Consider the following 56,985-nt stretch of genomic DNA (forward strand, 5'->3'; position numbering starts at 1 on the left):
GGTCGCCGCGGCGGCGCGGCGCCCGGTGAGCCGGCGGCGCTCCAGGCCGCGGCCGGCGCCCCCGCGCTGCGCGAAGCGGGCCCGGCCCCGCAGCGTCCGCTCCAGCCCCAGCACCGCGACGGCGAGCAGCAGCACCAGCACGGCCACCGACACCGCGGAGGCGACGTCGAAGCTGCCCTTCCACGTCAGGTAGACGCCGACGGAGACGGTGCGGACGTTGAAGTACTGCACTGTCGCGAAGTCGGTGAGCGTCTCCATCATCACCAGGGCGAGGCCGCCGACCAACGACGGCCGGGCGAGCGGCAGCAGCACGCTGCGGAAGGCGCGGCGTCGCGAGGCGCCGAGGGTGCGGGCGGCGTCCCAGGCGGCGGGCGCGAGCTCGAGGAAGGCGGCGCGGACGACGAGGTAGACGTACGGGTAGAGCGTGAGGACCAGCACGACCACGGCCCCGGCGAGCGAGCGCACCGGCAGCGCAGGCAGGTCGTCGCCGAGCAGGCCGCGCAGCCCGGTCTGCACCGGGCCGGGGTAGTCGAAGGTCGAGAGGAAGACGAAGCCGAGCACGTAGCCCGGCATCGCCAGCGGCAGCACGAGCAGCACCTCGAGCACCCGCCGGCCGGGGAAGTCGTACGCCGTGACCAGCCAGGCCAGGCCGGTGCCGAGGACGGCGCACCCCACGCCCACCCCGACGAGCAGGGCGACGGTGGTCAGCACCATCGCGCCGACGCCGCCGGGCAGGGCGAGGTCGTCGCCGAGGGTGAGAGCCCAGACGGTCACCGCCACGACCGGGCAGCAGACCAGCGCGCCGAGGACGACGACGAGCAGCGACCAGGCCGGTCGGCCCGACCCGGCGGCCCGCCGGCGACGTGCGCGCGACGGGGTGGGCCCGGTGAGCTCGGGCAGCGGCTTGGGGACCCGACCGAGGAGGTCGGTCACGACCCCGTCCGGGTCACCGGTAGCCCGCCTCGTCGAGCAGCTCGACGGCCTCGGCGTTGCGGGCGCCGTACGCCGCCGCGTCGACCTGCATCCGGTCGAACTCGCCGAAGGAGGCGATGAGGTCCTCGGGCTCGACGTCCGGGTTGACGGGGTACTCGTGGTTGTCGTCGACGAAGTCGCTCTGGCCCTCGGTGGCGAGCCACTCCATCAGCTGCTGCGCCTCGGGGGCGGCGTCCGAGCCCTCGACCACGCCGGCGCCGGAGATGTTGACGTGGGTGCCGTCGCCCTCCTGGCTGGCCCAGTACGGCGCCACCGGCAGGTCGGGGTCCTCGGCGAGCAGGCGCGCCAGGTAGTAGTGGTTGGTGATGCCGACCTCGCAGCCGCCCGCGGCGATGGTCTCGAGCAGCTCGACGTCGTTGCTCACGATCTCGACGTCGTTGTCGACCCAGCCCTGCACGGTCTCGAGCGCCTTCTCGCGACCCTGGGTGTCGATGAGGCTCGCGACCAGCGACTGCACGTACGACGACGTCTCGTCGCGCATGCACAGCCGGCCCTCCCACTGCGGGTCGCCGAGGCCGGCGTAGCTGTCGACGGGGTCGAAGTCGGCGGGGTCGACGGTCCGCGGGTCGTACATCAGGGTCCGCGCCCGCATCGCCAGACCGGCCCAGCGGCCCTCGGGGTCGCGGAGGTCGCGGGGCACGGCGGTCTCGATCGCGCGCGACTCCACCGGCGCCAGGACCCCCTCCTCGGCGGCCTTCCACAGCATCCCGGCGTCGACGGTCATGAACAGGTCGGCCGGGGTGTCCTCGCCCTCCGACCGGAGGCGCTCCAGCAGCTCGGCGTCCTCGCCGTACAGGAACTCGACGGTGATGCCGGTGTCGTCCGTGAAGTCGGCGAACGCCTCCTCCAGGTCGTAGTGGCGAGCGGAGTAGACCTGCAGGTCGGCGTCCTCGCCGCCCGAGCCGAAGATCCCGCACCCGGCGGTCGTCAGCACCAGCGGCGCACAGGCGATCAGGCTCACGAAGCGGCGGCGCATGAGGGTCCTCGTTCGGGTGGGGGAGACGTCCGTCCAGAGGATATGGCAAGGCTTACCTATCTCCGAGGGCAGTCGCCGCGGAGGAGCTTGCGACGCGCCACCACCGACCCCCGCGATGGCGGAGCGCACGTGGTCGCTCGAAGAGGCCATCCGCGCCGAGGCCGTGGTCGCACACCGCTGACGGCGAGACAGGCGGAGTCGTCTGGCCGCGCCGGGGCCGAGTGCCTCGAGGCATCAGCGCCGGAAGTGGGCCCTCACCTCGTCGGCCTGGTCGGAGGTCAGGTGCCTCCGGTCGTGCGCCAATACGCGTAGACGGCGTTGCGCTCGGACACGGGGTTGCCTGCGAAGTCCGACCCCACCTCGCCGGACGAGTCGCTGACGACCAGTGCCGCGAGGGACGGCTCTCCCCGTCGTCGGCAGTCCTCGGACAGGAGGTCGAGGAGTCGGCCGAGTCCGCGCGGCAGGTAGGAAAGGTGGAGGTCCGAGACGAGCCGCCCATAGGTGAGCGTCTCGCCTGCCCGCGCCACATCGACGAGGTGGTCCCGGACGGGCGGCAGTGACGCGAAGCACGAGGGGTCACCGTGATGGTTCGGCCCTTCATCGGAACCTTCTCCCCCTGCCGCAACATCATGGCTCGCCATCCTGCCGCGGGTCCGCGACCCACGCCACGCTCACGGCGTCAGGCGCCAGCACGAGCTGGTCGGGCCGGTCGTGATCAGGACGTCGTGCTCTCCAGCTTGTCGACCGCCTGGCCCGCGAGGTCCTCGAGCTCGGCTGCGTCCGACCCCGCGACTCCGCCGAGCAGGAACGCCAGCACGTTGTGGCCGATGACGACGTAGGCGACGTTCACCTGGATCGTGAACTCCGACGACGCGAACTCCATCCTCACGGCCAGCGTCTGGTCCCCGAGGTTGGCGAACGAGACCGGCGAGACCGTCACGTCGCTGACCTCTCCGGCAGCATCGGTGGTGGTGAACTCGGGGCACTCGGTGAAGGCGTCCGAGATGTTCTGCACGGCGTCCTCGTCGACCTCCTCGTCGTAGGTCGAGAGCGTGACGTTGAGAAAGGTCCCGAACGGCCCGCCCTTGCTGAAGTCGGCCTCGCCGTCCACTGCAGGGTCCCCGGTGCCCTCGTCGAGGGCGTCGAGCACCTCCTGGCACCGCGCAGGATCGATGGTGTCCTCGCTCTCGTCGTCCTCTTCCGACGCCTCCTTCGTCCATCCGCTGGGGAGGTCCTCGATGGTGAGGAGCGCGGCCTGGATCTGTTCCTCGGTCAGCTGCTCGCCGGCGGGGTCAGCGGGCGCCTCGGCCTGCTCGCCGTCATCGGCTCTGCCCTGCTCGTTCTCGACCCCGTCGGACGACTCGACGGTGGAGGCGCGTTCCGGGCGGTCCTCCCCACACGCCCCGAGGGCGACGAGGAGCAGGACGGTGACGGTGACGCGGAATGCGGCGATGAGCACGATGAGGTTCCCCCATGTCGACGGCGAAGGGCCACCGTAGGAGTGCCCACCGACATCGACTGGTGGATCAGCGCACCAGCGCGGGTCGCTTCGGGTCGAAGGTCCAGCCCGGCACGAGGTACTGCATCGCCGCCGCGTCGTCCCGCGCGCCGAGGCCGTGCTCGAGGTACAGCTCGTGGGCGGCCGCGAGGCGGTCCGGGTCGAGCTCGACGCCGAGGCCGGGTCGGTCCGGGACGGCGACCTGCCCGTCGCGGATGACGAGCGGGTCGCGGGTGAGGCCCTGGCCGTCCTGCCAGATCCAGTGCGTGTCGAGCGCGGTGATCTCGCCGGGGGCGGCGGCGCCGACCTGGGTGAACATCGCGAGCGAGACGTCGAAGTGGTTGTTCGAGTGCGAGCCCCAGGTCAGGCCGAACTCGTGGCAGAGCTGGGCGACGCGCACCGAGCCGGCCATGGTCCAGAAGTGCGGGTCGGCGAGGGGGATGTCGACCGAGTGCTCCCGCACCGCGTGGGCCATCTGGCGCCAGTCGGTGGCGACCATGTTGGTCGCGGTCCGCAGGCCGGTGGCCCGGCGGAACTCCGCCATCACCTCCCGGCCGGAGTAGCCGCCCTCGGCGCCGCAGGGGTCCTCGGCGTACGCCAGCACGTCGCCGAGCGGGGCGCAGAGCCGGACGGCGTCCGCGAGCAGCCAGCCGCCGTTCGGGTCGAGCGTGATGCGGGCGTCGGGGAAGCGGTGAGCGAGCGCGGTGACCGCGGCGACCTCGTCCTCGCCGGGGTGCACGCCGCCCTTGAGCTTGAAGTCGCTGAAGCCGTACCGCTCCTGCGCCGCCTCGGCCAGCGCCACGACGGCCTCGGGGGTCATGGCGGCCTCGCGGCGCAGCCGGCCCCAGGCGTCGGTCTCGTCGTCCTTGCGCAGGTACGGCAGGTCGGTCGCATCGGGGTCCCCGACGTAGAACAGATAGCCGAGCATCGGCACGTCGGTGCGCTGCTGGCCCTCGCCGAGCAGCTCGGCGACGGGGACGCCGTCCGCCTGGCCGGCCAGGTCGAGCAGCGCCGACTCGATCGCGGTGACCGCGTGGACCGTCGTCCGCAGGTCGAAGGTCTGCGCGCCGCGGCCGCTGGCGTCGCGGTCGGCGTACCGGGTCGCGACCTCCCGCAGCAGCGACCGGAACCGGGCGACCGGCTGGCCGACGAGGACCTCGCCGGCCTCCTCGATGGTGCTGCGGATGGCCTCGCCGCCCGGCACCTCCCCGAGGCCGGTGCGGCCCTCGGAGTCGGTGACGATCGCGATGTTGCGGGTGAAGAACGGCCCGTGGGCGCCCGACAGGTTGAGCAGCATCGAGTCGTGCCCGGCGACCGGGACGACCTCGACACGGGCGACGGTGGGACTGCTCATCGGGGCAGCTCCAGCGTCCCGTCGACCCGGCGCACGAGGCCCCACGGGTTGTCGTCGCGTACGGCGTCCGGCAGCAGCTCGGCGGGCACGTCCTGGTAGCAGACGGGACGCTGGAACCGCTCGATCGCGCGGGACCCGACGGAGGTCGTCCGCGAGTCCGACGTCGCCGGGAAGGGCCCGCCGTGCACCATCGCGTGCCCGACCTCGACCCCGGTGGGCCACCCGTTGAACAGGATCCGCCCCACACGGTCCTCCAGCACGGGCAGCAGGGTGCGCGCGGCCTCGGTGTCGCCCGGGTCGCCCGTCTCGGCCGAGGCGTCGTAGTGCACGGTCGCCGTGAGCTGGCCCTCCATCGCCGCGAGGCGCGGGGCCAGGTCGGCCGCCGAGGAGTAGCGGACGACGACGCCGAACGCGCCGAAGACCTCCTCGAACGCGTCGTCCGGGGCGTCGCCGGACACGACCGCCAGCGCCGGGGCAGGGGCCTCCTCGCCAGCCGCGGAGCCGCTCGCGACGACCTTCACGCCGTCCAGGGCGCCGACGCCCTCGACGCCGGAGCCGTACGCCGACGCGATGCCCGGGGTCAGCATCCGCTGGCCGGTCGCCTCGCCGACGGCACGCCCGGCGGCCGCGAGGAACGCGTCGCCCGCCTCGCCGGTCGGGAGGAACAGCAGGCCGGGGTTGGTGCAGAACTGTCCGGCGCCCAGCGTCAGCGAGCCGACGTACGCCGCGGCGAGCTTCTCCACCGTTTCTGCCGAATCGGCGAGTGCGCCGGGCAGGACGACGACCGGGTTGACCGAGGACATCTCGGCGTACACGGGGACGGGCTCGGGGCGCTTCGCGGCGACAGCGGCGAGGGCGAGGCCGCCGCCGCGGGAGCCGGTGAAGCCGACGGCCTTGATGCGCTCGTCGGCGACGAGCGCCTCACCGACCTCGTAGCCGGTGCCGGTCTCGCGGGAGTCGAGCAGGGTGAAGACGCCGGCGGGCAGGCCCGCGGCCTGGACGGCGCGGGAGGCCGCGGTCGCGACGAGCGCGGCGGTCTCGGGGTGGGCCGGGTGGCCCTTCACGACGACCGGGCAACCGGCGGCCAGCGCCGAGGCGGTGTCGCCGCCGGCGGTGGAGAAGGCGAGCGGGAAGTTGCTGGCCCCGAACACCGCGACCGGTCCGAGCGGCACCATCCGCTGGCGCAGGTCGGCGCGGGGGAGCGGGGTGCGGTCCGGCAGGGCGGGGTCGAGGCGGACGCCGAGGTGGTCCCCGGCGCGGACGACGCCCGCGAAGAGCCGCAGCTGGCCCGTCGTCCGACCGACCTCGCCGGTGATCCGCCCCTCGGGCAGGTGACTCTCGGCCACGGCGGCGGCGATGATCGCGTCCTTGTCGGCCTCGATCTCCGACGCGATGGCCTCGAGCAGCGACGCGCGCTCGGTGGGGGTGGTGGCCCGGAGCGCGGCGAACGCGTCACGGGCCGCGGTGGTGGCCGCCTCGACGAGGTGGACGGTGTCGGTCTGGGTCACGCGGGAACGCCTCCGATGCGCTTCACGAGGTCGGTCAGGGTGGTCAGCTCGAGCTCGGTCAGGTCCGTCAGCGGCGGACGCACCGGCCCGGCCGGGCGGCCGATGACCTGCAGGCCCGCCTTGACGATCGACACGGCGTACCCGCGCTGGGCGTCCCGCAGCTGCGTGTAGGGGATCACGAACTCGTTCAGCATGGCGTAGACGGCCGTCTGGTCCTGGCGGCGAACGGCGTCGTAGAACGTGAGCGCGAACTCGGGGACGAAGTTGAAGATCGCCGACGAGTACGTCGTCACGCCGAGCTGCAGCAGCGGCAGCGCGAAGACCTCCGCGGTGGGCAGGCCCCCGACGTACACGAGGCGGTCGCCCATGCGGGCGTAGGTGCGGGTCATCTCCTCGATGGAGCCGACGCCGTCCTTGAACCCGATCAGCGTGGGGTTGCGGTCGCACGCCTTCTCGACCGCCTCGGCCTTCAGCACGGCGTTCGCGCGGCTGTAGAACACGACGCCCAGCGACGAGGCCTCGCAGACGGCGGAGATGTGCTCGACGAGCCCGTCCTGGCTGGCCTCGGTGAGGTACGGCGGCATGAGCAGGATGCCGTCCGCGCCGGCGGCCTCGGCGGCCTTCGCCTGGGCGACCGCGTTGGCGGTCGAGCCGGTGGCGGGCGCGATCACGGGGGTGGCGCCGTCGACGGCCTCGACCGCGGCGCGCACGACGCGGTCGGTCTCCTCGAGGGTCAGCGAGAACCCCTCGCCCGTGCCGCCCGCGGCGAACAGCCCGGCCACCCGGTAGCCGCTGAGCCACGCGAGGTGCTCGCGGTACGCCGCCTCGTCGAGCTCGCGCTCGGCCGTGAAGTGGGTGACGGGGAAGGACAGCAGCCCGCTGCCGAGGGCGGCGGGGAGCTCGGACGGACTGAGGTGAGCCACGGGGTTTCCTCTCGGGCCGTACGACGACCCTCGCCGCACCCCTGTGACGCTAGGCACCCGCTCGATACCCGTCCAACACTCATTACGCATGCAGTAGGTCCCGCAGAGCATGGAGTCTCGTCGGGTCTCGTGGCTCGTCGCTGGCGCTCCTCACACCTCGACCTCCGCCGCCGCCGGTGGTTGAGGTGCGACGAGCGCTAGCGAGGAGCCTCGAAACCCGGTGAGACGGGAGTCGGTCGGGCGCGGGGGTTTCGAGGCTCGGGCCTGGCGGCCCTCACGCCTCGACCTCCGATCCACCGCCGGTGGTTGAGGTGCGACGAGCGCTAGCGAGGAGCCTCGAAACCCGGTGAGACGGGAGTCGGTCGGGCGCGGGGGTTTCGAGGCTCGGGCCTGGCGGCCCTCACACCTCAACCCCCGCGCCGGTGGTTGAGGTGTGACGAGCGCCAGCGAGGAGCCTCGAAACCCGGTGAGGGTCAGGCGTACGAGTCGTCCACCCGCTGCGCGGACCGCTGCACGAGGTGCAGGACGTTGCGCAGCATCGGCGTCATGGTGCCGCGCGCCCAGATGGCGTGCAGCTCCACCGGGCGGGCGGGGTCGGAGTCGGAGTGGCCGTCGGTCATGGGGGCCAGCGGCATGAACCGCACGCCTTGCACCCCGAGCGCCGCGGCGGTGGCCGGCACGAACGCCACGCCCTCGCCCGCCGCGACCAGCAGCACCGCGGTGAGGATCTGCTGCACGTTCTGGGTGATCCGCGAGTGGCCGTTGACGAGGAACCGCACGGTCAGCTCGTGGAAGTACCGCGCCTGCGTCGGGTGGTAGCTGATGACCGGGAGGCCGTCGAAGTCCTCCGGCCCCAGCGGTCCGGTCGCCGACGCCAGCGGGTGGTCGGCCCGGACGGCGACCCGTAGCGGCTCGCGGACCACCACCCGCGACGACAGCGCCGAGGTGTCGAACGGCGGCCGCGCCAGGCCGAGGTCGACCTCGCCGCGGCGGATCCCGTCGACCTGCCCGCCGGTGACGCGCTCGTGGAGGATCACCTCGACGTCCGGCAGGTCCTGCCCGAGCAGGCCCAGCAGCGGGCCGAGGATCCCGATCGCGGAGACCGCGGTGAAGCCGAGGTGCAGCGTGCCCGCCGACCCGCCCTCCACGCGCCGGGCGTGGGCCACGGCCTGGTCGAGGGTGTTGACGAGGCGGTAGGAGTCCTCGAGGAACGCCGCGCCGGCCGCGGTGAGCGAGACCCGGCGGTTGTCCCGCTCGAGCAACTGTGCGCCGACCTGGCTCTCGAGCTTCTGGATCTGCCGCGACAGCGGCGGCTGGGTCATCCGCAGCCGCTCGGCGGCGCGTCCGAAGTGCAGCTCCTCGGCGACCGCGACGAAGCAGCGGACCTGGTCCAGGGTCACGGTCATGCCGTGACAGTATCAAGCAATAGCAGATAGGGCTTAGACAGGCATCGACGGTCGTACGTACGGTCCAGTGACGGCCACCACAGCACCCGATTCCGCAGTGGCCCCCACGGACACCCCAGGAGACACCATGACGAAGCTCGCAGCCCCGCTCCGGACGGCGGCGCTCCTCGCCGCGGGCGGCCTCGCGCTCAGCGCCTGCAGCGGCGTGCAGAACACCGCGGGCGGCAGCGGCGGCGGGGACACCTACCCCACCGGTTCCGTCGAGATGCTCGTCGGCGCCGACCCGGGCGGCTCGTCCGACCTGATCAGCCGCGCGGTCTCCGACGGGCTCGGCAACGAGCTCGACGGCAGCTTCCCGGTGATCAACCGTCCCGGCGCGAACGGCGCCCTGGCCGCCGGCGAGCTCGAGAACGCCGAGCCCGACGGCTCGACCATCGCCATCCAGAACGCCTCGCTGTTCGCGATCACCCCGCTCGCCGTCCCCGAGGACGAGGCCACCAGCATCGACGACTTCGACGTCGTCGGCGGCGTCTCCCGCGACGACTACGTGCTCGTCACCAACGCCGACTCCGAGTACCAGTCGCTGGAGGACCTCGAGGGCGCCGGCTCGCTGCGCTACGGCACCACCGGCGTCGGCACCGGCTCCCAGCTCGCCCAGGCGCTGCTGTTCGGCGACCTCGGCGTCGACGCGACCGACGTCCCCTTCGACGGCGGCTCGCCCACGCTGACCGCCGTCCTCGGCGGCCAGGTCGACGTCGCCGCCCTGCAGATCGGCGAGGCGATCGAGAACGTCGAGTCCGGCAACCTCACCCCGCTCATGGTCTTCGGCCCCGAGCGCGTCGAGTTCCTCCCCGACGTCCCCACCGCCACCGAGGAGGGACTCGAGGTCGAGGTCGCGCAGTACCGGTTCATGACCGTGCCGACCGGCACGCCGTCCGAGGTGACCGACCGCCTCACCGAGGGCATGGAGGCGACGTTCGCCACCGACGAGTACCAGGCCTTCAACGAGCAGAACAGCCTCACCCCGATGGAGATCAGCGGCGACGAGGTCGTCGCCCAGCTGGAGGAGGACCGGGAGCGGTACGCCGGTCTCATCGAGGAGTACGGCATCAACCTGGGCGACGCGTCCTGACGCTCGGGCCGGTGCACGAGCAGGGAGGGACCACGATGACCGTCGTACGAGCAGAGGGAGGAGCCGCCATGAGCGACCCGAAGCGTGCCGAGGCCCAGCAGACGGCCGAGACCCCGGCGCCTGACCTCCTCGACGAGATCCAGGCCGAGGTCGCCAAGGACCTCGAGGACGAGAAGGACCCCGGCGGGACGGCGTACCAGGTCGTCGGCGCCCTCGTCGGCCTGGCGCTCGGCGTCGGCGGCATCGTGCTCTCGCTCGGCTACGGCCTCGGAACGCTCCGTGAGCCCGGCGCCGGGATGTGGCCGCTGATCGTCAGCGTCCTCATCACCGTCCTGTCCGCCGCGCTGCTCGTGGTCGGCCGCACGCTCGACGACTCCGAGCGCTTCCGCAGGGCGAGCCTGCTGCCGGCCGTCGGCGCGGCGACGTTCGTCGCGCTGGCGTTCCTCATGCCGGTGATTGGCTTCGAGATCCCCGCCCTGCTGCTGTGCGTGGTGTGGCTGCGGTTCCTCGGCGGCGAGACCTGGCGCAGCACGATCGTGGTCTCGGTCGTCACCGTCGCCGCGTTCTACGCCCTGTTCCTCTACGGGCTGCGCGTGCCGCTGCCCCACCTCTTCGCCTTCTAGGCCCGGGAGCTCCACATGGACGTCAACGCCTTCGTCGAGGGGTTCGGGGTGGTCCTCCAACCCTCGAACCTGCTGTTCTGCCTCATCGGCGTGCTGATCGGCATGTTCATCGGGGTCCTGCCCGGCCTCGGCCCGGCGGCGACGATCGCGATCCTGCTGCCGGTCACGTACACGATCGAGGACCCGGTCACGGTCGTGATCATGCTCGCCGGCATCTACTACGGCGCGCAGTACGGCGGCACGATCACCTCGGTCCTCCTGCGGCTGCCGGGGGAGGCCTCCAGCGTCGTCACCGTCTTCGACGGGTTCGCGCTGGCCAAGAAGGGCAAGGCAGGGACGGCGCTCGGCATCGCCGCCATCGGTTCCTTCACCGGCGCCACCGTCTCGATCATCCTGATGTCGCTGATCGCCCCGCTCATCGCGGGGTGGGCGCTGGGCTTCGGTCCGCCGGAGTACGCCGCTCTCGCGCTGCTCGGCGTCCTGCTCGTCGCCACCGTCGGCAACGGCAACGCCCTCAAGGCCCTCATCACCGCCGCCGTCGGCCTGCTGCTCGCCACGCTCGGCCGGGACTCCTTCACCGGCACCGAGCGCTTCACCTTCGACAGCCTGCAGCTCGCGGACGGCCTGAACTTCGTCGTCATCGCGATGGGCCTGTTCGGCGTCGCGGAGATCCTGCATAACCTCGAGCAGCGCGCCGGCAAGGCGCAGCCGCCGGCCGTCGTCGGCAACGTCTGGCCGAACAAGGCCGAGCTCAAGCAGTCCTCCGGTGCCATCGGACGCGGCTCGGTCATCGGCTTCGTGCTCGGCGTGCTGCCGGGTGGCGGCGCAGTCCTCGCCTCGCTCGTGGCGTACGCCGCAGAGAAGCGCCGCGCGAAGGACCCGTCCCGGTTCGGCCGCGGCGCCATCGAGGGCGTCGCCGCCCCGGAGACTGCGAACAACGCGGCCGCGACGTCGTCCTTCATCCCGCTGCTGACGCTCGGCATCCCGGCGAACGCCTCGATCGCGATGCTGTACGCCGCGCTGCTGATCGCCGGTGTCCGGGTCGGCCCGTCGCTGGTCGAGGACAACCCGGACATCTTCTGGGGCGTGATCAACTCGATGTACATCGGCAACCTGTTCCTCCTGCTGCTGAGCATCCCGCTGGTGGGGATCTTCGTCCGGTTGCTGCGGGTGCGCCCGGCGATCCTCGCCCCGCTGACCGCGCTGATCACCGTGCTCGGCGTCTACACGCTGAACAACTCGGTCTTCGACATCTTCGTGATGATGTTCTTCGGCGTCGTCGGCTACCTGATGAAGAAGACCGGCTTCGAGCCCGGCCCGCTGGTGCTGGCGTTCGTGCTCGGCGCGCTCGTCGAGGACAACTTCCGCCGCTCCATGCTGATCTTCGGCGGCGACCCGCTCGGGTTCTTCACCCGGCCGATCTCTGCGACGCTGCTGGTGGTCTTCGTGATCGTGGCGGTGCTGCCGCTGGTCAAGCTGGTCCTGGACCGTCGTACCGCCGCCCTGGCGCACGACAACTCCAAGCGAGAGGACGTCACGCTGTGACCATCCTGATCGGATACGTCCCCACCCCCGAGGGCGAGGCCGCCCTGGACGCCGGCCTGCGCGAGGCCGGCCTGCGCGGCGAGGACGCCGTCATCCTCAACAGCCCCCGCCGCGGCGTTCCCGTCGACGGCTCGCTGCTCGACTCCGCCGCGAGCTCCACGCTGATCCAGCGCGCGAAGGACGCCGGCGTCACCGCAACCGTCGACCAGGCCGAGCACGGCTCGCACCTCGTCGACACCTTCGTGAGCCTCGCCGAGAAGCACTCCGTCACCCTCGCCGTCATCGGCCTGCGCCGTCGTACGCCGGTCGGCAAGCTCGTCATGGGCAGCAACGCCCAGCGCCTGCTCCTCGAGCTGCCCGTCCCGGTGCTGGCGGTGAAGCCGAGCTGATGTCCGCCCTCTCGACCACCCGTGTGTCACGGGTGGTGATCACCCCTGTCGCCTTCGCGGACCCGCCCCTGCTCAACGTCGTCGGCGTCCACCAGCCGTGGGCGCTCCGGGCGATCGTCGAGGTCCACACCGACGACGGCCTGCTCGGCCTGGGGGAGACGTACGGCGACGACGCCCAGCTCGCCCGCCTGCGGGCGGTGGCCGACGAGCTCGGCGGCCACTCGGCGTACGACCTCATCGGCCTGCGCCGCCTCGTCACCACCGTCCTCGCGAAGGAGACCGGCGGCCAGGCGGGGGCGTCGTTCGGCGGGATGCTGGACGTCGACTCCGCCGTCGACGTCGTCTACTCGCCGTTCGAGGTGGCGCTGCTCGACATCCAGGGACGCCGCGCCGGCGTCCCCGTCGCCGATCTGCTCGGCGGCCGCGCCCGCGACGACGTGCCGTTCTCCGGCTACCTCTTCTACAAGTGGGCCGGCCACCCAGGCGCCGAGCCGGACGCCTGGGGCGAGGCCCTCGACCCCGACGGCATCGTCGCCCAGGCCCACAGGATGGTCGACGGGTGGGGCTTCGGCTCGCTGAAGCTGAAGGGCGGCGTCTTCGAGCCCGAGGCCGAGTGCGAGGCCATCGAGGCGCTCGCCGCCGCCTTCCCCGGCATGCCGCTGCGCCTGGACCCGAACGGCGCCTGGACGCCGCCGACGTCCATCAGGGTCGCGGAGCGGCTGGCGGACACCCTGGAGTACCTCGAGGACCCCACCCCCGGCATTCCCGGCATGGCCGAGGTGGCGGCGTCCTCACCGCTGCCGCTGGCGACGAACATGTGCGTCATCGCCCTGGACCACCTGCCCCCGGCGGTCGCCCAGGATGCGGTGCAGGTCGTGCTGAGCGACCACCACCTGTGGGGCGGGCTGAAGCGCTCGGCGCTGCTGGCCGGGATCTGCCAGGTGTGGGGGATGGGGCTCTCGATGCACTCCAACTCCCACCTCGGTGTCAGCCTCGCCGCGATGGTGCAGCTCGCCGCGTCGTGCGAGAACCTCACCTACGCCTGCGACACCCACTACCCGTGGAAGACCCAGGACCTCATCGTCCCTGGCGCCCTGACGTTCTCCGGCGGCTCCGTCGCCGTGCCGCGTACGCCGGGCCTCGGCGTCGAGCTCGACCGCGACATGCTCGGGGTGCTGCACGAGCAGTGGCAGGTCTGCGGGTTCCGCGAGCGCGCGGATACGGCGTACATGCGGAGTGTTGAGCCGGGGTTCGAGGTAAACACCACAAGGTGGTGACGGCGGCTCCCTCAGCTCAAGCGGACCAATCTGTGCTGCATTATCGTATCCCGGGCAACGTGGGGTGACTTGGCCCGGCGTCGATGGCGATGCAGGCGACAGGAATCCTGGCGTCTCAGGACGCGCTATGTAAGCGCCGCAGGATCAACTCCGGTGGCCATACACATCCGCTCGAAGTGTTCGCTGTCCACAGCTTGCAGAAACTCCATACAGCGTCGGATCTGACCGTGAACCGCGCGCGCGTCAAGAACGTCGACCGTCTCGCTTCCTTCGCCGTGGGAGTAGCGGTTACAAAAGTCATAAACGTCGCGATATGGCTCCCCGTCCTGCTCCTTGACCATGGCCTCTAGCGCTCGCGAGAAATCGCCTAGGTGCGGGGCCTTGTAACTGGCGAACACCTCGAGAATTCGTCGAGTTGCGTTTGGGAGCAGGAACAGGCGTTCGTGGTCTTCAGAGTCCGCCACGCCGGCCATCACCATTGCGAAGAGGTACGAGTACTCGGAAGTATTATTGAGCAGCAGGCGCGGCAGTTTGCCTACCTTTGACCGACGGCCGCCGTCCGATGAGGCTGCGTACATCTCCAAGAAAGATACCTTCGGAAAGCGAATCTCATCGGCGTTTCCTTGAGTCATGCGTTTCATCGACTTTCCCCATGCGCTGTTCTGTGATTTTACAAACAACCGGAGCAAACTGAAGTCATGCGTTAGTACGATGTACTGCCCAAAAATCTTCAGGGTGTCGATGAGCCACTGGTGGGTGGCGAACAGCGCCTCGCGATCAAGCGAGCTCGAAGGGTCGTCGATTACAACGATCCGCTGCGATGGGTCACCGCCGGGCACCTGTTCGTCCTCGAGCTTTCTCAAGAAGTACAGCAGGGACAAGGTGGTTCGCTCGCCCTCGCTGAGGTCGGTACCAGGCGTGTCACCACGCCGGCAGGCGTATGACTTGCCGTCCGCAGTGACTGCCACGGTGAGATGGTCCTTACCGTAGACGCGAGCGAGATCACGAGTAAGCGTGTCGGCCATATCCTTAGTCGTGAACTGGGCCTCTCGAACCTTTTCCAATCGAGTCTCTGCGAGCGCGGCCGCTTTTTTGCGGGTCGCGGTCATTTCGGCAAGGTCTGCGGCCTGCTTCTCGAGGGCTTGGAAAGCTACGCTCTCTGAACCAATGAGATGGGCGAGAACGGCCTCCTTCCGCTGGGTCGTCACCTCCTCGTGGCGACGCGCCTGATCGTTGTGTTCGTCGACGGCTTGAGTGAGCACCGTCGTGGACGGCGCGTCCGAGAGAACTTGCCAATCCGGTGCCGCGGGCGTCGCACTTGGGTCCGCCGCCTTGGCATCAAGTACGCTCATAACGGCTTCAAGGGCATAGATGCGCGAATTGACGTCGTCTGTGGCGAGCGTCAGGGCGTCGGCATACGGCCCCTGGAGGTCGCCCGCAAGACTCGTGACAGTCGGCAAGGATGCGTGCCAGCCGCTGATCGCCTGCTTCTCGCGCGTCATCACGACAAGGAGCTCCTTCGCCTTGCTACGGATGTTGAGCCAGCTCTCATCGAAGTGCCGTGCCAGCTGCGCCCGGCGTTTCTCAGAGACCAGTCCATCGCAGAACAAGCAGTGGTCGACACCTTCGTGTAGGGCTAGCCCGCGCTCAACCCATGTTTGCTGGATCGGATTGCCGTCGAGCGCCGCGATGGCGACCCGCGTCGGCGTCTCCGCGAGCAGATCCGCAAGGTCAGCGAGCTTGCTGGCAGCGCCCGCGGGAGGCGGAACTACGTCGGCGACCGGCGCCGGTGCGCCCTCGCCCAACCGCTTCAAGGCCTCTGAGTGGACCTCGCTGTCCGGGATTTCGCCTCTGAAGGAACGGAGATCCTCTTGCACCTTCGGGACGCTGTAGCGATTCCTCGTGAAGTGGTTGTAGTCGAACGCCCTAAGCTGGGCGACGATTCTGTCCTGAACGCCTTTCGCTAACGCATTGACCTTGCTAGCGGCGGCGACACGCTGCTTCTCAGCCCCGTCTGCCTGCTCACGCAGGGTCGCGATCTCTTCGACCAGCCGCTCCTCCTCTTCCTTTGCATCAATGGCCTCACGTCCCAACGTCACGATTGCCGAGGCGCTGGCGCCGTCGAGGAACGCGGAGAGGTTTCCCTCGACCCACTTTCGTGTGAATACCGCCATCGCAGGCGACGGACTTGTCCCGCCTGTAGCGACGTTGGTGCGCTGCTTATCGTCGCCCTCCCACACCACGCTGGTCGCGGCAGAGTCCTCCGCGAGGCTCAACAGCAGTTCAGACAAGGTCGATTTGCCGCTTCCATTGTGGCCGTAGACGACCGTCTTACAACCGGCCGGGAGGTCCTCTGGCCAGAACCCGCTATCCAGTGACCGCCAGGGGTCCTTGATGTCCAGTCGGCGCAACATGGCTAGAACCTAGTCGCTGTCGCTGTCGCTGTCGCTGTCGCTGTCGCTGTGCGGCGTTACGCAAACTCTCGGGTCTCCTGCTCACACCCTGGACTTTGACGCCCCTGCGACAGTTGCGTTGATCCGGCCTAAAGACGAACAGGGGCTCGGCGGACTCGTTTCGACAGCCGGGATCGTCGTCCCGCAGCGCCGAATTGGCCCACGATCGAAGGCATCGTTGACGCCGCAGACGTCTCCTCCCGTCGGCGCTTCGCCTCGAGAAGACCCCATCACATGGACGACGCCGCATTCGGCGTGGCCCTGGCGGGTATCGCAACCCGCAGAGAACCTTGATGAGACGATCAGCATCGTCACCGAGATTGCAGAGGCTGGCGGGCCGCCATTGGGTAGTTCTACGGCCGCCGCGCCCCAACACGCACCTCGACCGGACCATCACGCACTGGCCGGCGCTGACATACGCCGGGGGCGTGCGGCCGCGAAACTCGTACAACAACCTCGTCTCGACACGTAAAGATGGTTCTATGACGAGTCCACCGCACGACCCGTCCCCGCCGATCCCCGCACCTGCGACCGGCCACGACTCAGACGCACGGGCCGAAGCTGACCTCGCGACGCCCGCCGCGGACCTCACCGACACGAGCCCGGCACGCGACCCGGAGTGCGTGGACGGTGACGAGCCCGTCCCTCCGGACCCCTACGTCTTCGAACCGGACGACCTCGATCCCGCAACCGCGGTCCTCGATGTCGTCTTCGCCGACCTGGTCGATGGTTGGGGATGCTGGAGCCTGGTCGAGCAAGCCGTGGCCGAACTCGACCCGGCTCCACCCACACCGCTTATCAACGCGCTCCGCGATACCTGCGTACACGGGCTCACCGTCTCCACGCTGGGTCAACTTCCCGACTGCACATTCGGCAGCGACAGCCAGTTCTCCTGGGCCGGCGTGGTCCCCATCGCGGACAGCGACCCGGAACTTATCGCGCTCTGGCGAGCCGTGCGTCCCGTCCTGACCGCACCCGCCGCACGAGCTCGCATCAACGACCTGCTGTTCACCGTCCGCGACGGGAAGGTCGGCACCCACGCGCGCGACGCCATCAACGCCTACCTCGAAGCCATCGACGGACGGGTTGATGACCTCTCCACCACGGCATGCCTGATGCGAGCCCGGTCCCTCGCACGCCTCACTCGCAACACCACAGCCGAAGAAGCGGTGCTCGCCGAACTGCACCGTCGAACCAGCGAACTACTCGCGGGCGACGGCATGTCTCATCCCGGAGTCCTCTACCCCCTCATCTCAGCCCTATGCGAGCCAACCCAGGCCTCAGTCCCGGCAGACGCCCCCACACCAAGCCAGTACCTAGACCAGATGGCAGCTGTCGAGGTCCGCGGTCACCTGGCGGCAGAACTCGCCACCCTGCGGCGGCGGCAGGCCGCCGCCGAGCACGGCAACGGAACACCTGAGCTCGCCGCACGGATACGGGAGATCGACCTCGATCAGGTCGAGGCGCACCACCGGAACTCTGCACGAGCCACACATCCAGCCTCACGCATGCATCACCTCAAGGAGGCGATCCAACTCGCGGACAGCCGCGGACTCACCGCCCGCGCGGCCGAGTTGACCGCAGAGATGCAAACCATCAGTCCCGATGATCTCGCCATGGAAGTCATCCGCACCGAAAGCGCCCTTCCAGCCTGGGTTCCAGAAAGCTACCTAGCACGATTTACACGCTCACCCGACTGGCGCGCCGCGCTCGGCTACTTCTTCACCTCCGAGGTCCCCAGTGGCGACGTCACGGATTTGCGCTCCTCCGCGCGACCGCTCTGGAGCATGTTGTCGAGGCTATTCCCGACCGCTCTCCACGGAGCCGACGGGCTACCGGTCGTCACACTCAACTCCGACGAAGCCAAGGCAAAGCACGATCTGGCCCAAGTGACCCAGATGCGGGCCGAGTTTCATGGCCGGAACCTCGCGATCGCACTAGTACGCATGCAGACCAGATACGGCCGACCGAGCACCGACGATATCACCGGTCTCCTGCTCGATCTCGGGGCAGCAGACACACGTCTGGCGCGGAGCCTCGCCCGCGGATTACACCACTTCTGGAATGAAGACTACGAAGCATCGGTCCACGTCGTACTTCCCAAGATCGAAGCAGCCGCACGTGGCTTGCTCCGCAGCCTGGACGAGGGCATCTACCGCGTCCAAGCTGGCAAGGACCCGGGAGGTTATGTGGGGCTGTACAGCCTTCTGGAGAACCTCGAGCGGCTCGCCCTGGACGAGTCATGGGCATGGTTCTTGAGGTGGCTCTTGCTGGGACCCATCGGCGTCAACCTTCGCAACGAGGTCGCCCACGGGTTCGTTTGCGACATCAGCCCGACGTACGCGGCACTCGTCCTACGCGCAGCTGCAGTACTCATCGTCGCCGCACCCCAAGCCACCGACGTCGGCCGCAGCGTCGCAGTGAGGCCCACCACTCCGACGAGCGCCGCGGCCATCCGCGCCCTCGACCACGTGTTCACCCAAGCCCTCGACATCGCCATCACCGTCGAGCGGCACACACGCCGGGCGCTCGCGTCCGTATGTCGCGCGCTCGATTAGACCTAGACATCGCCGGTGCGGGCCCAACCGCCACCAATGACCGCCCGCAGGGGCCCGCTGAAACTACCGCGTCAGCCGCCGCCGCGGGTTTCCCAGGTGGTCCCGCATAGCCCCGCTCGCGGTCTCAGCGTCCCCGGTCGGGGTGGGTCGCGGTCGACTCGGTCAAGGTTGTGGTGAGTCAACGCCAACTTATTGAGGCGAAGTGAAGGGTGCGGCGATGGTGGCGGGGACCTGTTAGCACAGGTCGGTCATCGATTCCGTTCAACTCCCACCTCGGCGTCATCCTCTCGGCCATAGTGCAGATCGCCGCATCGCGTCAGACCTGGTCTGCGTCAAAGAACGGCAGCGGAGACCGGACTAGAGGCGGTCTTTGTCGGACATCGCTCTCGCGTGTGGGAGCACTAAGCGACAGAGTGCAGCCCTTCACCGAGTCTCTTGAGAATCCTCGGCGACGAAGCATGGTCCGCCCCCAATCTGCCTTCCTGCGTTTTTGCGGCCATGCCCAGGTCTCATGGGGTCGCATGGGTTAGGTTTGGCGCATGTCCGCGCTGGCGACCGCTCCAACGATATTCCTGAGTTACGCACTCGCTGACCGCGAGACGGCCTTGAAGATTACTGAAGGGCTCATTGAGAGGGGGCTGAACGTCTGGCGTGATCAGCAAGGAATCAACCCGGGCGATTCTATCGCCGAAACTGTAGCTGATGCAATCTCGTCACGCGACGTGCTGGTGATCCTTGTCTCGCGCGCTTCCATGCATTCGCGCATGGTGGCCGCGGAACTTTCGAACGCGCTCGATCGCCGCGATATTGAGATTGTTCCAGTTCTGCTGGAGGCTGCCGAGGTGCCGGTCGGACTGGCGGGAAGGCAAGCGGTCTACTTCGCAGGCAGCACCGTCGATGTCGATCGGATTTTCAATCGAGTCATGGACGGTTGGGAAAGTTTCAACCTAAATTCTATGGCTCCGAATCAATTTGAGAGTCTAGTTGAAGAGTTTCTACAGTCGTGTGGCTATGTCCTAGAGCGCACGGACGGTTCGGCGGACAGTGGAGTCGACCTGCATGGCTATTATCAGGATGAGTTGCAACTGCTGCTACCGGTGCCGGTATTCATTAAGATTGCATCCGGAAGGGCGCAGCGAGTGAGTCCGCGCGATATGGCAGCGTTCGCCGACTATTTGAAACCTCGTCAGGGCGTTGGCCTCTTTGTCACGACTTCTCAACTCACGTCTGTGACGCGAGGATTTTTGGAGCAACTCCGTGCGAGCGGCACGCAGCTGCAAGTTCTCGACGCGCCCAGATTGCGATCGCTAGCACGCGTGAAGGGCGTCACGACTGACCCGTCAAAGGATTGGTAATGATGGGCGTCAACTACAACGACTTGCGTAAACGCCTCGGGGAGTGTCCAGCGGGGAGCGATGGCTGGTCCAAGTTCGAGCAAGTCGGATTGGAGGTTCTAGAGGCGGTACTTGTGCCTCCTCTTGAGCCCGCGATGGTTCAGTCGAGAACATTGGAGGGGGTTGAGCGGCGTGACGCTGTCTTCCCCAACCGAGTTCGAGATTCGAGTTCGACTTGGGGCATCCTTCACGCGGACTACAAGGCGCGGCTGATTCCTGTTGAGTTCAAGAACTATGACAAGTCCGGTATCGGAAAAGACGAGGTGAACCAGGCCGGTATTTATCTTCGAAGCCCGTGGGGGAAGCTTGCGATGCTTTGTCGCAACAAAGAGCCTAAGAAGTCGGCTTACAGGCAACGCAACACGATATATAACCACAGTGGAAAGGTAATTCTGTTCGTCACGCTGGCAGACCTGCTGGAAATGCTAGACATTCTCGAGCGCGGCGAGAATCCGTCTGACTTCGTGCTCGATAAGGTGGAGGAATTTCTTCTGCAGCACGATTAGACGATTTGAGCTCTCCCGCGCGCTTGACTGGCTGGCCCGGATCGAGCACTTTCGCACCATTTCCTGACAGGAACGTGCTCCCTAGACAGGGGCCTATTCCCCAGGGCGTCGGCGCGAGACTGTGTCAACTCATTATTAGTACTTGCATGGCACGTCTGTGTAACTAGACATGGCGACGAAGTGCGCCGATCGGGTCAACTAGAGCGATAGTCGGCGCCGCGTGTTCCCAAGGTGCACCCGCATGGCCGCCCGCGCGGTATCGACGTCCTTTGCGCAGACGGCGTTCGCGACCTGTGCGTGCTCGCGCTGCACCCGGGCGACGTGTTGGGCCTCGGAGTGGGAGTGGGCGTCGCCGAGGCGTGTGCGGGGCAGCATGATCATCATCGGCCCGAGGGAGTCGAGCAGGTCGAGGTAGAAGCGGTTGCCGGTGGCGGCGGCGATGGCGCGGTGGAAGGCGAAGTCGGCCTCGACGGCGTCCTCGGGGGCGGCGGTCTCGAGCTGGGCGAGCGCCGTACGGACGGCCTCAGCTGACTGGGGGGTGATGGCGCGAGCGGCCAGGGCGGCGGCCTCGCACTCGACGCCGAGGCGGAAGTCGAGCATGGCCAGGACGTCGTGCTGGGAGCGGATGGCCGACGACTCGAGCGAGAACGTCGACGGTTCGGGGACGGCGAGCACGAACGAGCCGCGTCCCTGGTGGGTCTCGACCAAGCCCTCGGCGCGGAGCTGGCCGACGGCCTCGCGGACCACCGTCCGCGAGACGCCGTACGTCTCGATCAGCTCCGCCTCGCTCGGCAGGCGGGTGCCGGGGGCGAGGTCGCCGGCCAGCACCCGGTCCTTCAACCCGGACACGACGCGGGCGGCCAGGCCGCCGGGGGTCCTGGTCACGGGCGACCGATCGAGGCGGTCTCCTCGGTCAGGTCCCGCATCCGCTGAGTCAGGGTGAACCCCAGACCCGGACGGTCCGGCACCCACATCCGCCCATCACGGATCTCCGGCTGCTCCTCGAACAACGAGGCCAGCCACTCGAAGTGCTCCACCCACGGCTCGGTCGGGTACGCCGCCGCGAGGTGCAGGTGGATCTCCATCGCGTAGTGCGGCGCCAGCGCCAGACCGGCGTGGTTCGCGAGCGTCGCGAACTTCAGGAACGGCGTGATGCCGCCGATGCGGGGGGCGTCGGGCTGCACGATGCCGCGGTATCCCGCGTCGATCAGCGCCATGTGCTCACCCACCGAGGTCAGCATCTCGCCGGTGGCGATCGGGGTGTCGAAGGTGCGGGAGAGGTCGGCGTGGCCGACGGCGTCCCAGGCGTCGAGGGGCTCCTCGATCCACACCAGGTCGTGCTGCTCGAGCTCGCGGCACATGCGGCGGGCGCGGGCGCGGTCCCACTGCTGGTTGGCGTCGACCATGAGCGGGACGTCGTCGAGGTGCTCCTTGATCGCGGCGACCCGGTCGAGGTCGGCGCGCCAGTCGGGCTGGCCGACCTTGATCTTGATGGCGCCGATCCCGGCCTCGAGGGAGGCGGTGGCCTTCTCCTTCATCTCCTCGACGGAGGCCTGGAGGAAGCCGCCCGAGGTGTTGTAGACGCGGCACGAGTCGCGGTGCGCGCCGAGCAGCTTCGCCAGGGGGAGCCCGGCGCGGCGGGCCTTGAGGTCCCACAGCGCGACGTCGAGGGCGGCGACGGCCTGGGTCGCGACACCGGAGCGGCCGACGGAGGCGCCTGCCCACATCAGTGACTCGTAGATCTTCGCGATGTCGGAGGGGTCCTGCCCGATCGCGACCTCGGCGACCTCACGCAGGTGCGCGAACTGCGCTGGCCCGCCGGCGCGCTTGGAGTAGCTGAACCCCATGCCCTGGTGACCGTCCTCGGTCAGCACCTCGACGAACAGCATCACCGTCTCGGTCAGCGGCTTCTGCCGCCCGGTGAGGACCTTCGCGTCGCTGACGGGGTTGTCGATGGGCAGGACGACGTGCGAGAGGGTCAGATGACGGATGGCGTCGGCCACGGGGATCACTCCTACTTGTATGATGAGTGACGTAGTTATCGCATAAGTGCCGGGGAGGTGTCCAGTGGACCTGTTGACGGGCTTCGCCGCGGTCGTCGGCGTCGTGCTGGTCGGCGTCCTGCTCGGACACCTCAGGCTGGTCGACGACGCCGGGCGCCGGACCCTGAACGACGTCTCGTTCTTCGCAGCCAGCCCCGCGCTGATGCTGCTGGTCATCTCCGACGTCGAGATGGACGCCGACCTCGCGGCCAACGTCGCCACCGCCGTCGTGTCCCTGGGTGTCGCGATGGTCGCCTACCTGCTCGTCGCGCGGCTGGTGCTGCGCCGCGACGGGGGAGAGGCGCTGATCGGCGCGCTGACCGCGGGCTACGTCAACGCCGGCAACCTCGGCATCCCGGTCGCGGCGTTCGTCGTCGGCGACGTCGCGGTCGTCGTCCCGACGCTCCTGGTGCAGATGCTGTTCGTGCAGCCGCTGGCGCTGGCCTACCTCGACCGGCGCCGTGGGCGGGGTTCGGGCTTCTGGGCCGCCGTACGCCGCATCGTCACCAACCCGCTCACCGTCGGTGCCGCCATCGGGCTGCTGCTCGCGCTCACCGGGTGGCGGCTGCCCGCGCTGGTCGAGGAGCCGCTGTCGCTGCTCGCGGGCCTGGCGGTGCCCGCGATGCTGCTCGCGTACGGCGTCGCGATGCGGCTCGCGCCCCCGGTCGGCGGGTCCGGCCACAACGCCGAGGTCGCGGTCGCGTCGGCGCTCAAGCTGCTGGTGATGCCGCTGGTGGCGTGGCTGGTGGGGCTCGCGCTCGGCCTCGACGGCACGCTGCTGCTCGGCGTCGTCATCGTCGCGGCGCTGCCGACGGCGCAGAACATCTTCGTGCACGCCTCCCGCTACCGGATCGGCGAGGACATGGCCCGCGAGGCCATCTTCGTGACCACCGTCGCCGCGCTGCCGGTGTCGCTAGGGGTGGCGCTGCTGCTGGGCTGAGTCGTCGCCGGTTGAGGTGTGAGGCGCGCCAGCGCCGAGCCTCGAAACCCAGTGGGCTCGCCAGGCGCGAGGCCCGGGCGGCGCCGTCTACCGCTGAGGCTGGTCCGAGTGCTGGTAGCGAGGCTGCTGGGCAGGGCTCGCGACGTACCCGGGGGTGCCGCTACCCAGCGCGGCGTGATTCGCGCCGCTGGATGCAACCCCGGGCGAATTCGCGTGCGTCCCGGGGAGCGTGTTGGGCCGCCACGTGGGATCGAAGTCGGTGTGCTCCCACTTCCACCGGGCAATGCGCGGACCGACCCAGAAGAGGTAGATGCCGAGGGTGACGATGCTGAGCAGGAGCCACTTGATCCAGTTGCCGAACAAGCCCCAGGCGGAACCCAGGAAGACGAGGCGCTGACCGTCGATGTACGAGTGCTTCGCGCGCCAGCGCTCCTTCAGCACTAGAGCGAACGGATAGCAGATGCCGAACGTGCAGACCGTGATGAGCAACGCGAGGATGCCCGTTCCCAAGTAGGTTCCGGCTCCTCCGTCGAAGTGGAACCGCCCGGTGTTGCGCGCCATTGTTTCCCCCAGTGCATCTGTGAATGAGCCGTCGAGAATCGTGTGCCATCCAGACGCGCAAGACATCAGTGCACAGTTGTTTGTTACCAAGTTGTTCTCGCGGGGTGAGGCGATCCGGTCGGACGGCCCGCTGGCGCCTCTCGGATGAAGTTGCTCCGACGGCTGGCCGGCCCCCGGCAGCCGCCGCCCGCGCCCCATGACGGTTTCTGGTGAAGTCGGCGCTCAGCCAGTCGGAGTCGGGCCGAACGCGGTCGCGTGGCCCGGTCTCTGGGCTTGCTCGGCGGCGCGGTCCCTCCCGGTGGCCGAGAAGCTGCGGTATCAGTTCACGCGGCTGGCGTCTCGCGCGCTGCGGGCTTGCCGTGCGTGGCGAGGGCGCTGCCGGTGTCGCTGGGCTGAAGACATCCAACGGCAGTGGGCCGGCGCCGCACTGTGACGGACGCCCTACCAGCGCCCCGTCAGGATTTTGGGGTGATCGTTGCGAACCTGCCGACCGCGGTCCCCGCGTGGCGTCGCCTTCTCGGGCCGGTCCTGCTGATGCTCACCTGGGACGTCGTCGTGACGGTGGCCTACATGCGCGGGTGGCTCGGTTTCGAGTCCATCACCATCCAGTACACGCTGTACGGCACGGCCGTCGCGCTGTTCCTCGGGTTCATGGTGAACGCCGCCTACGCCCGCTGGTGGGAGGCCCGCACCCTGTGGGGGTCGATCACCAACCACTCCCGCAACCTGGCCCGCGAGGCCGTCACCCTCATCGACACCGACGCCCCGCAGGCACGTGCGGACCTCGTCGACGAGCTCGTCCGGGCCCAGGCCGCCTACGTCCACGTGCTGCGCACCAGCCTCCGCGGTCAGGACACGCCTCCCGAGCTCGGGCGCTACCTCACGGCGGACGCGGAGGAGCGGGCGCGGGCGGCGACGAACCGGCCCAACGCGGTCCTCAACCACATCGGCACCCTGGTCACCGAGGCGCGCAGGCGCGAGATGATCGAGCAGCTGCCTCGCGTGCAGATGGAGACCACGCTCGCGACACTGGCGGACGCCCAGGGCGGCCTCGAGCGGATCAAGAACACCCCGCTGCCCGTGCAGTACCGCTTCCTGCCCTCGTTCTTCGCGCGGACCTTCGCGATCGTCCTGCCCCTCGCGATCGTGCAGGACCTGCAGTGGCTGACACCGATCGGGTCTGGCCTGGTCGGGATGATGTACCTGCTCGCCGTCCAGGTCGGCAAGGACCTGGCCGACCCGTTCAGCGACGACGTGCACGACGTCCCCATGACCGCGATCTCCCGCACCATCGAGATCGACGTGCTCGAGACCATCGGGCACCTCCCGCCGGACAAGATCACCCCGCGCCGCGAGGTCCTCTGGTAACCGGTCCGCTCCCGGGAGGCGCCTACGGCGTCCAGCCCTCCGTCACCCGGTGGCCACCGTCGGCGGAGCGGGAGACCGTGAACTCGTCGAAGACCTCACCCACGGCCAGCGGCGTGGTGGCCGCGCCCGTCCGGTCGGCGACGTACGAGCGGTAGCGCAGCCGGTCGCCGGTCACGTCGATCACCTGGTACGTCGCGAAGCCGGTGCCGCTGCGGACCTTCGTCATCCCGTTGGTGAGCCACTTGTCGACCGTCGGGTCGGTCTCCACCCGGTAGTGCTTGCCGCCGGCGTTCGCGATCACGTAGACGGGCCCGTCGGTGACGCCGGCGACGTCCGTGCGGTCCTCGTCGTCGTACCCACGGGCGTAGACGTGGTCGTGGCCGGCGAGGACGAGGTCGACGTCGCGGTCCTGGATCACCCGCGCGAACGCCTCCCGGACCATGGGGTCGTCGCGTCCGTCGGAGGCGGAGTACGGCGGCTGGTGCACCGTGACCACGCTCCAGCGCGACGGGCTCGTCGCCAGCACGTGGTCGAGCCACGCCGCCTGCCAGCGCAGCCAGAGACGGCCGACGTCGTTGATGGGGCACGCCGTCCCGGAGCAGGACGGAAGGTTGCCCGGGGTCAGCATCGCCGGGATGGCGTTCCCGTGCAGCGCGACGAAGCGGACGCCGCCGTGGTCGACGGTGTAGACGGTGTCCGCGGCGACGGTCTCGAAGTGGGCGAACAGGGCGGCGTACTGGCGGGCCTCCGGGGTGTCGCCGACGGCGAGGTCGGCCATCGAGCCGATCGTGGACGTCGTCGGGCCGTTGCGCGGGAACTCGAACGCCGCCCGCCACGCGTAGAGGTTGCGGTCGCCGTACGTCTCGTGGTTGCCGATCGCCGCGACCTGGGTGGTGGTCGCGGCCAGCGGCGCCACGCCGTCGAACCACTGCTGCCACTGGGTCTCGCTGATCGGGCTGTCGACGAGGTCGCCGGCGTGCAGGGCCAGCGACGCGTGCGGCGCCTGCTGCTGGGCGGCGGCGACCACCCGCGGCCAGACCGAGTCCAGGCCGACCTGCGCGTCGCCGAAGTAGAGGAAGGAGAAGCCGCCCACGCCGCCCGGCGCGGTGGTGAAGCTGCGCCACGGCGACCAGCCGCCGACCGAGCCGACCCGGTAGCGGTACGTCGTGCCCGGCGCCAGCCCGTCGACGGTCGCGACGAAGTGCGGGCGCTGGTCGCCGTTCACGGTGCCGGCGAAGCTCGCCGGCACGGTCCGCGTGGTCCCGCCCGCGGCGGGCTCGATCTCCACGCCCGCGGTGGTGCGGGTGGTGTCACTGGCCAGCCACGAGATCGTCTGCGAGGTCGTGGGCGTCGCCGTCGGGGTGAGGACCACGCGCGACGGCAGCACCTCGACGGGGTTCGGATCGGTGCCGGACCTCGCCTCGGCGGTCAGCGACATCAGGTCGAGGTAGACGTCGGAGCTCGTGCTGGTGGACTGGTGCAGCGCGACCGACAGCACGTTCGTGCCGTCGACCAGGGCCTCGCCGGGGACGTCCACGACGCCGCGCTTCGGCGCGCTCGCGTTGGAGCCCGCGTAGCGACGGTTGACCCCGGCGGGCACGGCGCCGTCGTCCAGCCCGCCGACCCGGGTGCCGTTGACGTAGACCCGCACCCCGTCGTCGTACGCGATCGAGGCGCGCAGCCGCGCGATCCGGGAAGCCACGCCCGGGGCGAGGGAGAACGTCGTCCGGAAGTGGTAGGTCGGGATGGTCGGGGAGGCGGAACCGCTGACGGAGCGGCGTAGCAGGGTGGTCGGCACGTGGCCTCCGCCCAGGTCCTCGATCCGCCCGCCCTTGAACCCGAAGGAGCCGCGGGCGGACTTCCAGCCCGTCAGCGAGTAGCCGCTGCGGGTCCAGACCAGGGGATCCGCGGTGTTGCCGCGGGCGGGGTCGGAGTCGTCGTCGAGGTAGCGCCACGTGGTGCCCGCGGTGCTCACGAGGTCGCCGGTCGGCACCTCGGGCTGCTCGACGACGGGCTTGGCCTCGGCGGTCAGCGAGGACAGGTGGAACCAGACGTCCGACGACCACGACTCGGCCTGGTGCACCGCGACGGCGATGGTGTTGACCCCGTCGACCAGCACGTCGCCGGGCACGTCGACGGTCCCCGTGACGGGCTGCGCGACCGAGACGCCGGTGTACTGCCGGTTCACGCCGGGGGGCACCGGCGCGTCCTTGAGCCCGCCCACGCGCGTGCCGTTGACGTAGACCCGCACCCCGTCGTCGTAGCCGATGGTGGCGACGAGCCGCTCGGTCTGGGCGGCGACGCCGGCGTCGAGAGTGAACGTCGTGCGGAAGTGGTACGTCGGGATCACGGGCGCAGCGGAGCCGCTGATGTAGTGCCGCAGCAGGGTCCGCGGCACGTTCCCACCGCCGAGGTCGCGGGCCGCGCCGTTCTTGGCTCCGAACGGGCCGACACCCTGCTTCCAGCCGGTCGCGTCGGCGCCGGTGCGGGTCCAGGCCAGGGTGTCGGCGCTGCCGCGAGCGGGGTCGGAGTCGTCGTCGAGGTAGCTCCACGTCGCGGACCCGGTCAGCAGCGGCGCGGTCGGGAAGGCCGCGGTGACGGCGCCCTGTGCGGGTGGTGGCGGGGCCGTCGTCCCGGTCGCGATGAGCCCGGCGAGAAGCAGCCCGACGGCGGCGAGCAGCGCGGTGGGACCTCGGTGGGCACCGCGGGTCGTCGTACGGATGGACATGGCCGGCCTCCAGTCAGTCGGGCACGACCGGTGGACGCCGCCCCCGACGCAGTCAGTGTGATCCGGGCGGGTGGGCGCATCCAGGGCCCGGCGCGGTCTTGCGGATTTCCTTCAGCGGTGGTTCGCGTGCGGGCCAGTGCGCATCCCCACAACTGGTGAACTGGGGAGCTTCAGCGGCGAGTTCATCCTCGATGGCGAGAGGTGGGACTCGTCTCGGTACGCCGCGTGACACGGGTCGGCATCCTGGGTGAACAGCGCTTCCGGGTCGGCCGGAGCCAACCCAGTGCAGGGGCTGCGTCCCCGCCGGCGGTCGGCCTGCACGTCGACGGTGACCCGCCTCCAATCCGTCCCGCCCCAGCACGGGAGGCCTCGTCTTGCCCGGGCGGCGCGACCGGCGGTTACCCGCTGGCCACGTTCGAGACCCTTGTGCCGGAAGGCGACCAACGGCATCGCGTGGAGCAGGTGGGGGCTCGTCTCGCGGTGCTGGTCGTGCTCACGTACACCGCGCGTGTGTCGTTGCGGAACACGCAGCCGAACGCGCCCGTCGCGACCGCGCGGTCAACGCGGTGTCACGCGTGAGTGAGCCCGCTCGAGGCAGGAGGTCGACCCGCTACCGCACCACCCGGGTGATCTCGGTCGTGAACCACGACTCGAGTCGCCCGCCGCGGTCGCGGCTGCTGACGACGATGCCGGCCTCGCGGTCGAGGGTGATCTCGACGCCGTCCGGGAGCTCACCGGGCGCCGGCGTCCACCCGTCGGGCTGCTCGTGGCGCTCGCTGGCCTCCGAGAACACCAGCGGGCAGCAGGTGCAGACCGGGTCGTAGTCGTCCTCCGCGTGGGCCACGAACGACACCACCGGTCGACCGAAGAGCTCGCCCTCGCTTATCTCGGTGAGCCGGACGTCGTGGGACAGCTCGTCAGGGTCGAGCATCGCGCACCAGAGGTAGTTCGTCGGGTACGGCTCGACCGGCCGGAAGAAGGAGGACGGCGGGCGCTCGGTGTCGTGGAGGTCGCGGCCGCGTGCGACGTCCCGGCCCGTCAGGACGCCGTGCCGCAGGCTCACCTCGAGGTGCTCGCCCCCGCACGAGCGATGGACGAGGTCGAGCTCGGTCCACCGATACGGTGCGGACCGCGCGAGCTCGCGGACGTCGTCGGGGGTCATGGGAGCAAAGAATGTCACCGGGTTTCGAGGCTCCCTTCGGTCGCACCTCAACCAGCGATGAGGGCCGGTCGCACCTCAACCGGCGTCACCGTCTCGGCGCCCTGCCCGGCGGGCCGCACCGGCATGCCATCGGCGAAGACGGGCGCACCCTCGTGGTGTTCGCGCGCTGCAGGACGGCGACCGGGACGCCGTGCTCGGCAGCGCTGTCGATGGCGCGGGCGACGCTGGCTACTGCGTCCTCGAAGGGCGGGTGCTGCAGTTGACGCGATCCCTCGACGTCCTCGACCTGCACGTCGACAACGACGACGACGACGAGCGCGCGCTCGGCCACGGTGGATCTACCTGAGCGGACGGCGTCTGACGGTGAAGCCGGACGTCGACCAAGCCCTTCCGGACACTCACCCGACATACCCCCTGGGGGTACATGTTAGCCTCACCGATATACCCCCAGGGGGTACCTGGAAGGAGCAGCGATGCGGACCGAGACGCACCAGGCGGAACAGCACCACGACGAAGGCCACGCAGGTCACGGCGACCACGTGGCGATGTTCCGCCGGCTGTTCTGGGCCTCGCTGGCGCTGTCGGTGCCGACGGTGCTGGCGTCGTCGATGTTCGCGGACCTCGTCGGCTACGACCTGCCGGACGTCGCGGGCCTGTCCTGGGTCTCGCCGGTGCTCGGGACGGTCCTCTACCTCTGGGCCGGGCGGCCCTTCCTCACCGGTGGCTGGCAGGAGGCGAGGAGCCGCGCGCCGGGGATGATGCTGCTGATCGCCCTGGCGCTCACGGTCGCGTTCGTCGCCTCGTGGGGCTCGACGCTCGGCGTGCTGCCGCACCACCTGGACTTCTGGTGGGAGCTGGCGCTGCTGGTCTCGATCATGCTGCTGGGCCACTGGGTCGAGATGCGGTCGCTGGCCCAGACCAGCTCGGCGCTCGACTCGCTGGCCGCGCTGCTGCCCGACGAGGCCGAGAAGGTCGCCGACGACGGGGAGGTCACGGTCGTCGACCCCGCCACCCTCCGGGTCGGCGACGTCGTCCTGGTCCGCCCCGGCGGCCGGGTGCCGGCCGACGGCACCGTCGTCGACGGGTCGGCGTCCGTGGACGAGTCCATGATCACCGGCGAGTCCCGACCCGTCCGTCGCAGCACGGGCGACCCCGTGGTCGCCGGCACCGTCGCCACCGACTCGGGCCTGCGGGTCGAGGTCACCGCCACCGGCGACGACACCGCGCTCGCGGGCATCCGCACGCTCGTCGCCGACGCACAGTCCTCGGCGTCCCGCACCCAGCGGCTCGCGGACCGGGCCGCCGGGTGGCTGTTCTGGTACGCCGCCGGCGCCGCGCTCGTGACCGCCGCCGCGTGGGCGGTGCTCGGCTCGCCGGAGGACGCCGTCGTCCGCACCATCACCGTGCTCGTCATCGCCTGCCCCCACGCGCTCGGGCTCGCGATCCCGCTCGTCATCTCGATCTCCACCGAGCGGGCCGCGCGCGCCGGCGTCCTCGTGAAGGACCGCCTGGCGATGGAGCAGATGCGCCGCGTCGACACCGTCCTGTTCGACAAGACCGGCACCCTCACGGAGGGCCGTCCGGCGGTCACCGCGGTGGTGCCGGCGTCCGCGCAGCACACCGAGGACGACGTGCTCTCCCTCGCGGCCGGCGCCGAGGCGGACTCGGAGCACCCGCTGGCGCGGGCGATCGTCCGGGCCGCGTCGGAGCGGGGTCTCGACGTCCCCCGCGCGTCCGACTTCGCCTCGGAGCCGGCGGTCGGTGTGAGTGCCCGGGTCGGCGGTCGGCACGTGCGCGTCGGCGGGCCCGCCCTGCTCGAGGCGGTCGACGGCGACGAGCTGCCGGTCGCCGAGGAGTGGCGTGGCGAGGGCGCGATCATCCTGCACGTCGTCGTCGACGGCACCGTGACCGGTGCGCTGAGGCTCGCCGACGCCGTCCGCCCGGAGTCGCGGGTCGCGGTCGACGAGCTGCACCGGCGCGGCGTCGAGGTCGTCATGATCACCGGGGACGCCGAGGCGGTCGCGCAGTCGGTCGCGGCTGAGCTCGGCATCGACCGGGTGTACGCCGGCGTCCGTCCCGAGGACAAGGCGGGCCGGGTCGCCGAGCTGCAGGGCGAGGGACGCCTGGTCGCCATGGTCGGCGACGGCGTGAACGACGCCCCCGCGCTCGCCACCGCGGATGTCGGCGTGGCCGTCGGGGCCGGCACCGACGTGGCCATCGCGTCGGCCGGCATCATCCTGGCCTCCGACGACCCGCGGTCCGTGCTGTCGGTCGTGGACCTCTCACGGGCGACGTACCGCAAGAGCGTGCAGAACCTCGCCTGGGGTGCGGGCTACAACCTCGCGGCGGTGCCGCTCGCGGCCGGCGTCCTCGCGCCGGTCGGGTTCGTGCTGCCGATGTCCGTCGGGGCCGTGCTGATGTCGGTCTCGACGGTCGTGGTCGCCCTCAACGCGCAGCTGCTGCGTCGCCTCGACCTCCGCCCGCACGAGGCCTGAGCCCGCTCGCCCGCGGGCGCTCGGCCGGCGGGGCCCTGCTCGCGGCGGAGGGCCCCGTCTCGCAGCACGGTCGTCGGTTCGGTGTCGGGAGGTGCCGCTGGGTACCGTCGTGACGGTTTTCGAGGAGAGGATCGTGGACGCCGAGTACTGGCAGGCCCTGTGTGACGGCGACCGGCATGCCTCGCTGGCCGCCGTCCGACGCCTGCGTGCCTCCGGCCTGACGGCCGCCCAGATCGTCGCCGACCACGTCGTCCCCGCCCAGCGACTCATCGGCGACCTCTGGCTCGCGGGGGAGTGGACCGTCGCGGAGGAGCACGCCGCCACCGCGATCAGCGAGGGCGTCGTCCACTGGCTGGGGTCGTTCAGCGACCCGCCCTCGAGCGACCGGCCGCTGGTGCTGGTGTCGTGCCTCGAGAAGGAGCAGCACGCGCTCCCGGCGCTGATCGTCTCCGAGGCGCTGGTCGAGGCGGGCTACCGCGTCAACTACCTGGGCGGCTCGCCCGACCCCGACGACCTGGTGCTGCAGGTGGTCCGCCTGCGGCCGCGGGCGGTGCTGTTCAGCGGGTCGCTGACCTCCTCCCTCGGTCGCCAGAAGCGCCTGATGGCGCAGATCGGCACCCTCGGGCTGCCGGTGATCGTCGGCGGCGCCGGGTTCGGCAGCGACGGCAGCCGCGCCGAGGCGCTCGGCGCCACCGCGTGGTGCGCGAGCCCCGCCCACGCCGTCGAGCTGCTGCGGACGCTCCCCGAGCGCACGGAGCGGCTGCGGATGCCCGAGCCCACGATGGCCGACGAGGAGGCGGCGTGGATCGAGGAGCACCGCGCCCAGATCGCCGGGTACGTCGTCGCCGGCCTCCGCGACGCCGACCACTTCTCCGACGAGCTCGCGCGCTCGGCGCGGGGCTGGCTGGCCGAGCTGGAGGGCCTGGCCGACCACCTCGTCGGGTGCCTGTCCGCAGCACTGGTGACCGGCGACGAGACGATCATGGTCGAGGCCCACTCCTGGCTCGCGCAGGTCCTCGTCGCGCGTGACGTCGACACCGTGCTGCTGGTCGAGGCGTGGTCGTTGCTCGCCGAGTCGCTGCGCGGCCACCCGCTCGCCCGCGCCGCCGTGGCCTCCGCCGCGAGCTTCGCCGAGCAGTCGGTCTCGGACGACGCCGAGCCCGGGGCGTCCGGTCGGGGCGCCGCGGACACGCAGCGCGCGTCGAGCTCGGGGAGTGGGCCCTCGGACGCCGACGAGGACGCCAGGAACGACCCCGTCTAGCGACCCACCTGCGCCGCGTGACGTCGGGCCTGTGTCTGTCCTATGTTCGACCTGCGGGGGGCAGTCGCATGGGGTTCGAGGTGGAGGTCGAGTTTCGTGCCGAGGTCCGTGTCGCCCGATGAGCCGAGGCCCGTCGGGCGTTTCGTCTGGGACGCGACGACCGGGCAGTGGTCCTGGGACGCCGGCATGTACCACCTGCACGGCTACCGCGGGTGCGCCGTGGCGGTGGACACCGACCTCGTGCTCGAGCACAAGCGTGAGGAGGACCGCGCCCACGCCATGGTCCTGCTGGACGCCGCGGCCACCGGCGACCAGCACTTCAGCAACTACCACCACATCGTCGACGTCGACGGTAACGAGCGCACGGTGCTGACGGTGGGGACCTCCCGTCTCGAGCCTGTCGGGACGACCACGCCGCACCGGTACAGCCGGGGGTTCATGGTCGACGTGACGGACGACGAGGTCCGCAGCGCCCGACTCGCGGTGGAGCGCGCACGGCAGCACGCGGCGAGCATCCAGCAGAGCCTGGGTCTGCTGATGGGGACCCTCGGCCTCACCGAGGAGGCCGCGTTCGCGGTGCTCTCCCGCCTCTCCCAGCACCACAACGTCCGGGTCCGCGACCTCGCCCCCCGGTTCATGGCCGCCGCGGCGTCGACCGCCACGAGGTCCCCGCGGGACCTGACGGAGCTGCTGACGAAGGAGGCCACGGCCCTCGCGCTGGAGCGCCGGCAGCAGCTCGCCCCGAGCCCGTCCGGCCCGCGTCCGTAGCCCGTCAGCTGCGGGGGCGCTCCTCGGGGTCGTCGTAGCGGACGGCCTCGTCGGGGAAGTCCTCGCCGACCGGGTGCCCGGCCGGCTGCTCGGCGCCGGGGGAGCCCTGGGCGGGGTCGTACTCCCCGGCCGCGGCGGCGCCCTCGTCGTCGGAGGTCTCCTGCTCCAGCGCCTCGTCGTCGAGGCGGCCCTGCTCGTCGGGTGTCTGCGTCATGCCGGCCTCGTACCCACCACGGCGGGAAGGGATCGGCGGGCAGGACGAGTGAGCACCGCGGTGCGGGGCACGGGTCGAGGCCCGCGCGGCCGCTGCCCACGTCGCTCGCCGGCGGTGGTCGTCGTGGGCGGAGGCCCCGGGAGGTCCCTGTGCCGTCGAGGCTGCACCCGATCCTGGAGTCACGGCGGGCCGCCGCCGAGCTCACCGGACCCGAGCACGACGTCGACGTGCTCGCCTACCTGGACCAGCTCTCCCAGCTGGTGCTGGCGGTCGTCCCCGACTGCGTCGGCCTGAGCGTGGCGTGGCTCGACCTGGGGCTCTCGTTCACGCTGGTCGCTAGCGACCTGGAGACCGCCTCGCTGGACGCCGTGCAGTACCTCGACGGCGGGCCGTGCGTGGACGTCACGCCCGACGACGGGGTCCTCGAGACCCGCGAGGACGCCGTCCTCGACGAGGGCCGGTGGCAGATGTTCGGCCTGGCCGCGGCGGCGCACGGCATCGCCAGCACCCTGACGATCCCGGTCCTGGACGCCGGCGCGGTGGCCGGCACCGTGAACCTGTACGCCTCCACCCCCGACGCCTTCGAGGGCCACCACGAGGTCCTCGCGGCCATCGCCGGCGGCCACGCCGCCGTGGCCGTCCGCAACGCCGACCTGTCCTTCACGACGCTGACGGAGTCCCGCCGGGCGCCGGCCACCCTCGAGGCGCAGCGGACGGTCGCCACGGCGGCGGGCCTCCTCGCGGCACGCATGGACGTCGACGTCGACGAGGCCGTCGAGTCCATGCGCCGGGCTGCGCAGCGGGCCGGCGTCGAGGTGGAGGACGTCGCCCGGGTCGTCGTCGAGAGCCACGAGCGCGGCACGGAGGGCTGACGACCCGCCCCGGGCCCGCGCCGGCGAGTGCCCGGACCCGCGACGGGCACGGGAACCGATGGCCCCCAAGCTCACCCCCATCGACGCCACCGTCCGCGCGAGCCGCGAGATCGACCGGCTGGCCCCGGGCCTCGACGTCCTCTCCCTCCTCGACGACCTCGCCGGGAAGGTCGAGGCGGTCGTGCCCGACTGCGTCGGCCTGAGCGTCGCCTGGTTCACCCTGGACCTCTCGTTCACCCTGGTCGCGAGCGACGACGACGCGGCCGCGCTGGACGCCGTCCAGTACCTCGACGGCGGGCCGTGCGTCGACGACCTCCCGGCCGGGTCGTCGGCCGCTCGGGAGAGCCGGCCGCTCGACGAGGACCGGTGGCTGCTCTTCGGCCGGGCCGCCGCCGCGCGAGGGGTCGCCAGCACCCTGACCCTGCCGCTCCTGGGCGAGGACGGCGGCGTCGTGGGGACCGTCAACCTCTACGCCGCGACCCCGGACGCGTTCGAGGGCCGGCACGAGCGGCTGGCCGCCCTGATCGGTGGGCGCGCAGCGGACGCCGTCCGCAACGCCGACCTGTCGTTCACCAGCCGCGCCACGTCCGAGCAGGCGCCCACGATCCTCGAGGCGCAGCACGACGTCGCCCTCGCGGCCGCGCTCCTCGCCCGGCAGGACGGCATCACGGTCGCCGAGGCCGAGACGAGGGTGCGGCAGGCCGCCTACCGCGCCGGCGCGCGACCCGAGGACGTCGCCCGGCTGCTGCTCGAGACCGAGCTGGACGGCCCGGGCGCCTGACGGACCCCCTGACCGACCACGGTCAGCCGGGCCCGGTCAGGGCGACCACCACGACGCCGTCGACCTCGGTCGAGGCGAAGCCCGGTCCCGTCACGACCGCGAGCGGGACGCGCACGGCGGTGGTCCGGCTGCGCTCGGGGAAGTCGTCGACCAGGATCGGCATGACCAGCTCGTCACCGACCCGCTCGAGGACGATCCCGTCGACGGCGTCGTACGGGTTGTCGCGCAGGAGCGCGTGGGCGCAGGCCGGCGTTCCGCACCGCTCGAGCTCGCGCAGCAGCGCGTAGCGACCGGCGAACCGGCCCAGCGGGTTGGAGTAGATGGACTTGCCCGTGACGAAGGGATGGACGGGCGTGGTCGCCGTCAGGTCGACCCGGGTGCTGAGGACGACGGTGTCGGAGTCGAGGGAGGTCCCCGTCAGGTCGCGCCATGCCTCCTCGACCTGGGCCACCGACGGCCCGCCCGGGGTGACCCAGGCAGGACCGGAGACCGGTTCGAGGCTCTCCGCGGCGGCCGGGGACGTGCCGTCGGGGTAGCGGGTGGTCTGCGCGGCGAGCACGGGCTGCCCGACGACCCAGTGACCGGCGTACTGCCCCGCGGCGTACCCCGTCACACCGAGGACGAGCGCCAGGCCGGCCGCCCGCAGGGTGCGGCCGTGCGCCGCGGACCGCACCGGACGCACCGCCCGCGCCAGCAGCTCCACCAGGCCGCACACGCCCGAGGCGACCATCGCGAGGATGACCATCTCGTCGGCCTTGAACGCCAGGAAGCCCACGCCGAGATGCACGCCGACCGCGCCGGCGAGCATCGTCGTCCAGGCGCCGAGGAGCACCAGCAGCAGGGCGCCGGCCAGCGGCCGGGGGCGCCCGCGGCGCGCCTCGAGCGCCGACCAGGCGAACCACGCCACCCCGACGGCCCCCAGCACCGACGAGGGGCCGAGGTCGAACGGGAACGGCCAGGGCGGGACGTTCGCGCCCGGGTAGGTGTAGCGCATCTGGAGGCTGTCGGTGGTCATGCCCGACAGCCGGGCCCGCAGCACGGGCACCCAGTACGGCGTCGCCACCACCAGCCCGACCCCGACGACACCGAGCGCCCGCACCACGCCCAGCTCGGGTCGCCGACGGCGCGCCAGGTCGACGACCCAGCCGAGCACGGTCGCGACCGCCAGCGGGAGCAGGTAGAAGGTGTGCACCAGCAGCACGGCGCCCCCGAACACCCCGTGGGCCCACCAGGGCCAGGCGCGGACCCCGTCCGCGCGGACGCCACGGACGAGGTCGAGCCACCAGGGGGTGGCGCACATCAGCACGAGCCACTCGTCCGGCTTGAGCAGGTCGACGGTCAGCAGCGACCCGGCGGCGACGATCCCGGCCGCGACGAGCGGCGGCGCGACGCGCCGCCAGAGCAGGAAGGCCACCAGCGGCACCGTGGCGGCCAGGACGACCTGGAAGGGCTGGAGCAGCATCCAGCCGGGCAGGTCCGTCAGCGCCGCCGCCCGCCCCTGCAGCCACGACAGCGCCGGCGGGTAGTACGGCGGCAGCCCGGCGTACGCGTAGTCCGCGAGGCGGGCGGAGTCGGCGTACCGCGTGGCCGCCTCGGTGCGGAACGACGCGTCGGCGTACAGCCCGCCGAAACCCCAGCGGGTGCCCGCGAGCGCCAGCACGGAGGCGGTCGCGAGCAGCAGCGCGGTGCCGCCGACCAGCAGGTGCGCGGCCGCCTCCGAGCCGGACCGACGGACGACGAGCAGCCCCACCGCCACGACGGCCACCGCGGTCGCGACCACCAGGCCGGCCAGCAGGCCCCGCCCGGTCGCGGAGGCCACCGGGGCTCCGCCCGGCCAGGGCACCAGGGTCGCGACGAGCACGGCGACCGCGGTGCCCGCGACCACCGCGACCACCGTGACCACCACGGCGACGGCCGGGCGTGCGGCGGGGGTGGCGGGGGCGGTGCCGGAGGGTGGGGCCATCACGTCAGAGCGGGAGCCGCCGGAAGACGCGACGCGGCACGTGCCGGAGCACGGACATCACGGGTCGCATCGCCGCCGGGACCCACACCTGCTCGGCCGAGCCGTCCACGGCCGCGACGACGGCCTGCGCGACGTCCTCGGGCCGCACGGCGAGTGGCGCCGGGTCGAGCCCGGCGGTCATCCGGGAGTGCACGAAACCGGGCCGGACGACGACGACCCGCCCGCCGTGCTCGCGCAGCGCCTCGCCGAGACCGGTGTAGAACGCGTCGAAGCCGGCCTTGGTCGAGCCGTAGACGAAGTTCGAGCGCCGGGGGCGCTCGCCCGCCACGCTCGACAGCGCCACCACGGTGCCGTGGCCCTGGCGGCGCACACGGTCCGCGAGCGCGATGCCGGTGGCCACCGGGCCGACGTAGTTGACCCGGGCCAGGCGGACGCCGGCGTCGACGTCCGTCCACGCCTCCTCGGGGTCCCCGAGCAGGCCGTAGGCGACGACCGCGACGTCGACGTCGCGGTCGGCGGTGGCCGCCTCCACCACGGCGGCGTGCGTCTCGGGCGCCTCGGCGTCGAGGTCGAGCTCGGCGACGGTGCAACCCAGGGAGGACAACAACCCGGCGGCCTCCGCGCGGCGCTGTGACGGCCGCGCGGCCAGCGTGACGTGCAGGCCGGGGACCCGGCGGGCGTAGCGCTCGGCGATGGCGAGCGCGATCTCGGAGGTCCCGCCCATCAGCAGCAGCGAGCGGGGGTCGCCCACGGCGTCGGTCATGTCACAGCTCCAGTCGTCGGGCGAGGTCGGAGACGAAGACCCCGTCGGGGTCGACGCGGCGTCGGGTGGCGCGGAACTCGTCGAGCCGCGGGTACATCCGGCGCAGGGTGGCGGAGTCGGCGCGGGAGTCCTTCGCGAGGTAGAGCCGCCCGCCCGCGTCGAGCACCTGCTCGTCCAGGCCGCGCAGCAGGTGCCCGAGGCCCGCGCGCACGGGGAGGTCGACGGCGAGGGTCCACCCCTCGGTGGGGAACGACAGGGGCGAGTCGTTGCCGGGGCCGAAGCGCTTGAGCACGTTCAGGCAGGACACGTGGCCCGACGCGGCGACGTCCGCGACCACCCGGCGGACGACGTCCTCCGCGCCGAGGGGGACGACGAGCTGGTACTGCACCATCCCCCGGGGCCCGTAGAGACGGTTCCAGCTCGTGATCGCGTCGAGCGGGTGGAAGAAGGTCGTGAGGTCCTGCACCTCCGTGCGCCGGCGCCGCGGAGCCGCCCGGTAGTAGAGCGCGTTGAACGCCCGGGCCGTCGCCCGGTTGAGCACGCCCGGAGGGACCGCGTCGGGGACGGCGGCCCGCACGCCCGGCGTGTAGGCCAGCGGGCGGGCCCGGGACGCGGCGGGCAGCTCGTCGCGCTCGGCGTGGCGGCCGCGGGTGATCACCGCGCGACCGGCGGCGCCGCCGGTGGCGACCGCGTCGAACCAGGCGACGGAGTAGGGGTAGCGGTCCTCGTCGGTGGCGAGGACGGCGAGCAGCTCGTCGAGGTCACCGGCCCGCTCGGTGTCGACCACCATCGACGACGTCGCGACCCGGCGGCACTCGATCGTCGCCCGGGTGACGACCCCGGTCAGGCCCATCCCCCCGACGGTGGCGCGGCGCAGGGCGGCCTCCTCGGGGTCCGTCGTCCCCCGCCGCAGCGTGCGGACCGACCCGTCGGCGAGCACGAGCTCCATCGACGTCACGTGGTCGCCGAACGACCCGTGGACGTGGTGGTTCTTGCCGTGGACGTCCGCCGCGATCGCACCGCCGACGGTCACCTGCCGGGTGCCCGGCAGGACCGGCACCCACAGACCCCGCGGCAGCAGGACGTCGATCAGCCGCTCCAGGCTCACCCCGGCGTCGACGTCCACGAGGCGGGTGCCGGGGTCGACGGCGTGCACCTCGGCGAGCCCGGTCATGTCGAGGACGACCCCGCCCCCGTTCTGGGCGGCGTCGCCGTAGCTGCGACCGAGCCCGCGGGCCAGGACACCTCGCCCGGCCCCCGGGACGCGGTCCGCGACGTGACCTGCGACCTGGCGGGCGACGTCGTCGGTCGAGCCGACCGCGCGCACGTCCGCCGTGGACGGTGAGGTCCTGCCCCAGCCGGCCAGTGGCTGCCTGCTCATGCCCCGGCCACGGCGGGGACGACCGTCGCGAGCCAGAGGACGGCGAGGACCTGCAGCACCCGGTCGCCCAGCACGAGGTCCTCCGGCGCGCCCGCGTTCCCGCGGTCGATGTCGACGGCGTAGCGCAGCATGCCGAGCACCAGCGGCGCGACGGAGATGACTCCCCAGGAGACGTCGCCCGGCCTGCCGCCGGCGTCCTCGAACGCCCACTGCACGTAGGTGACGACGGTGACCGCGGCGGCCATCGACCACACGAAGCGCAGGTAGGACTGCGAGTAGGCCTTCATCGACGCCCGGGTCTCGCCCGCCTCACCCAGCGCGCCGACCTCGCTGAACCGCTTCCCCGACACCATGAACAGCGAGCCGAACGAGGCGACGAGCAGCAGGGAGCCGCTGATGGGGATCTCCGTCGCGGCGCCGCCGGCCATCACCCGCAGCACGAACCCGGAGGAGACGATGGCGAGGTCCAGGACGGGCTGGTCCTTCAGACCGGCCGTGTACGCCGCCTGCACGGCGAAGTAGGCGGCGACGACGGCCCCGAGGGCGAGCGACCACCAGGCCGCGAGACCGAGCGCGGCGACCGCCAGCAGGACGCCCGCGACCACCGCCGTCCGTGGGCCCAGCTCACCGGCGGCGACCGGACGGTGCCGCTTGCGCGGGTGGCGCCGGTCGTGCGGCGCGTCACGGACGTCGTTGAGCAGGTAGACGGCGCCGGCGGCGAGGCAGAAGGAGGCCAGGGCCACGGCGGACGCGCCCAGCACCTGCGGCCGGGTGAGCTCGCCGGCGGCGGCCGGGACCACCAGCACGAGGACGTTCTTCGTCCACTGCCGGGGCCGCACCGCCCTCAGCAGGGGCCACCCCCGACGCGCCGCCCGACGGGTGGCCGGCCCGGGCTCCTGCGCCACGACGGGTCGCGTGCGGCGCGGCGCGGGCTGCTGGGCCGAGGCCATGCAGGGACCTCATCTCGCGTGGGGTGGGTGGTCGCGGCTCGGTGCCCGATGACCCGTCGCTCATCCGAGGCCCCCAGACTGGCCCGGTGCGACGACCTCCGGCCGACCTGCGACTGCCGAGGCTCGTCGCCGACCTCGACGCGCGGGTGGCGGAACGGGTCCTGGCCGTCGACCGGCCCGCCCTCGACCACGTCATGCGGCGGCTGTCCGCGGCAGCCGACCACTCGAAGGTCTGGGCCGCCGTCGCGGTCCTGCTCGTCTCGACCCGAGACGAGCGGGCGCAGGTGGGGGCGCTGACCGGGATCGGCGCCGGGGCGACGTCCAGCCTCCTCGTCAACCAGGGCCTGAAGCGGCTGCTGCCCCGGGGCAGGCCGGAGGCCGTCGAGCTGTCTGCGGCCCGGGCCCTGCGCCGGCGTCCCACCACGGGGTCCTTCCCGTCCGGGCACGCGGCGTCGGCGGCCGCCTTCGCGGTCGGGGTCGGCGGAGCCCTGCCGGGCGCGGCCCCGGTGCTGCTCCCGCTCGCCGTGGCCGTCGCGTACTCCCGGGTGCACACGGGGGTCCACCACACCTCCGACGTCGTCGTCGGGTTCGCCGTCGGGGCCGCGGTGGGCGCGGCCGCCACGCTCGTCGTGCGGCGCGGTGTGGGCCTCCCGGTCTGAGCCGGGGACGGCGGCGGCGTCCGCCTCAGTGCGGCGCGGGCCGGTGCGCCGCCGGGTGCTCGGGGCGCCCCGCGCCCCCGGTCGCGGCCGGGTCGCAGTCGCGCTCCAGCTCCGGACGCACCAGGAACAGGACGAGGTCGAGCAGGTGGCGCTCGCCCGGCGTCCACGACCGCGCGGACGCCTCGCGCGCGGCGGCGTACCAGTCGAGGTCGACCAGCCCGGCCGGCGACCACCGCAGGTGGGCGGCGAAGTGGCGTCGCAGCGACCCGTGCGAGTCGACGAGCTCCACCGCGGAGGCGTAGTCCTGGTTGCGTGCGCACGCCGCGTACTCCGCCCAGACCGGTGGTCTGGTCGGGCCCGCCGCGTCCCCACGCCTCGGTCCCTGGGTCATGCGGGTGCTCCCGTCCTCACCACACGGTGCCCGGGTGGTGACGGGCCATCCCCGGTGCGGCGCGCGACGGCCGACGCCCAGCGACCCCGATCTAGGAGGCGGTCGACGGTCAGGCCCGCGGGGCCCGCTCCCGGCACAGCGCCACGACCACGGCGCCCGCGAGGGTGACCGCGGCGGTGACGACGGCGGCCACGTTCCACCCGGCGACGAGACCCTCGAGCGGCGTCCCCGGCCGGGGCGCGCCGAGGATCGCCGAGACCACGCCGACGCCGACGGCGGACCCGACGTAGCGGGCGGTGTTGTTGGCGCCGCTGCCCATGCCGCCGCGGCCGGCGGGGACGCTGGCGACGGCCTCGCGGCCCAGCGCGGAGTTGACCACCCCGCTCGCGACCCCGGCGACGAACAGACCGGGCAGGAAGTGGGCCCAGCCGCTGTCGGTGCCGGCCCCGGTGAGCAGCAGCTGGCCGAGCGCCACGATCAGCAGCCCCACGACGAGCTGGTGACGGCCGGTGATCGACGCGGGCAGCCGGCGGGCGAGGAGCGCGGTGACCACGGACGTGCCCGACCAGGCGAGCAGCAGCCACGCCGCGTGCAGCGCGGTGGTGCCGTACGCCGCGTCGAGGAAGAAGGCCATCGTCGAGAGCAGCGCGATGATCCCGCCGCCGGTGACCGCCGCGGCGACGGTGGCGGCGAGGAAGGCGGGCCGGCGCAGCAGCCCCAGGTCGAGCATCGGCGCTCGGCCGCGCCGCTCGACCACCACGAACGCCACCAGCAGGACGGCGGCGACCGCCGCCAGGGCGAGCGGCGTCGCGCGGTCCCAGCCGAGCCGGCCCTCGACGAGCGCGGCCAGGAAGGTGCCGACCGCGCCGGTGAACAGCACCGTCCCGGCGAGGTCGAGACCGCGGGGCTCCGGGGTGCGTGACTCCTCGACGGTCCGCAGCGCGAGCAGCGCGATCGCGAGGGAGACGACGGCGAGGACGACGTGCACGGCCCGCCAGCCGACCGCGACGTCCAGCCCGGCGGAGACGAGCGGGCCGACCGCGATGCCCGCGCCCACGCTCGCGCCCCACACGCCGCTCGCCCGGGCGCGGTCCGGGCCCGGCTCGAAGCGTGCGGAGATCAGGCCCAGCCCGGCGGCGATCACCGCGGCCGCACCGGCGCCCTGGCCGATCCGTCCCAGCACGAACACGACCTCCTCCGGGGCCGTCGCACAGACGACGGAGGAGGCGAGCAGCAGCCCGAGCCCGGCCACGAACACGCGGCGGCGTCCCCGGTCGTCGGCGAGGGTGCCGGCCGACAGCAGGACGGCCCCCAGTCCGATCGCCATCGAGCTGAGGATCCAGGTGCGCCCCGCCGCCCCGGCGCCCAGGCCGGCGGCGGTGGAGGTGATCGTCGCCAGGGGAGCGGTGAACGCGGCCAGCGACGTCGCCGTGGCGAGGGCGACGACCAGCAGCGTCGCCCGCGGGGTCCGACGACGGTCCGGGGTGGTCACGGCGGGACCGTAGCAGGTTCGGTCTGGTCACCGAACCGTTGTGTACCGTGCAGGGATGGCCCTCGGAGTCGACTACGCCGCCCAGCAGTGCTCGGTGGCCCGCACCCTCGAGGTCGTCGGCTCGCGCTGGACGTTGCTGATCGTGCGCGACTGCTTCTTCGGCGTCCGCCGCTTCAGCGACCTGCGCGAGCACCTCGGCGTCTCGCGCGCGGTGCTGGCCGAGCGCCTCGCCCAGCTCGTGGACGACGGGGTCCTGGTGCGCGTGCCCAGCGGGGGACGCGAGGCCTACGACCTGACCGCGAAGGGTCTCGCGCTGTGGCCCGTCGTCGTCGCGCTGCTCGCCTGGGGCGACGAGTTCTCCGCGCCCGACGGCCCGCGCCGGCTGTTCTCCCACGCCGCGTGCGGCACCGACCTCGACCGGGCCGGCGCCTGCCCGGCCTGCGGCACCAGCCCCTCGCCGTACGACGTGGAGATGCGGCCGGGCCCGGGGTCGCGCGGTCCGCAGGGGCCGGGGAAGGTGTCGGCCGCCCTGCAGGAGCGGCGGCGTCTGCTCGAGTCGATCTGAACCCCGAGGCCGGCCCGGCCCTCAGGCGCTGACGATCTCGAGGGACCTCGTCAGCCGCGCGGCGGCCTCGCGGACGGCGGTGAACCGCTCCTCCCCGGCGGCGTCGCGGAAGTCCGAGCTCGGGCCGCCGAGGCTGAGGGTGGCGACGAGCTCGCCGCCCCGGCCGAGCACGGGGGCGGCCACGGCGGAGACGCCGTCCAGGTAGTCGCCGTGGCTGACGGTGCCGCCGTCGCGGCGCACGGTGGCCAGGCGCGCCTCGAGGGACCCGGGGTCGACGACGGTCGCGTCGGTGTACGCCTCGGCGGGGGAGGCGAGCATGCGGCGGCCGATGGCGTCGTCGTACGCCGCCATCACCACCGGCCCGGCCGCGGCGTGGAAGGGCAGGACGGTGCCGACGCCGATGCCGGTGACCTGCAGCGACCGGCCGCCCTGGACGCGGTCGACGACGACGGCGCCGGCGTCCGCGGGGAGCATGAGGAAGGCGGTGTCGCCGAAGCGTCCGGCGAGGGCCTCGAGGTCGGAGCGGGCGAGGGCGCGCAGGTCGCCGTCCGCGAGCGCGGCGGAGGCGATGACGAACAGCGGCATGCGGATCGAGTAGGCGCCCTGGGCGTCCCGGTCGACCCAGCCCGCCTCGACGAGGGTCGACATCAGCCGGTGGACGGTCGGCTTGTTCAGCCCCGACTCCGTCGCCATCTCGGCGAGCGTCACCACGGGGCGCGCCGCGCTGAAGAGCCCCAGCAGCGCGCAGGCCCGCATCACCGAGCCCACGGTCTCCCGCTCGCTCATCGGTCTCCCTCCGGCCGGACGCGGCGATCGTAGCCAGCCCTGTTGACAGCGTGACCGCGGTCACGGTTCACTGCCGGAACACATTCCGCGAAACGCGTTCCGCAAGACGAAACGGAGACTACAGGGTGCACCTGCGGCAGATGATCGACGAGGACCTCGTCCACGCCCCCGGCGTCTGGGACGGGCTGACCGCCCGTCTCGCCGAGCAGGCCGGCTTCCGCGCGCTGTGCGCGTCCGGCTTCGCCGTCTCGGCGTCGCTGGGCTACCCGGACGCCGAGCTCTACACGATGACGGAGAACCTCGACGCCGTACGGCGGGTCCGCGAGGCCAGCCGCCTGCCCGTCGTCGCCGACATCGACACCGGCTACGGCAACGCGGTCAACGCCTCGCGCACCGCCCGCCGCTTCGCCGACGCCGGCGTCCAGGCCGTCTTCATGGAGGACCAGCTCTCCCCGAAGCGCTGCCCGCTCACCACCGGCGCCGACGTCCCCCTGCTCGAGACCCACGAGGCGGCCGGCAAGGTCCGCGCCGTCGTGGACGCCGCCCGCGAGTCCGCCGCCGACGCCGCGCAGCAGATGCTCGTCGTCGCCCGCACCGACGCCCGCGGGGACGACGCGCTGCGCCGCATGGAGGCCTACGTCGCCGCCGGCGCCGACCTCGTCATGCCGGTCACCAAGACCTTCACCACCGTCGAGGAGTGGCGCCGCTGCCACGAGACGCTCGGCGTCCCCCTCATGGCCACGCTCACGGCGTCCGCCTGGACCGAGAAGGCGCTGACCCCCGAGGTCTGCCGCGAGGTCGGCGTCCGCCTCGCGCTGCTGCCGACCCAGCTGCTGATGAGCGTCACCCAGGCCGCGCAGACCACCCTCACGCGGCTCGCGAAGGGCGAGGACCCCGCGACCGTGGGCGCCGACGCCATGGGTCACGCGACGTTCGTCGACGTCATCGGCACCGCCGAGGTCGACCGCCTGCGCGACACCTACCTGCCCGCGTCGGTCTGACCGCACGCCAGAGAGGAGGAGAACCCGTGCCCAGCACGATCGTCGAGAAGATCCTCGCCCGCGCCGCCGGCCGCGACGCGGTCACCGCGGGGGAGAACCTGCCGGTCCGGCCCGACCGGATGATGGCCTACGACTTCCCCGGCTACACCGACGTCATGTTCCGCCAGATGCACGACGACTTCGGGATCACCGAGCTCGCCGAGCCGGAGCGGTACGTCGTCTTCATCGACCACATGCTCACCCGGGGCGACGGCCGCGAGCAGGAGGTCCACCAGGTCACCCGCGACTGGTGCGAGCACTACGGCATCGCGCTGCACGAGGCCGACGGCATCGGCCACCAGGTGATGGTCGAGCAGGGGTACGTCGTCCCCGGCGCGTTCCTCGTCCACTTCGACGGCCACATCTCCGGCGCCGGCGCCTTCGGCGCCCTCGGCTGGGGCGTGCGCCGCGACCTCCTCGAGGGGTGGGTCACCGGGCAGCTGCACCTCGACGTCCCCGCCACCACCCGCTTCGACCTGGTGGGCGAGTTCCCGCCCGGCGTCGACGCCCGCGACCTGGTCCACGAGATCATCGCCATGCTCGGCGCCGACGGGTGCGCCCACCAGGTCATGGAGTTCGGCGGCCCGGGTGCGGAGACGATGGCCATCGGCCACCGCCAGTCGCTGTGCGGCATGGCGATGTTCACCGGCGCCGTCTCCGCGGTCTTCGAGCCGGACGACGAGGCCGCCACGCACCTGGCCGCGCTGGGTGTCGAGGCGGGCACGCCCGTCACGCCGGACGCCGACGCGACGTACGCCGCCCGCCACACCATCGACCTGTCGACGCTGCGTCCGCGCGTCGTCGAGCCCGGCTCCGCGCGATCGGCGAACACCCGCCACGCCGACGAGCTCGCCGGCACCCCGGTGACCAAGGCGTTCATCGGCTCGTGCGCCAGCGGACGGATCGAGGACCTCCGCGCCGCCGCCCTCGTGCTCGACGGCCGGACGGTCGCCGACGGCGTCGACCTCAACGTCGTCCCCACCTCGCAGGCCGTCCACGACCAGGCCGAGGCCGAGGGGCTGCTCGACGTCCTCCGCGGCGCCGGCGCGACCATCGCGCGGTCCAGCTGCGACTTCTGCTTCGGCTACCAGAAGCCGCTTCAAGCCGACGAGAACTGCATCTCGACCGGCGTCCTCAACATCTCCGGGCGCATGGGCAGCACCGCCGCCAACATCTACATGGGCTCCGCCTCGACCGTCGCCGCGTCCGCGCTCGCCGGGTCGATCACCACCGCCGAGGAGGTGGGCCGCGCATGAGGACCTACCCGCCTCCGCCCGACGTCATCACGGGCCGCGTCGCCTGGGTCTTCGGCGACGACTTCGACATCGACCTCGTCATCGGGGTGGAGAACATCAAGTCGTACGACGCCGACTTCCTCCGCGGCGTCTGCATGCAGGCGTACGACCCGACCTTCGTCGACCGCGTCCGCCCCGGCGACGTCGTCGTCGGCGGCCGGAACTTCGGCTACGGCCACCCCCACTACCCGCCGATGGTCGCGCTGCGCGACCTCGGGATCGCCGCCGTGCTCGCCGAGTCGTTCTCCCCGGGCTTCTGGCGCGGCGAGACCTACAACGGCATGCCCCTGCTGACCGTCCCCGGCATCAGCACCACCGCCGCGACCGGGGATCGTGTCGAGGTCGACTGGCGCGCCGCCGACGTCCGGCTCCCGGACTCCGACGCCCGCCTCCTCGGCACCCCGCCCAGCGACCGCGCCGCACGCGTCGTCGCCGCCGGCGGCTCGCTGAACCTCCTGCTCGCCGAGCACGGCCGCACCCCGGCCACCACCTGACCCGCCCTCCCGCCAGCCCTCCCGCCAGCCCAGCCCGCACCCAGCCCTCCCGGCCCGACGTACGAGGACCGCCATGACCGACACCCAGCCCGGCACCGCCGTTTCCGCCGAATCGGCGACGGAACCGAGCCCCTCCACCGCCAAGCGCGCCGCCCTCGCCGGCGGCGTGGGCACGCTGATCGAGTACTACGACTTCAGCGTCTACGCGTTCCTCGCGGTGACGCTCGCGCCGCTGTTCTTCCCCTCCGACGAGCCCGCCGTCGGCGTCCTGCTGACGCTCGCGGTGTTCGGGTCGGCGTACGTCATGCGGCCCATCGGCGGCTGGTTCTTCGGCCGCCTCGGCGACCGCCGCGGACGCCGCCACGCGCTCGTCGTCACCGTCGTCGCCATGGGCGTGTGCTGCGCGCTGCTCGGGATGCTGCCCACCCACGCCACCGTCGGCGTCCTCGCCCCGGTGCTGCTCGTGCTCATCCGACTCGCGCAGGGCTTCTCCGCGGGCGGCGAGATCGGCGGCGCGGCGACGTACGTCGCGGAGTCCTCGCCCGCCGGCCGCCGCGGCGTGTTCGGGTCGATGACCCCGATCGGCTCCACCCTCGGCTTCTCCGTCGCCGCCGCGGTCGTCGGCACCGTCTCCGCGCTCACCACCCCCGAGCAGATGGCCGCGTGGGGCTGGCGCATCCCGTTCCTGATCTCGATCCCGCTGGCGATCCTGTGCCTGTGGGCCCGGGTGAAGCTCGAGGACACCCCCGACTTCGAGGCCATGGCCGCCAAGGCCGAGGTCGTCCGCAGCCCGCTGCTGCAGGTGGTCCGCGAGCACCCGCTGTCGGTGCTCCGCGTCATCGGCATCGCGATCGCCATGAACGGCTCCGGCTACATCGGCCTGACCTACTTCTCCATCTACCTCACCGGCGAGGGCTTCGACCCGCAGGCGATCTACTGGACCGCCGCCATCGCCATCGCGATCGCCTGCGCGAGCTTCCCGATCGCGGGGCTGCTGACCGACCGGTTCGGCCGCAAGCCGGTGCTGCTGACGGCGTACGTCGGGTTCCTGGTGCTCGCCTACCCGGTCTTCGCGATCATGGGCTCGACGTCCTCGATCCTCGTCGTCGGGATCGTCTGGGTCGCCTACATGATGTTCAACGGCCTCGCGCAGGTGCCGGCCTTCCCGCAGTTCACCGAGCTGTTCCCGCGCAACGTCCGCTACACCGGCGTCGCGCTCGGCTTCAACATCGGCACGATCATCGCCGGCGGCAGCGCGCCGTACATCGCCGCGCAGCTCGTGGAGTCGACCGGCAACACGATGGCCCCGGCGTTCTGGGTGATGGGCGTCGTGGTCGTCGGCATCGTGACCGTGCTGACCCTGCGCGAGACCAGCCGCAAGCCGCTGCCGGTCTGAGGTCCGGCCGGCCGGTCAGCCGGGTGTCTCTCGGCCCCGCCAGGTGACCACGCAGGCGTGGTTGCCCTGCGGGTCGGCGAGCACCCGGCAGCCCGGGTCGTCGACGACGAGGGAGCCGCCGGCCGCGAGCGCGGCCGCGACGCGGTCGTCGGCGACCTCGTCCGGGAGCCACAGGTCGAGGTGCCAGCGCTGACTCGGCACCGGGCCCGGCCGGGTGGCCTGGAACCAGACCGACGGACGACGCCCTGCGGGGTCGCGCAGCTCGACCTCCTGACCACCGCCGCTGACCTCGACTCTCACCGCCTCGTAGCCGAGCAGCGCCGTCCAGAACGGGGCGACCTCGGCGCCGTCCGGGCTGTCCAGGGCGAGCTCGAGGACCGCGGTGCGCTCCGGCCTCGGGGTCGCTCCCGCCGTCCGGGCCAGGCTGCTCACCGCACGGGCCAGGGCGACGTCGGCCGCGCTCACGCCACCGAGGCCGGGCGTGGTGAGGCGGAGCCCGACCCACCCGTGCGCCACGTCGAGGTCGAGGTGCCGCTCACGTCCCTCGGCAGCGCGCGCCACCTCGGCGACCAGCGCGCCCGCCGCGGCGAGGTCCCCGACCTCGAAGCCGGCGTGCAGCCGGTCGAAGAGCAGTCGCCAGTCCTCGAGGCCCTCGGCCGCGACCTCCGGCGGGGTCAGCCGGCGCCCCGCACCGGAGTCGTCTTCCACGCGCGTCACCCTGCCACCCGTACTGCTCCTAGGCTCACCGCGTGACCTGGTTCGCCTCGCCCGACGACGCCGCCGCACGACTGGGAGGGGCGGGTTACCTCGCGGACGACGCGACGGCCACGTCGGCGTACCTCGCCGGGCAGCTCGGCAAGCCGCTGCTGGTGGAGGGCCCCGCGGGGGTCGGCAAGACCGAGCTCGCCAAGGCGGTCGCCCGCGCGCACGGCGCCGAGCTGGTGCGGCTGCAGTGCTACGAGGGCCTCGACGAGGCGCGGGCGCTGTACGAGTGGAACTACAAGAAGCAGCTCCTCCGCATCCAGGCCGGGTCCGACGACGAGTCGTGGGCGGCGACGCAGGACGACATCTTCAGCGAGGAGTTCCTGTTGACGCGGCCGCTGCTGACGGCCATCCGGCGCGACGGGCCGACGGTGCTGCTGATCGACGAGGTCGACAAGACCGACGTCGAGGTGGAGGGCCTGCTGCTGGAGGTGCTGTCGGACTTCCAGGTCACCGTCCCCGAGCTCGGCACCATCACCGCCACGCGGCGCCCGTACGTCGTCCTCACCTCGAACGCCAGCCGTGACCTGAGCGAGGCGGTCCGCCGGCGCTGCCTGTTCCTCCACCTCGACCACCCCACGCCGGAGCGCGAGCGGGAGATCGTGGTGTCGCACGTGCCGGACGCCGAGGACGCCCTGGTCCGCCGGGTCGTCGACGTCGTCGGCCGGCTGCGCTCCGCGGAGCTGCGGAAGGCGCCGTCCATCGCCGAGACCGTCGACTGGGTCCGCACGCTCGTCGCGCTTCAGGCCGGGTCGCTCGGGGACGACGCCGCGGCCGCCGCGATGGAGCGGACGCTCGGCGTCGTCGTGAAGCACGGCTCCGACCTCGAGGCGGCGGCGAAGGAGCTCGCACGCGCATGATGCTCGACCGGCACCTCGGGTTCGTGGGCGCGCTGCGCGCCGGGGGGGTGCCGGTGGCGGTCAGCGAGGACCTCGACGCGCTCGCCGCGGTGTCGTCGCTGGGCTGGGAGCGGCGGGCGTCGGTGCGCGAGGCGTACGCCGCGACGCTGCTCAAGCGGACCTCCCACCGCCCGGCCTTCGACGCCCTCTTCGACCTGTGGTTCCCGCCGCGGGTGGGGACGTCGCGGCTCGGTGAGGCGGGTCCTGACGCCGATTCGGCACAAACGGAGGGGCAGGGCGCCCCGGACTCGGGCGAGCAGCGCGAGGACCTGCGCCGGCGGCTCGAGGAGGCGCTCGCCGACCCGGCGACCACGGACGCGCAGGTCGAGGCGCTCGCGGTGGAGGCGGTGGGCCGGTTCGGACGGCTGTCCGGGCGGCCGGCGGGGGCGAGCACGTGGTCGGCGTACACGACGCTGCGGCGGCTCGCGCCCGGCGAGCTGGACGTCGACGAGGACGCGCTCGCCGGCTTCGAGGCCGCCGTCCAGCGCGAGGCGCTGCGGCGCATCGCCGAGCAGAAGGGGGCCGAGCACGTCGGGCGGACCGCCGTCCGCCCCGCCACCGACCGCGTCGCGTTCACCTCGGCGAGCGCGGCCGAGCTGACCCAGATGCGCCGCGCGGTCGCCCCGCTCGCCCGGCGGCTCGCGGCGCGGCTGGCGCGCGACCACCGGTCCGGCCGCCGCGGGCCCCTCGACGTCCGCCGCACCGTGCGGTCCTCCCTCGGCACCGGCGGGGTGCCGCTGACGACGCACCACCGGCCCCGCCGTCCGCGGCGGACCGACCTGGTCGTGCTGTGCGACGTGAGCGGCTCGGTGGCCCACTTCGCCCGCTTCACGCTGATGCTCGTGGTCGCGCTGCGGGAGCAGTTCAGCGGCGTCCGCGCCTTCGCCTTCGTGGACGACGTGGTCGAGGTGACCGACCTGCTGCGCCCCGGCGCCGACGTCGCCGAGGTGCTCGGCGACCTCGTCGACGCGCGGGGTCGCGCCGTCCGGCTGGGGCGCACCGACTACGGACGCTCGCTGCGCTCGTTCGTCGAGCGGCACGGCGACGCGGTGGGTCCGCGGACGACCGTGCTCGTGCTCGGCGACGCCCGGTCGAACTACTCCGACCCCGGACTGGTGCCCCTGAAGCGGATGGTGGACGGCGCCCGCCAGGTGTTCTGGCTCAACCCCGAGCCGCGCCGCCAGTGGGACTCCGGTGACTCCGACGCCGGCCGGTACGCCGCGGTGGTGCCGATGGCGGAGTGCCGCGACCTCGACCAGCTCGCGCGGTTCGTGCGGGAGCACCTCTAGCCGTCGGATCACGCGCCGGGGCGCGGGCACCGTGAGCCATGACGTCCCTCGCCGAGCAGACCACCGAGCAGCTGGGCGGACCGCTCAGCGTCCTCGCCGTGCAGAAGCGTGACCACGTCCGCCTCGACCGGCTGCTGCACGAGCTCGACGACGCCACGCCGGGTCCGGAGGAGGACCGGGTCCTCCGCGCGATCGCCCGCCTCGTCTTCCCTCACGCGTTCGCGGAGGAGGCGCTGCTGTGGCCGGTCGTCCGCAGCGCGGTGCCGGACGGCGAGGCGCTCACGCTGCAGGTCGAGCGCGAGCACCAGGAGGTCAACGAGCTGTGGACCGAGCTCGAGACGACCCCGCCCGGCCCCCACCGGGTGGCGCTGAAGAAGCGGCTCGCGGAGGTGCTGCGCGAGGACGTCCGCGACGAGGAGGACGAGCTGCTCCCGCGCCTGCAGGACCGCGTCGAGACCGGCCGCCTCCAGCTCCTCGGGATCGCCTGGGAGGTGCTGCGTCGTACGGCGCCCACCCGCCCGCACCCCGTGGTGGCCCGCCGTCCGCCCGGCAACGCGCTCGCCGCGCTGCCGCTCACCGTCATCGACCGCTCCCGCGACGCCCTCGACGCCGTCGCCGGCCGCGTGCCCGCCGCGCGAGACCGCGCCGTCACCCTCAGCGCGGCCCTCGCCGGCGTGGCCGGTCGCGTCGAGCGCTGGGAGCCGCTGCGGCGCGGGGAGCGCCCCGCGACCCACCGGGCCTGAGCGGCGCGGGCGTCGTCCACAGCCCCGGGCCCGGCCTCCTGGTAGTCCCCTGAGGATCTGTCGTCCACGGACCCCCGGGACGACCGTTCGTCAGGGGACTACCCGGAACCGAGGAGTCGGGCTGTGGAGAGGCGCGGTGCCGCCCGGGTGAGCTCCCCGCGGGCCGTCAGCCGGGTAGTCCCTGACGTTGCGACCGTCGTCCGGGCGGTTTCAGGGTCGCAACGTCAGGGAGTACGGCGGCCCGGGGCTCGATGGCGCCGTCGGCCCGGTAGTCCCTGACGTTGCGACCGTCGTGCGGGTGGTTTCGGGGTCAGAACGTCGGGGAGTACGGCGGGCCGGGGCTAGATGGGGCCGTCACCCCGGTAGTCCCTGACGTTGCGACCGTCGTCCGGGCGGTTTCAGGGTCAGAACGTCGGGGAGTACCCGGGTCGCGCCCCAGCCGCACGCCCGGACAACGCGCCGACTCGTCCTACTCGGGCGCGGGCGGGGTGGCCTCGTGGTGGCGGAGGCCGTGGGTGCGGCGGTCCTCCTTCATCTCCGCCTCGAACAGGTGCCGCCTGCCCCCGACGAGGGTCTCGCGGGCCTCTCGCTCCAGCGCGGTGAAGGCGGCGTAGTAGCCGTCGTCGTACTCCTCGACCGTCTGGAAGCTCCAGCGCCCCTCGAGCACGTTGCGGCCGACGAGCTCCCGCTCGACGCGGTCGGCGAGGTCGTCGTGCCCGGCGTCGCGGAGCTTGTCGACGGCGTCGCCGAGGGTGAGGTCGGCGGTGCCGGACAGGCGGTGCCAGGTGTAGAGCGCCCCGCGGGCCGCCTCGATCGCCTCGAGGGCCTCCGAGAACGAGCCGAGCGCGTCGACCGTCTCGTCGGACACGCCTGCGGGTCGCTGGTGCTCGCGGCCGGGTCGCTGCCGGTCGTCGCTCATGGGTCCCCTCCCGGGTCAGCAGGTGGTCAGCAGGGGCAGGTCAGAAGGTGGCTGCCTCTCGGCGGGGGAGTACCCGGACGTCGGCGGTGGATGAGAGCAGCGTCGCCCGCGCGTACGGCGTCCCGCCGGGCAGGGTGGGGATGCGGCGCAGGTCCACGTCCCAGGACCCGACCGGGACGACACCGCGGGCACAGATCTCGTCGAGGGTCGCGTCGAGCAGCACCGTGACGAGGTCCTCCCCGGGGCAGCGGTGGCCCCGCACGCGACCGCCGCCCTGCGGCACGAAACCGTACGGCGGGGGCTCGGTGCCGACGAAGCGCTCGGGCTCGAACCGGTCGGGGGCGGGGTAGGTCGCCGGGTCGTGGTTGATCCCGGGCACGTCGAGCAGGAGGCGCTCGCCCTCCGCCACGGCGACGCCGTCCACCTCGAGCGGACGACGCGCGACGGCCGCGAGGGCGGGGACGAACGGTGCGGTGCGGCGGACCTCGTGCAGGAACGACCGGCGCCGCGCAGCGCTGCGCTCCAGCCACGTCTCGCCGTCGGTCCAGCGGTGCGCGTCGAGGACCGCGAAGCAGCCCAGCCAGGAGGTGGCGATGGTCGGCCGCACCAGGTTGCCGAGCTCCACCGCCGCGGTGCGCTCGTCGAGGTCGCTGGCGGCGATCGCGTGCGCCGGCGTCCCCGGCGCGACGACGAGTTCCCCGTGACGGATCGCCCTCAGCGTCAGTCGCGCCCAGGCGTCGGTGCGGGCCCGCGCCACCCAGGCGCGGGCGTACGCCGAGCCGCGCAGGCCGAAGCCGTCCACGACGCGGGCGTAGGTGCGGGCGAGGTCCACCTCGACGTGCGGTGCGAGCGAGAACCCCGCCCAGCGCAGCGCGGCGACGCCGTACGCCACGACGAGCGCGTCGTGCAGGTCGACCTCCCGCTCGCCGGCCTCGTCGAGGATCTCGCCGAGCAGCCGCCCGGCCTCGGCGGCGCAGCGGGTGACCCCCTCGACGCCCATCTGGGCGCGCAGCAGGTCCTTCCGCTCGGCGTGCTCGGTGTGGTCGAGGGTGTGGACGGCGCCGCGGCCGAACAGCAGCCAGCCGAGGGCCGCGGGGACGGCGTCGGCGCGTCGGGTGGCGGCGGGGTCGTAGAAGGTGCGGGCGCCCTCCTCGGTGCCGACGACGACGGCGCGCGAGCCCAGCAGCCGGCTGGGGTACGTGGCGGTCGCGCCGCGGCGGTCGCGGTCGGTCTCGATGGCGCGGAAGCCGTGGGTCAGGAGCAGGGTCGCGAGGTCGGACATGGCTGCCGGTTCCCGCTGCTCAGCGCGTGAACCGCGCCAGCAGCCGCGCCCGCAGCGGGTCCGGCAGCAGGCGGGTCGCGGTGTCCTGCACCCGCACCAGCGACGACCCGGGGACGAGGGTCGCCCTGCCGTCGAGCATCGCCTCGTAGGCGTCGCGGGCCACCGTCTCGGGGCTGTCCTTCGGCGTGGACGACGCCAGCCGGGTCCGCAGCATCCCGGCGCGGGCGAAGAACGGGGTGTCGACCGGACCCGGGCGGGCGGAGGTGACGGTGACGCCGGTGCCCCGCAGCTCCTCGCGCACGGCGAGGGCGTAGGTGTGCACGAACGCCTTCGAGGCGTCGTACGTCGCCTGGTGCGGCCCGGGGGCCGCGGAGGCCACGGACGACGTGACCAGCACCCGCCCCCACCCGTGCGCCAGGAGGTCGGGCAGCAGCAGCTTCAGCAGGTGGACGACGCCGCGGACGTTCAGGTCGACGACCCGCAGGTCGTCACCGAGCGGCACCTCGTCGGAACGGCCGTGCGCGGCGGCGCCGGCGTTGAGGACGACCGCGCCCAGGGTCTCGGACCGGCCCGCCACCTCCCGGGCGAGGGCGTCGACGCCCTCACGGGTGGCGAGGTCGGTCTGCACGGCCTGGACGTGGCCGCGGCCCTCGGCGGACAGCTCCCGGGCGGTGTCGTGGATCCGCTCCTCATCGGCGGCGGCCACCACGGTCCACCCGTCGCGGCTGAGGCAGCGGGCGAGCTCGAGCCCGATGCCGGTCGAGGCGCCGGTGACGACGGCGAGCCGTCCGGGCCCGGCGGACCTCGCCCGGTCGTCGGCGGGTCCGCTCACGAGGCCGCCGCGGCCATGACGGGCCGGGCGCCGCGGCCCTCGATCGTGCTGCGCAGGTCGGCGAGGATGTCGCCGAGCCAGCGCGACACCGTGGCCTGGGTGACCCCGAAGCGGGTGCCGATCTCGCGCTGCGACTTCTCCTCGAAGAAGCGCAGGTAGAGCACGGTGGCGTCACGCTCGCCGAGGGTCCCCAGGACCCCGGAGAGAACGACCCGCGCCTCGGCGGCGCCGAGCTCGTCGTCCGCCGCGAGGGTGTCGCCGAGGGTGACGGTCGACCCGGCCTCCGGCGGCTGGTCCAGCGAGGCGGGGGTGAAGCACCCCAGCGCGCTGCCGGCCTCGGCGTAGTCCCTCTCGGAGGTGCCGGTGGCCGCCCGGACCTCCTCCGGGGTGGCCTCCCGGCCGGTGGCGACGGACAGGTCGGACGACGCGCGTCGCAGGGCCAGCTGCAGCTCCTGCACGCGACGGGGCGGGCGGACCATCCACCCGTGGTCACGGAAGAACCGGAGCACCTCCCCGCGGATCGACGGGACGGCGTAGCTCAGCAGGTCGTGCTGGCGGTCGGGGTCGAAGCGGCGGACCGCCTTGACGAGACCCTCGGCGGCGGCCTGCTCGAGGTCCTCGGCGTCGATGCCCCGGTCGGAGTAGCGCCGGGCGACCGCGACCGCCACGCGGTGGTTCAGGGCGATCACGGCGTCGAGCATCGAGGTGCGAGCGGCGTCGTCCTCGGCGTCGGCGGCCCGGCGCAGCAGCTCCTGGGAGAGCGCACGGCGCTCGTCGTGGGAGAAGCGGCGCTCGGTCCGGGTGGCCGTGGCCACCAGCTCGCGCCAGCAGGCGGCGGCGAGCGCGGCGTTGTCCAGGGTGGGCAGGACAGATGTGGCAACCATGGAGACCTCACAAGGGCGTTGGTGCCGGGGTCTCGCCGGTTGCTTCAGCGAGGAAGAACCTCTGACGCTAGGACCACTGCGAGGGGGCTCGTCAACCCGTGCGGGGAGGTTGCATGAAACTGGTTGGCCTGGGCACCGACAGGCGCGCCCGATGGGGTGGTGGTAGAACTTCCGGCGTGGCGCGCACGGCTGTGACCTGCGGGTTCGTGCCATCATCGCCCGGTCGGCAGCCCTGGGGGAACAGCCGTCCACACCCCCTCACCTGTCGCTCGGAGGTCTTCTTGTTCGATCACGCCGACCTGCTGCTGGCGTTGTCCCGGGCCCTGGCGGAGAACCCCCGCGAGGAGCGGTGGCCGGCGCTGTGCCGCGCCGCGGTCTCCGGGCTGCGGGTCGACGACGGCAGCATCGCGCTCTGTGTCTCCGGGGTGCCCGAGCTGGTGTGCGCGTCGAGCCGCCGGGCCGCGGGGTTCGGG

52 protein-coding genes (1 of these 52 only partly in view) are annotated in these 56,985 nt (G+C 72.3%); 26 read left to right on the top strand and 26 right to left on the bottom strand.

All coding sequences use genetic code 11. The annotated features are described in order from the left end of the window. The 7 genes from MJ876_RS19760 to MJ876_RS19790 all read right to left on the bottom strand — a co-directional run. Positions 1–933 (bottom strand): iron ABC transporter permease (locus MJ876_RS19760; RefSeq protein ID WP_240239016.1); only part of this gene is annotated, 933 nt, incomplete at its 3' end. A gap of 13 nt (positions 934–946) precedes the next feature. Continuing rightward, positions 947–1,969, bottom strand: a complete 1,023-nt coding sequence (locus MJ876_RS19765; RefSeq protein WP_240239018.1) for an extracellular solute-binding protein — start codon at positions 1,967–1,969, stop codon at positions 947–949. Positions 1,970–2,684: 715 nt separating this feature from the next. Next, a complete protein-coding gene (locus MJ876_RS19770; RefSeq protein ID WP_240239020.1) occupies positions 2,685–3,428 on the bottom strand; it encodes a hypothetical protein in 744 nt (247 codons plus the stop codon). 67 nt (positions 3,429–3,495) lie between these two features. Then, a complete protein-coding gene (locus MJ876_RS19775; RefSeq protein ID WP_240239021.1) occupies positions 3,496–4,821 on the bottom strand; it encodes an enolase C-terminal domain-like protein in 1,326 nt (441 codons plus the stop codon). After that, complete coding sequence (locus MJ876_RS19780; protein WP_240239022.1) at positions 4,818–6,329, bottom strand: aldehyde dehydrogenase (NADP(+)); 1,512 nt, start codon at positions 6,327–6,329, stop codon at positions 4,818–4,820. Before MJ876_RS19780 ends, MJ876_RS19775 begins: the two co-directional genes overlap by 4 nt. Then, positions 6,326–7,252 carry a 5-dehydro-4-deoxyglucarate dehydratase gene (kdgD, locus tag MJ876_RS19785; protein WP_240239023.1) on the bottom strand — a complete coding sequence of 309 codons (927 nt, stop codon included), beginning with the start codon at positions 7,250–7,252 and terminating at the stop codon, positions 6,326–6,328. The genes MJ876_RS19780 and kdgD overlap by 4 nt, the downstream gene beginning before the upstream one ends. A gap of 473 nt (positions 7,253–7,725) precedes the next feature. After that, entirely contained in the window at positions 7,726–8,658 is a 933-nt protein-coding gene (locus MJ876_RS19790) for a LysR family transcriptional regulator (RefSeq protein WP_240239024.1), read from the bottom strand. 127 nt (positions 8,659–8,785) lie between these two features. Between MJ876_RS19790 and MJ876_RS19795 the strand changes: the two genes are divergently transcribed. The 5 genes from MJ876_RS19795 (at position 8,786) to MJ876_RS19815 (ending at position 13,624) form a co-directional block, all read left to right on the top strand. Next, complete coding sequence (locus MJ876_RS19795) at positions 8,786–9,790, top strand: tripartite tricarboxylate transporter substrate binding protein (RefSeq protein ID WP_240239025.1); 1,005 nt, start codon at positions 8,786–8,788, stop codon at positions 9,788–9,790. A gap of 68 nt (positions 9,791–9,858) precedes the next feature. Continuing rightward, on the top strand, positions 9,859–10,413 hold the full coding sequence (locus MJ876_RS19800; RefSeq protein WP_240239026.1) for a tripartite tricarboxylate transporter TctB family protein: 555 nt from the start codon (positions 9,859–9,861) through the stop codon (positions 10,411–10,413). A gap of 15 nt (positions 10,414–10,428) precedes the next feature. After that, on the top strand, positions 10,429–11,958 hold the full coding sequence (locus MJ876_RS19805) for a tripartite tricarboxylate transporter permease (protein ID WP_240239027.1): 1,530 nt from the start codon (positions 10,429–10,431) through the stop codon (positions 11,956–11,958). Next, positions 11,955–12,347, top strand: a complete 393-nt coding sequence (locus MJ876_RS19810; RefSeq protein WP_240239028.1) for a universal stress protein — start codon at positions 11,955–11,957, stop codon at positions 12,345–12,347. Before MJ876_RS19805 ends, MJ876_RS19810 begins: the two co-directional genes overlap by 4 nt. A gap of 32 nt (positions 12,348–12,379) precedes the next feature. Beyond that, the gene (locus MJ876_RS19815) at positions 12,380–13,624 is read left to right on the top strand and encodes an enolase C-terminal domain-like protein (protein WP_240239031.1); all 1,245 of its coding nucleotides are present in this window, start codon (positions 12,380–12,382) and stop codon (positions 13,622–13,624) included. A gap of 125 nt (positions 13,625–13,749) precedes the next feature. Here MJ876_RS19815 and MJ876_RS19820 read toward each other — a convergent pair whose 3' ends face one another. Continuing rightward, entirely contained in the window at positions 13,750–16,038 is a 2,289-nt protein-coding gene (locus MJ876_RS19820) for an AAA family ATPase (protein WP_240239033.1), read from the bottom strand. 662 nt (positions 16,039–16,700) lie between these two features. Between MJ876_RS19820 and MJ876_RS22405 the strand changes: the two genes are divergently transcribed. From MJ876_RS22405 to MJ876_RS19835, 3 genes are all read left to right on the top strand, one after another. Then, entirely contained in the window at positions 16,701–18,635 is a 1,935-nt protein-coding gene (locus MJ876_RS22405; protein ID WP_240239035.1) for a DUF4209 domain-containing protein, read from the top strand. A gap of 539 nt (positions 18,636–19,174) precedes the next feature. Continuing rightward, a complete protein-coding gene (locus MJ876_RS19830; RefSeq protein ID WP_240239037.1) occupies positions 19,175–19,990 on the top strand; it encodes a TIR domain-containing protein in 816 nt (271 codons plus the stop codon). 2 nt (positions 19,991–19,992) lie between these two features. Next, a complete protein-coding gene (locus MJ876_RS19835) occupies positions 19,993–20,535 on the top strand; it encodes a hypothetical protein (RefSeq protein ID WP_240239039.1) in 543 nt (180 codons plus the stop codon). 198 nt (positions 20,536–20,733) lie between these two features. Here MJ876_RS19835 and MJ876_RS19840 read toward each other — a convergent pair whose 3' ends face one another. Together MJ876_RS19840 and MJ876_RS19845 are read right to left on the bottom strand one after the other, a co-directional pair. Continuing rightward, positions 20,734–21,420: a FadR/GntR family transcriptional regulator gene (locus tag MJ876_RS19840; RefSeq protein ID WP_240239041.1), complete on the bottom strand. Its 687-nt coding sequence runs from the start codon at positions 21,418–21,420 to the stop codon at positions 20,734–20,736. Continuing rightward, positions 21,417–22,538 carry a mandelate racemase/muconate lactonizing enzyme family protein gene (locus MJ876_RS19845; RefSeq protein WP_240239043.1) on the bottom strand — a complete coding sequence of 374 codons (1,122 nt, stop codon included), beginning with the start codon at positions 22,536–22,538 and terminating at the stop codon, positions 21,417–21,419. Before MJ876_RS19845 ends, MJ876_RS19840 begins: the two co-directional genes overlap by 4 nt. Before the next feature lie 64 nt (positions 22,539–22,602). Between MJ876_RS19845 and MJ876_RS19850 the strand changes: the two genes are divergently transcribed. Next, the gene (locus MJ876_RS19850) at positions 22,603–23,517 is read left to right on the top strand and encodes an AEC family transporter (protein ID WP_240239045.1); all 915 of its coding nucleotides are present in this window, start codon (positions 22,603–22,605) and stop codon (positions 23,515–23,517) included. Between the two features lie 87 nt (positions 23,518–23,604). Here MJ876_RS19850 and MJ876_RS19855 read toward each other — a convergent pair whose 3' ends face one another. After that, positions 23,605–24,078 (bottom strand): DUF898 family protein, encoded by a 474-nt coding sequence (locus MJ876_RS19855; RefSeq protein ID WP_240239047.1) that lies wholly within the window; start codon positions 24,076–24,078, stop codon positions 23,605–23,607. A gap of 468 nt (positions 24,079–24,546) precedes the next feature. Here MJ876_RS19855 and MJ876_RS19860 point away from each other — a divergent pair, with 468 nt between their 5' ends. Next, complete coding sequence (locus MJ876_RS19860) at positions 24,547–25,446, top strand: bestrophin family protein (protein WP_240239049.1); 900 nt, start codon at positions 24,547–24,549, stop codon at positions 25,444–25,446. 22 nt (positions 25,447–25,468) lie between these two features. On the opposite strand, the gene MJ876_RS19865 is transcribed toward MJ876_RS19860, so the two are convergent. Continuing rightward, entirely contained in the window at positions 25,469–28,174 is a 2,706-nt protein-coding gene (locus MJ876_RS19865; RefSeq protein WP_240239051.1) for a metallophosphoesterase family protein, read from the bottom strand. 610 nt (positions 28,175–28,784) lie between these two features. Next, on the bottom strand, positions 28,785–29,336 hold the full coding sequence (locus MJ876_RS19870) for a hypothetical protein (RefSeq protein ID WP_240239053.1): 552 nt from the start codon (positions 29,334–29,336) through the stop codon (positions 28,785–28,787). Between the two features lie 190 nt (positions 29,337–29,526). Here MJ876_RS19870 and MJ876_RS19875 point away from each other — a divergent pair, with 190 nt between their 5' ends. The 4 genes from MJ876_RS19875 to MJ876_RS19890 all read left to right on the top strand — a co-directional run bounded on the left by MJ876_RS19875 (position 29,527) and on the right by MJ876_RS19890 (position 33,860). Beyond that, positions 29,527–29,682, top strand: coding sequence for a hypothetical protein (locus MJ876_RS19875; protein WP_240239055.1), 156 nt, complete (start codon positions 29,527–29,529; stop codon positions 29,680–29,682). Positions 29,683–29,809: 127 nt separating this feature from the next. After that, positions 29,810–31,831 carry a heavy metal translocating P-type ATPase gene (locus tag MJ876_RS19880; RefSeq protein WP_240239057.1) on the top strand — a complete coding sequence of 674 codons (2,022 nt, stop codon included), beginning with the start codon at positions 29,810–29,812 and terminating at the stop codon, positions 31,829–31,831. Positions 31,832–31,964: 133 nt separating this feature from the next. Further along, positions 31,965–33,092 (top strand): B12-binding domain-containing protein, encoded by a 1,128-nt coding sequence (locus tag MJ876_RS19885; RefSeq protein ID WP_240239060.1) that lies wholly within the window; start codon positions 31,965–31,967, stop codon positions 33,090–33,092. A gap of 186 nt (positions 33,093–33,278) precedes the next feature. After that, positions 33,279–33,860 (top strand): ANTAR domain-containing protein, encoded by a 582-nt coding sequence (locus tag MJ876_RS19890; RefSeq protein ID WP_240239062.1) that lies wholly within the window; start codon positions 33,279–33,281, stop codon positions 33,858–33,860. 4 nt (positions 33,861–33,864) lie between these two features. Here the strand turns inward: MJ876_RS19890 and MJ876_RS19895 are convergent, their stop codons facing one another. Then, the gene (locus MJ876_RS19895) at positions 33,865–34,074 is read right to left on the bottom strand and encodes a hypothetical protein (protein ID WP_240239064.1); all 210 of its coding nucleotides are present in this window, start codon (positions 34,072–34,074) and stop codon (positions 33,865–33,867) included. A gap of 149 nt (positions 34,075–34,223) precedes the next feature. Between MJ876_RS19895 and MJ876_RS19900 the strand changes: the two genes are divergently transcribed. Both MJ876_RS19900 and MJ876_RS19905 read left to right on the top strand, forming a co-directional pair. Next, positions 34,224–34,946, top strand: a complete 723-nt coding sequence (locus MJ876_RS19900; RefSeq protein WP_240239066.1) for a GAF and ANTAR domain-containing protein — start codon at positions 34,224–34,226, stop codon at positions 34,944–34,946. A 58-nt stretch (positions 34,947–35,004) separates the two neighbouring features. Next, positions 35,005–35,727: a GAF domain-containing protein gene (locus MJ876_RS19905; RefSeq protein WP_240239068.1), complete on the top strand. Its 723-nt coding sequence runs from the start codon at positions 35,005–35,007 to the stop codon at positions 35,725–35,727. A 22-nt stretch (positions 35,728–35,749) separates the two neighbouring features. Here the strand turns inward: MJ876_RS19905 and MJ876_RS19910 are convergent, their stop codons facing one another. Genes MJ876_RS19910 through MJ876_RS19925 form a run of 4 tightly spaced genes read right to left on the bottom strand, consistent with a single transcriptional unit; the run spans position 35,750 to position 40,784 of the window. Continuing rightward, a complete protein-coding gene (locus MJ876_RS19910) occupies positions 35,750–37,690 on the bottom strand; it encodes an arabinofuranosyltransferase (protein WP_240239070.1) in 1,941 nt (646 codons plus the stop codon). A gap of 4 nt (positions 37,691–37,694) precedes the next feature. After that, positions 37,695–38,453 carry a decaprenylphospho-beta-D-erythro-pentofuranosid-2-ulose 2-reductase gene (locus MJ876_RS19915; RefSeq protein WP_240239072.1) on the bottom strand — a complete coding sequence of 253 codons (759 nt, stop codon included), beginning with the start codon at positions 38,451–38,453 and terminating at the stop codon, positions 37,695–37,697. Between the two features lies 1 nt (position 38,454). Further along, entirely contained in the window at positions 38,455–39,834 is a 1,380-nt protein-coding gene (locus MJ876_RS19920) for an FAD-binding oxidoreductase (protein ID WP_240239074.1), read from the bottom strand. After that, positions 39,831–40,784, bottom strand: coding sequence for a decaprenyl-phosphate phosphoribosyltransferase (locus tag MJ876_RS19925; RefSeq protein ID WP_240239076.1), 954 nt, complete (start codon positions 40,782–40,784; stop codon positions 39,831–39,833). Before MJ876_RS19925 ends, MJ876_RS19920 begins: the two co-directional genes overlap by 4 nt. Before the next feature lie 86 nt (positions 40,785–40,870). On the opposite strand from MJ876_RS19925, the gene MJ876_RS19930 reads away from it, so the two are divergent. After that, the gene (locus tag MJ876_RS19930) at positions 40,871–41,443 is read left to right on the top strand and encodes a phosphatase PAP2 family protein (RefSeq protein WP_240239078.1); all 573 of its coding nucleotides are present in this window, start codon (positions 40,871–40,873) and stop codon (positions 41,441–41,443) included. 25 nt (positions 41,444–41,468) lie between these two features. Here MJ876_RS19930 and MJ876_RS19935 read toward each other — a convergent pair whose 3' ends face one another. Together MJ876_RS19935 and MJ876_RS19940 are read right to left on the bottom strand one after the other, a co-directional pair. Then, positions 41,469–41,834 carry a hypothetical protein gene (locus MJ876_RS19935; RefSeq protein ID WP_240239080.1) on the bottom strand — a complete coding sequence of 122 codons (366 nt, stop codon included), beginning with the start codon at positions 41,832–41,834 and terminating at the stop codon, positions 41,469–41,471. Positions 41,835–41,943: 109 nt separating this feature from the next. Next, positions 41,944–43,326 carry an MFS transporter gene (locus tag MJ876_RS19940; RefSeq protein WP_240239081.1) on the bottom strand — a complete coding sequence of 461 codons (1,383 nt, stop codon included), beginning with the start codon at positions 43,324–43,326 and terminating at the stop codon, positions 41,944–41,946. A 55-nt stretch (positions 43,327–43,381) separates the two neighbouring features. Here MJ876_RS19940 and MJ876_RS19945 point away from each other — a divergent pair, with 55 nt between their 5' ends. After that, the gene (locus tag MJ876_RS19945) at positions 43,382–43,891 is read left to right on the top strand and encodes a helix-turn-helix domain-containing protein (RefSeq protein ID WP_240239082.1); all 510 of its coding nucleotides are present in this window, start codon (positions 43,382–43,384) and stop codon (positions 43,889–43,891) included. Positions 43,892–43,912: 21 nt separating this feature from the next. On the opposite strand, the gene MJ876_RS19950 is transcribed toward MJ876_RS19945, so the two are convergent. Further along, entirely contained in the window at positions 43,913–44,677 is a 765-nt protein-coding gene (locus tag MJ876_RS19950; RefSeq protein WP_240239083.1) for an IclR family transcriptional regulator, read from the bottom strand. Positions 44,678–44,802: 125 nt separating this feature from the next. Here MJ876_RS19950 and MJ876_RS19955 point away from each other — a divergent pair, with 125 nt between their 5' ends. From MJ876_RS19955 to MJ876_RS19970, 4 genes are all read left to right on the top strand, one after another. Next, positions 44,803–45,678, top strand: coding sequence for an oxaloacetate decarboxylase (locus MJ876_RS19955; protein ID WP_240239084.1), 876 nt, complete (start codon positions 44,803–44,805; stop codon positions 45,676–45,678). Positions 45,679–45,704: 26 nt separating this feature from the next. Beyond that, positions 45,705–46,973: an aconitase family protein gene (locus MJ876_RS19960; RefSeq protein ID WP_240239085.1), complete on the top strand. Its 1,269-nt coding sequence runs from the start codon at positions 45,705–45,707 to the stop codon at positions 46,971–46,973. After that, entirely contained in the window at positions 46,970–47,506 is a 537-nt protein-coding gene (locus MJ876_RS19965) for a hypothetical protein (protein ID WP_240239086.1), read from the top strand. Before MJ876_RS19960 ends, MJ876_RS19965 begins: the two co-directional genes overlap by 4 nt. 73 nt (positions 47,507–47,579) lie before the next feature. Then, complete coding sequence (locus MJ876_RS19970) at positions 47,580–48,902, top strand: MFS transporter (RefSeq protein ID WP_240239088.1); 1,323 nt, start codon at positions 47,580–47,582, stop codon at positions 48,900–48,902. A gap of 15 nt (positions 48,903–48,917) precedes the next feature. Here the strand turns inward: MJ876_RS19970 and MJ876_RS19975 are convergent, their stop codons facing one another. Beyond that, complete coding sequence (locus MJ876_RS19975) at positions 48,918–49,610, bottom strand: VOC family protein (RefSeq protein ID WP_240239090.1); 693 nt, start codon at positions 49,608–49,610, stop codon at positions 48,918–48,920. 41 nt (positions 49,611–49,651) lie between these two features. Here MJ876_RS19975 and MJ876_RS19980 point away from each other — a divergent pair, with 41 nt between their 5' ends. Genes MJ876_RS19980 through MJ876_RS19990 form a run of 3 tightly spaced genes read left to right on the top strand, consistent with a single transcriptional unit; the run spans position 49,652 to position 52,595 of the window. After that, positions 49,652–50,524, top strand: coding sequence for a MoxR family ATPase (locus tag MJ876_RS19980; protein WP_240239092.1), 873 nt, complete (start codon positions 49,652–49,654; stop codon positions 50,522–50,524). Next, positions 50,521–51,852 (top strand): VWA domain-containing protein, encoded by a 1,332-nt coding sequence (locus MJ876_RS19985; protein WP_240239094.1) that lies wholly within the window; start codon positions 50,521–50,523, stop codon positions 51,850–51,852. Before MJ876_RS19980 ends, MJ876_RS19985 begins: the two co-directional genes overlap by 4 nt. A gap of 38 nt (positions 51,853–51,890) precedes the next feature. After that, complete coding sequence (locus MJ876_RS19990) at positions 51,891–52,595, top strand: hemerythrin domain-containing protein (RefSeq protein ID WP_240239096.1); 705 nt, start codon at positions 51,891–51,893, stop codon at positions 52,593–52,595. 469 nt (positions 52,596–53,064) lie between these two features. Here the strand turns inward: MJ876_RS19990 and MJ876_RS19995 are convergent, their stop codons facing one another. Genes MJ876_RS19995 through MJ876_RS20010 form a run of 4 tightly spaced genes read right to left on the bottom strand, consistent with a single transcriptional unit; the run spans position 53,065 to position 56,512 of the window. Further along, positions 53,065–53,514, bottom strand: a complete 450-nt coding sequence (locus tag MJ876_RS19995) for a hypothetical protein (RefSeq protein ID WP_240239098.1) — start codon at positions 53,512–53,514, stop codon at positions 53,065–53,067. Positions 53,515–53,554: 40 nt separating this feature from the next. Then, the gene (locus tag MJ876_RS20000; RefSeq protein ID WP_240239099.1) at positions 53,555–54,796 is read right to left on the bottom strand and encodes a cytochrome P450; all 1,242 of its coding nucleotides are present in this window, start codon (positions 54,794–54,796) and stop codon (positions 53,555–53,557) included. A 19-nt stretch (positions 54,797–54,815) separates the two neighbouring features. Next, complete coding sequence (locus MJ876_RS20005; protein WP_240239100.1) at positions 54,816–55,628, bottom strand: SDR family oxidoreductase; 813 nt, start codon at positions 55,626–55,628, stop codon at positions 54,816–54,818. Next, a complete protein-coding gene (locus tag MJ876_RS20010) occupies positions 55,625–56,512 on the bottom strand; it encodes a sigma-70 family RNA polymerase sigma factor (RefSeq protein WP_240239101.1) in 888 nt (295 codons plus the stop codon). Before MJ876_RS20010 ends, MJ876_RS20005 begins: the two co-directional genes overlap by 4 nt. 281 nt (positions 56,513–56,793) lie before the next feature. Here MJ876_RS20010 and MJ876_RS20015 point away from each other — a divergent pair, with 281 nt between their 5' ends. Continuing rightward, on the top strand, positions 56,794–56,985 hold the beginning of the coding sequence (locus MJ876_RS20015) for an ANTAR domain-containing protein (RefSeq protein ID WP_240239102.1). Its footprint extends 555 nt past the window's final position; the window shows 192 of its 747 coding nt (coding positions 1–192); the start codon lies at positions 56,794–56,796; its stop codon lies beyond the right edge, outside the window.

It is taken from the genome of Nocardioides sp. CFH 31398 (assembly GCF_022436705.1).
Classification (GTDB): domain Bacteria; phylum Actinomycetota; class Actinomycetes; order Propionibacteriales; family Nocardioidaceae; genus Nocardioides.

Excerpts from the sequence above, each read along its gene's own strand:
- MJ876_RS19765 (WP_240239018.1), bottom strand. The coding sequence starts at position 1,969 with ATGCGCCGCCGCTTCGTGAGCCTGATCGCCTGTGCGCCGCTGGTGCTG.
- MJ876_RS19775 (WP_240239021.1), bottom strand. The coding sequence starts at position 4,821 with ATGAGCAGTCCCACCGTCGCCCGTGTCGAGGTCGTCCCGGTCGCCGGG.
- MJ876_RS19790 (WP_240239024.1), bottom strand. The coding sequence starts at position 8,658 with ATGACCGTGACCCTGGACCAGGTCCGCTGCTTCGTCGCGGTCGCCGAG.
- MJ876_RS19795 (WP_240239025.1), top strand. The coding sequence starts at position 8,786 with ATGACGAAGCTCGCAGCCCCGCTCCGGACGGCGGCGCTCCTCGCCGCG.
- MJ876_RS19800 (WP_240239026.1), top strand. The coding sequence starts at position 9,859 with ATGAGCGACCCGAAGCGTGCCGAGGCCCAGCAGACGGCCGAGACCCCG.
- MJ876_RS19805 (WP_240239027.1), top strand. The coding sequence starts at position 10,429 with ATGGACGTCAACGCCTTCGTCGAGGGGTTCGGGGTGGTCCTCCAACCC.
- MJ876_RS19820 (WP_240239033.1), bottom strand. The coding sequence starts at position 16,038 with ATGTTGCGCCGACTGGACATCAAGGACCCCTGGCGGTCACTGGATAGC.
- MJ876_RS19830 (WP_240239037.1), top strand. The coding sequence starts at position 19,175 with ATGTCCGCGCTGGCGACCGCTCCAACGATATTCCTGAGTTACGCACTC.
- MJ876_RS19835 (WP_240239039.1), top strand. The coding sequence starts at position 19,993 with ATGGGCGTCAACTACAACGACTTGCGTAAACGCCTCGGGGAGTGTCCA.
- MJ876_RS19855 (WP_240239047.1), bottom strand. The coding sequence starts at position 24,078 with ATGGCGCGCAACACCGGGCGGTTCCACTTCGACGGAGGAGCCGGAACC.
- MJ876_RS19865 (WP_240239051.1), bottom strand. The coding sequence starts at position 28,174 with ATGTCCATCCGTACGACGACCCGCGGTGCCCACCGAGGTCCCACCGCG.
- MJ876_RS19870 (WP_240239053.1), bottom strand. The coding sequence starts at position 29,336 with ATGACCCCCGACGACGTCCGCGAGCTCGCGCGGTCCGCACCGTATCGG.
- MJ876_RS19880 (WP_240239057.1), top strand. The coding sequence starts at position 29,810 with ATGCGGACCGAGACGCACCAGGCGGAACAGCACCACGACGAAGGCCAC.
- MJ876_RS19890 (WP_240239062.1), top strand. The coding sequence starts at position 33,279 with ATGTACCACCTGCACGGCTACCGCGGGTGCGCCGTGGCGGTGGACACC.
- MJ876_RS19895 (WP_240239064.1), bottom strand. The coding sequence starts at position 34,074 with ATGACGCAGACACCCGACGAGCAGGGCCGCCTCGACGACGAGGCGCTG.
- MJ876_RS19905 (WP_240239068.1), top strand. The coding sequence starts at position 35,005 with ATGGCCCCCAAGCTCACCCCCATCGACGCCACCGTCCGCGCGAGCCGC.
- MJ876_RS19910 (WP_240239070.1), bottom strand. The coding sequence starts at position 37,690 with ATGGCCCCACCCTCCGGCACCGCCCCCGCCACCCCCGCCGCACGCCCG.
- MJ876_RS19915 (WP_240239072.1), bottom strand. The coding sequence starts at position 38,453 with ATGACCGACGCCGTGGGCGACCCCCGCTCGCTGCTGCTGATGGGCGGG.
- MJ876_RS19920 (WP_240239074.1), bottom strand. The coding sequence starts at position 39,834 with ATGAGCAGGCAGCCACTGGCCGGCTGGGGCAGGACCTCACCGTCCACG.
- MJ876_RS19925 (WP_240239076.1), bottom strand. The coding sequence starts at position 40,784 with ATGGCCTCGGCCCAGCAGCCCGCGCCGCGCCGCACGCGACCCGTCGTG.
- MJ876_RS19935 (WP_240239080.1), bottom strand. The coding sequence starts at position 41,834 with ATGACCCAGGGACCGAGGCGTGGGGACGCGGCGGGCCCGACCAGACCA.
- MJ876_RS19945 (WP_240239082.1), top strand. The coding sequence starts at position 43,382 with ATGGCCCTCGGAGTCGACTACGCCGCCCAGCAGTGCTCGGTGGCCCGC.
- MJ876_RS19950 (WP_240239083.1), bottom strand. The coding sequence starts at position 44,677 with ATGAGCGAGCGGGAGACCGTGGGCTCGGTGATGCGGGCCTGCGCGCTG.
- MJ876_RS19965 (WP_240239086.1), top strand. The coding sequence starts at position 46,970 with ATGAGGACCTACCCGCCTCCGCCCGACGTCATCACGGGCCGCGTCGCC.
- MJ876_RS19970 (WP_240239088.1), top strand. The coding sequence starts at position 47,580 with ATGACCGACACCCAGCCCGGCACCGCCGTTTCCGCCGAATCGGCGACG.
- MJ876_RS19985 (WP_240239094.1), top strand. The coding sequence starts at position 50,521 with ATGATGCTCGACCGGCACCTCGGGTTCGTGGGCGCGCTGCGCGCCGGG.
- MJ876_RS19990 (WP_240239096.1), top strand. The coding sequence starts at position 51,891 with ATGACGTCCCTCGCCGAGCAGACCACCGAGCAGCTGGGCGGACCGCTC.
- MJ876_RS19995 (WP_240239098.1), bottom strand. The coding sequence starts at position 53,514 with ATGAGCGACGACCGGCAGCGACCCGGCCGCGAGCACCAGCGACCCGCA.
- MJ876_RS20000 (WP_240239099.1), bottom strand. The coding sequence starts at position 54,796 with ATGTCCGACCTCGCGACCCTGCTCCTGACCCACGGCTTCCGCGCCATC.
- MJ876_RS20010 (WP_240239101.1), bottom strand. The coding sequence starts at position 56,512 with ATGGTTGCCACATCTGTCCTGCCCACCCTGGACAACGCCGCGCTCGCC.